Annotated in this window: 49 protein-coding genes and 1 riboswitch (2 of these 50 only partly in view); of the genes, 29 read left to right on the top strand and 20 right to left on the bottom strand. The window is 67.0% G+C overall.

The annotated features are described in order from the left end of the window. On the top strand, positions 1–732 hold the final stretch of the coding sequence (locus AC5P7E_RS02900) for an ATP-binding protein (RefSeq protein ID WP_114619087.1). It extends 2,796 nt beyond the left edge of the window; the window shows 732 of its 3,528 coding nt (coding positions 2,797–3,528); its start codon lies off the left edge, out of view; its stop codon occupies positions 730–732. A gap of 515 nt (positions 733–1,247) precedes the next feature. Here AC5P7E_RS02900 and mdtD read toward each other — a convergent pair. From mdtD to AC5P7E_RS02875, 5 genes are all read right to left on the bottom strand, one after another. After that, on the bottom strand, positions 1,248–2,657 hold the full coding sequence (gene mdtD, locus AC5P7E_RS02895) for a multidrug transporter subunit MdtD (protein WP_005410668.1): 1,410 nt from the start codon (positions 2,655–2,657) through the stop codon (positions 1,248–1,250). Positions 2,658–2,749: 92 nt separating this feature from the next. Next, entirely contained in the window at positions 2,750–3,832 is a 1,083-nt protein-coding gene (hemE, locus tag AC5P7E_RS02890) for a uroporphyrinogen decarboxylase (RefSeq protein ID WP_012481016.1), read from the bottom strand. A gap of 26 nt (positions 3,833–3,858) precedes the next feature. After that, on the bottom strand, positions 3,859–4,098 hold the full coding sequence (locus AC5P7E_RS02885; RefSeq protein WP_005410666.1) for a WGR domain-containing protein: 240 nt from the start codon (positions 4,096–4,098) through the stop codon (positions 3,859–3,861). Between the two features lie 101 nt (positions 4,099–4,199). Then, on the bottom strand, positions 4,200–5,312 hold the full coding sequence (gene aroB / locus AC5P7E_RS02880) for a 3-dehydroquinate synthase (protein ID WP_114619088.1): 1,113 nt from the start codon (positions 5,310–5,312) through the stop codon (positions 4,200–4,202). Next, the gene (locus AC5P7E_RS02875; RefSeq protein WP_005414151.1) at positions 5,309–5,851 is read right to left on the bottom strand and encodes a shikimate kinase; all 543 of its coding nucleotides are present in this window, start codon (positions 5,849–5,851) and stop codon (positions 5,309–5,311) included. The genes aroB and AC5P7E_RS02875 overlap by 4 nt, the downstream gene beginning before the upstream one ends. A gap of 98 nt (positions 5,852–5,949) precedes the next feature. Here AC5P7E_RS02875 and AC5P7E_RS02870 point away from each other — a divergent pair, with 98 nt between their 5' ends. Further along, positions 5,950–6,153 carry a dodecin family protein gene (locus tag AC5P7E_RS02870; RefSeq protein ID WP_005410663.1) on the top strand — a complete coding sequence of 68 codons (204 nt, stop codon included), beginning with the start codon at positions 5,950–5,952 and terminating at the stop codon, positions 6,151–6,153. A gap of 6 nt (positions 6,154–6,159) precedes the next feature. Here AC5P7E_RS02870 and AC5P7E_RS02865 read toward each other — a convergent pair whose 3' ends face one another. After that, positions 6,160–6,987 (bottom strand): hypothetical protein, encoded by an 828-nt coding sequence (locus tag AC5P7E_RS02865; RefSeq protein ID WP_060380704.1) that lies wholly within the window; start codon positions 6,985–6,987, stop codon positions 6,160–6,162. A gap of 40 nt (positions 6,988–7,027) precedes the next feature. On the opposite strand from AC5P7E_RS02865, the gene pdxH reads away from it, so the two are divergent. The 4 genes from pdxH (at position 7,028) to AC5P7E_RS02845 (ending at position 9,100) form a co-directional block, all read left to right on the top strand. Next, the gene (gene pdxH / locus AC5P7E_RS02860) at positions 7,028–7,627 is read left to right on the top strand and encodes a pyridoxamine 5'-phosphate oxidase (RefSeq protein ID WP_005410661.1); all 600 of its coding nucleotides are present in this window, start codon (positions 7,028–7,030) and stop codon (positions 7,625–7,627) included. After that, positions 7,624–8,085: an aminoglycoside N-acetyltransferase AAC(6')-Iz gene (gene aac(6')-Iz, locus AC5P7E_RS02855; RefSeq protein WP_081113801.1), complete on the top strand. Its 462-nt coding sequence runs from the start codon at positions 7,624–7,626 to the stop codon at positions 8,083–8,085. The genes pdxH and aac(6')-Iz overlap by 4 nt, the downstream gene beginning before the upstream one ends. After that, positions 8,082–8,441 (top strand): YqfO family protein, encoded by a 360-nt coding sequence (locus AC5P7E_RS02850; protein ID WP_059035121.1) that lies wholly within the window; start codon positions 8,082–8,084, stop codon positions 8,439–8,441. The genes aac(6')-Iz and AC5P7E_RS02850 overlap by 4 nt, the downstream gene beginning before the upstream one ends. A 158-nt stretch (positions 8,442–8,599) precedes the next feature. Further along, positions 8,600–9,100: a DoxX family protein gene (locus tag AC5P7E_RS02845; protein ID WP_495222819.1), complete on the top strand. Its 501-nt coding sequence runs from the start codon at positions 8,600–8,602 to the stop codon at positions 9,098–9,100. A 97-nt stretch (positions 9,101–9,197) separates the two neighbouring features. On the opposite strand, the gene prpR is transcribed toward AC5P7E_RS02845, so the two are convergent. Further along, positions 9,198–10,781 carry a propionate catabolism operon regulatory protein PrpR gene (gene prpR, locus AC5P7E_RS02840; RefSeq protein ID WP_114619090.1) on the bottom strand — a complete coding sequence of 528 codons (1,584 nt, stop codon included), beginning with the start codon at positions 10,779–10,781 and terminating at the stop codon, positions 9,198–9,200. 154 nt (positions 10,782–10,935) lie between these two features. Here prpR and prpB point away from each other — a divergent pair, with 154 nt between their 5' ends. From prpB to pbpC, 9 genes are all read left to right on the top strand, one after another. Continuing rightward, the gene (prpB, locus tag AC5P7E_RS02835) at positions 10,936–11,829 is read left to right on the top strand and encodes a methylisocitrate lyase (RefSeq protein WP_010482769.1); all 894 of its coding nucleotides are present in this window, start codon (positions 10,936–10,938) and stop codon (positions 11,827–11,829) included. 36 nt (positions 11,830–11,865) lie between these two features. Next, positions 11,866–13,023, top strand: coding sequence for a bifunctional 2-methylcitrate synthase/citrate synthase (gene prpC, locus AC5P7E_RS02830; RefSeq protein WP_005410655.1), 1,158 nt, complete (start codon positions 11,866–11,868; stop codon positions 13,021–13,023). A 97-nt stretch (positions 13,024–13,120) separates the two neighbouring features. Beyond that, entirely contained in the window at positions 13,121–15,739 is a 2,619-nt protein-coding gene (gene acnD / locus AC5P7E_RS02825; RefSeq protein ID WP_495222818.1) for a Fe/S-dependent 2-methylisocitrate dehydratase AcnD, read from the top strand. A gap of 100 nt (positions 15,740–15,839) precedes the next feature. Then, the gene (locus tag AC5P7E_RS02820) at positions 15,840–16,082 is read left to right on the top strand and encodes a type II toxin-antitoxin system ParD family antitoxin (RefSeq protein ID WP_005410653.1); all 243 of its coding nucleotides are present in this window, start codon (positions 15,840–15,842) and stop codon (positions 16,080–16,082) included. Then, positions 16,079–16,441: a type II toxin-antitoxin system RelE/ParE family toxin gene (locus AC5P7E_RS02815; protein WP_005414161.1), complete on the top strand. Its 363-nt coding sequence runs from the start codon at positions 16,079–16,081 to the stop codon at positions 16,439–16,441. Before AC5P7E_RS02820 ends, AC5P7E_RS02815 begins: the two co-directional genes overlap by 4 nt. A 3-nt stretch (positions 16,442–16,444) precedes the next feature. After that, entirely contained in the window at positions 16,445–17,623 is a 1,179-nt protein-coding gene (prpF, locus tag AC5P7E_RS02810) for a 2-methylaconitate cis-trans isomerase PrpF (RefSeq protein WP_114619092.1), read from the top strand. Positions 17,624–17,747: 124 nt separating this feature from the next. After that, positions 17,748–19,208, top strand: coding sequence for a bifunctional 2-methylcitrate dehydratase/aconitate hydratase (locus tag AC5P7E_RS02805; RefSeq protein ID WP_114619093.1), 1,461 nt, complete (start codon positions 17,748–17,750; stop codon positions 19,206–19,208). Between the two features lie 163 nt (positions 19,209–19,371). Further along, complete coding sequence (locus AC5P7E_RS02800) at positions 19,372–24,279, top strand: alpha-2-macroglobulin family protein (protein ID WP_197596183.1); 4,908 nt, start codon at positions 19,372–19,374, stop codon at positions 24,277–24,279. A gap of 64 nt (positions 24,280–24,343) precedes the next feature. Next, positions 24,344–26,725: a penicillin-binding protein 1C gene (gene pbpC, locus AC5P7E_RS02795; RefSeq protein ID WP_114619095.1), complete on the top strand. Its 2,382-nt coding sequence runs from the start codon at positions 24,344–24,346 to the stop codon at positions 26,723–26,725. Positions 26,726–26,797: 72 nt separating this feature from the next. Here the strand turns inward: pbpC and AC5P7E_RS02790 are convergent, their stop codons facing one another. Together AC5P7E_RS02790 and AC5P7E_RS02785 are read right to left on the bottom strand one after the other, a co-directional pair. Continuing rightward, entirely contained in the window at positions 26,798–27,373 is a 576-nt protein-coding gene (locus AC5P7E_RS02790) for a ferritin-like domain-containing protein (RefSeq protein WP_005410647.1), read from the bottom strand. A 29-nt stretch (positions 27,374–27,402) separates the two neighbouring features. Continuing rightward, positions 27,403–27,885, bottom strand: a complete 483-nt coding sequence (locus tag AC5P7E_RS02785; RefSeq protein ID WP_005410646.1) for a peroxiredoxin — start codon at positions 27,883–27,885, stop codon at positions 27,403–27,405. 260 nt (positions 27,886–28,145) lie between these two features. Between AC5P7E_RS02785 and AC5P7E_RS02780 the strand changes: the two genes are divergently transcribed. Next, positions 28,146–29,039: a DnaJ C-terminal domain-containing protein gene (locus tag AC5P7E_RS02780; RefSeq protein ID WP_005410645.1), complete on the top strand. Its 894-nt coding sequence runs from the start codon at positions 28,146–28,148 to the stop codon at positions 29,037–29,039. Between the two features lie 88 nt (positions 29,040–29,127). Here the strand turns inward: AC5P7E_RS02780 and pilH are convergent, their stop codons facing one another. Then, positions 29,128–29,499, bottom strand: coding sequence for a twitching motility response regulator PilH (gene pilH, locus AC5P7E_RS02775; protein ID WP_005410644.1), 372 nt, complete (start codon positions 29,497–29,499; stop codon positions 29,128–29,130). 88 nt (positions 29,500–29,587) lie between these two features. Further along, positions 29,588–30,583: a YhdH/YhfP family quinone oxidoreductase gene (locus tag AC5P7E_RS02770; RefSeq protein WP_099527725.1), complete on the bottom strand. Its 996-nt coding sequence runs from the start codon at positions 30,581–30,583 to the stop codon at positions 29,588–29,590. Positions 30,584–30,736: 153 nt separating this feature from the next. On the opposite strand from AC5P7E_RS02770, the gene hflK reads away from it, so the two are divergent. The 5 genes from hflK to AC5P7E_RS02745 all read left to right on the top strand — a co-directional run bounded on the left by hflK (position 30,737) and on the right by AC5P7E_RS02745 (position 35,368). Further along, on the top strand, positions 30,737–31,870 hold the full coding sequence (hflK, locus tag AC5P7E_RS02765; protein ID WP_005414168.1) for an FtsH protease activity modulator HflK: 1,134 nt from the start codon (positions 30,737–30,739) through the stop codon (positions 31,868–31,870). After that, positions 31,867–32,730 (top strand): protease modulator HflC, encoded by an 864-nt coding sequence (gene hflC / locus AC5P7E_RS02760; RefSeq protein WP_005414169.1) that lies wholly within the window; start codon positions 31,867–31,869, stop codon positions 32,728–32,730. Before hflK ends, hflC begins: the two co-directional genes overlap by 4 nt. A 67-nt stretch (positions 32,731–32,797) precedes the next feature. Further along, positions 32,798–33,088, top strand: coding sequence for a DUF2065 domain-containing protein (locus AC5P7E_RS02755; protein WP_425519724.1), 291 nt, complete (start codon positions 32,798–32,800; stop codon positions 33,086–33,088). 207 nt (positions 33,089–33,295) lie between these two features. Then, positions 33,296–34,588 carry an adenylosuccinate synthase gene (locus AC5P7E_RS02750; RefSeq protein ID WP_005410639.1) on the top strand — a complete coding sequence of 431 codons (1,293 nt, stop codon included), beginning with the start codon at positions 33,296–33,298 and terminating at the stop codon, positions 34,586–34,588. A 117-nt stretch (positions 34,589–34,705) separates the two neighbouring features. Further along, positions 34,706–35,368: a hypothetical protein gene (locus AC5P7E_RS02745; RefSeq protein ID WP_111189063.1), complete on the top strand. Its 663-nt coding sequence runs from the start codon at positions 34,706–34,708 to the stop codon at positions 35,366–35,368. On the opposite strand, the gene AC5P7E_RS02740 is transcribed toward AC5P7E_RS02745, so the two are convergent. Then, positions 35,304–35,981: a M23 family metallopeptidase gene (locus tag AC5P7E_RS02740; RefSeq protein ID WP_043034524.1), complete on the bottom strand. Its 678-nt coding sequence runs from the start codon at positions 35,979–35,981 to the stop codon at positions 35,304–35,306. The genes AC5P7E_RS02745 and AC5P7E_RS02740 overlap by 65 nt on opposite strands. A gap of 4 nt (positions 35,982–35,985) precedes the next feature. After that, positions 35,986–36,948 carry a L,D-transpeptidase family protein gene (locus AC5P7E_RS02735; protein WP_088436301.1) on the bottom strand — a complete coding sequence of 321 codons (963 nt, stop codon included), beginning with the start codon at positions 36,946–36,948 and terminating at the stop codon, positions 35,986–35,988. 232 nt (positions 36,949–37,180) lie between these two features. Here AC5P7E_RS02735 and AC5P7E_RS02730 point away from each other — a divergent pair, with 232 nt between their 5' ends. Beyond that, positions 37,181–39,307, top strand: coding sequence for a methyl-accepting chemotaxis protein (locus AC5P7E_RS02730; protein ID WP_114619096.1), 2,127 nt, complete (start codon positions 37,181–37,183; stop codon positions 39,305–39,307). Positions 39,308–39,397: 90 nt separating this feature from the next. On the opposite strand, the gene AC5P7E_RS02725 is transcribed toward AC5P7E_RS02730, so the two are convergent. Both AC5P7E_RS02725 and AC5P7E_RS02720 read right to left on the bottom strand, forming a co-directional pair. After that, a complete protein-coding gene (locus AC5P7E_RS02725) occupies positions 39,398–39,688 on the bottom strand; it encodes a hypothetical protein (protein WP_005410634.1) in 291 nt (96 codons plus the stop codon). Between the two features lie 14 nt (positions 39,689–39,702). Continuing rightward, complete coding sequence (locus AC5P7E_RS02720) at positions 39,703–40,242, bottom strand: hypothetical protein (RefSeq protein WP_005414174.1); 540 nt, start codon at positions 40,240–40,242, stop codon at positions 39,703–39,705. Positions 40,243–40,382: 140 nt separating this feature from the next. Here AC5P7E_RS02720 and AC5P7E_RS02715 point away from each other — a divergent pair, with 140 nt between their 5' ends. Then, positions 40,383–41,123 carry an alpha/beta fold hydrolase gene (locus AC5P7E_RS02715; protein ID WP_005414175.1) on the top strand — a complete coding sequence of 247 codons (741 nt, stop codon included), beginning with the start codon at positions 40,383–40,385 and terminating at the stop codon, positions 41,121–41,123. 9 nt (positions 41,124–41,132) lie between these two features. Here AC5P7E_RS02715 and AC5P7E_RS02710 read toward each other — a convergent pair whose 3' ends face one another. Together AC5P7E_RS02710 and AC5P7E_RS02705 are read right to left on the bottom strand one after the other, a co-directional pair. Then, the gene (locus tag AC5P7E_RS02710; protein WP_012480990.1) at positions 41,133–41,624 is read right to left on the bottom strand and encodes a hypothetical protein; all 492 of its coding nucleotides are present in this window, start codon (positions 41,622–41,624) and stop codon (positions 41,133–41,135) included. Positions 41,625–41,646: 22 nt separating this feature from the next. Beyond that, positions 41,647–43,737, bottom strand: a complete 2,091-nt coding sequence (locus tag AC5P7E_RS02705) for a catalase (protein ID WP_114619097.1) — start codon at positions 43,735–43,737, stop codon at positions 41,647–41,649. Positions 43,738–43,851: 114 nt separating this feature from the next. Here AC5P7E_RS02705 and AC5P7E_RS02700 point away from each other — a divergent pair, with 114 nt between their 5' ends. The 3 genes from AC5P7E_RS02700 to AC5P7E_RS02690 all read left to right on the top strand — a co-directional run bounded on the left by AC5P7E_RS02700 (position 43,852) and on the right by AC5P7E_RS02690 (position 46,538). After that, a complete protein-coding gene (locus AC5P7E_RS02700; RefSeq protein WP_005410629.1) occupies positions 43,852–44,574 on the top strand; it encodes a helix-turn-helix transcriptional regulator in 723 nt (240 codons plus the stop codon). 82 nt (positions 44,575–44,656) lie between these two features. Next, positions 44,657–46,024: an amino acid permease gene (locus AC5P7E_RS02695; RefSeq protein WP_005410628.1), complete on the top strand. Its 1,368-nt coding sequence runs from the start codon at positions 44,657–44,659 to the stop codon at positions 46,022–46,024. A 103-nt stretch (positions 46,025–46,127) separates the two neighbouring features. Continuing rightward, entirely contained in the window at positions 46,128–46,538 is a 411-nt protein-coding gene (locus tag AC5P7E_RS02690; protein ID WP_005410627.1) for a VOC family protein, read from the top strand. Between the two features lie 93 nt (positions 46,539–46,631). Here AC5P7E_RS02690 and gcvP read toward each other — a convergent pair whose 3' ends face one another. Further along, a complete protein-coding gene (gcvP, locus tag AC5P7E_RS02685; RefSeq protein ID WP_114619098.1) occupies positions 46,632–49,499 on the bottom strand; it encodes an aminomethyl-transferring glycine dehydrogenase in 2,868 nt (955 codons plus the stop codon). A gap of 62 nt (positions 49,500–49,561) precedes the next feature. Next, a riboswitch (glycine riboswitch) is annotated at positions 49,562–49,664 on the bottom strand. Positions 49,665–49,963: 299 nt separating this feature from the next. Between gcvP and AC5P7E_RS02680 the strand changes: the two genes are divergently transcribed. From AC5P7E_RS02680 to AC5P7E_RS02670, 3 genes are all read left to right on the top strand, one after another. After that, positions 49,964–51,190: a multidrug effflux MFS transporter gene (locus AC5P7E_RS02680; RefSeq protein WP_032966071.1), complete on the top strand. Its 1,227-nt coding sequence runs from the start codon at positions 49,964–49,966 to the stop codon at positions 51,188–51,190. Positions 51,191–51,330: 140 nt separating this feature from the next. After that, entirely contained in the window at positions 51,331–52,227 is an 897-nt protein-coding gene (locus tag AC5P7E_RS02675) for a siderophore-interacting protein (protein WP_062607900.1), read from the top strand. A 68-nt stretch (positions 52,228–52,295) separates the two neighbouring features. Beyond that, on the top strand, positions 52,296–52,688 hold the full coding sequence (locus AC5P7E_RS02670; protein ID WP_005410623.1) for a hypothetical protein: 393 nt from the start codon (positions 52,296–52,298) through the stop codon (positions 52,686–52,688). A gap of 635 nt (positions 52,689–53,323) precedes the next feature. On the opposite strand, the gene AC5P7E_RS02665 is transcribed toward AC5P7E_RS02670, so the two are convergent. Both AC5P7E_RS02665 and AC5P7E_RS02660 read right to left on the bottom strand, forming a co-directional pair. Continuing rightward, entirely contained in the window at positions 53,324–55,288 is a 1,965-nt protein-coding gene (locus AC5P7E_RS02665; protein ID WP_114619099.1) for a M2 family metallopeptidase, read from the bottom strand. Between the two features lie 642 nt (positions 55,289–55,930). Then, positions 55,931–56,667, bottom strand: partial view of a phosphoethanolamine transferase gene (locus AC5P7E_RS02660; protein WP_114619100.1) — the end only. Its footprint extends 913 nt past the window's final position; 737 of the gene's 1,650 nt are visible here — the last part of the coding sequence; its start codon lies beyond the right edge, outside the window; its stop codon occupies positions 55,931–55,933.

Genomic DNA, 56,667 nt, shown 5'->3' with positions numbered 1-56,667 from the left:
CTGCTCTCCAACGCGGTCAAGTTCACCAGCCGCGGAACCATCACCCTGCATGCGCGCAGCGACGGCGAGCTGCGCGCGTTGCATTTCGAAGTGCGCGACACCGGGCCGGGCATCAGCCAGGAACAGCAGCAGCGCCTGTTCCGCCGCTTCGAGCAGGCCGATGGCGCCCGCACCGCGGCGCAGTACGGCGGCAGCGGCCTGGGCCTGGCGATCTGCCGCGAACTGGCGCAGGCGATGCAGGGGCGTATCCAGGTGGAAAGCCAGCTCGGCCGCGGCACGTGTTTTGGCGTGACCCTGCCGTTGCCGCTGGTGGTCGATGCCAATGCAGAGTCCGAGGGCGAAGTGCACCGCGAGGATGCGGCCAACATGCCGCCATTGCGCGTGCTGCTGGTCGAGGATGATGCAACCGTGGCTGATGTGGTGCGCGGGCTGTTGAGTGCGCGCGGCCATGAAGTGGTGCATGCGGGCCATGCGCTGGCGGCACTGCGCGAGATCAGCGCAGGGGATTTCGACGTCGGCCTGCTGGATCTGGACCTGCCGGGCCTGAGCGGCTTCGAGTTGGCCCAGCACCTGCGTAACCAGGGCTACATGCTGCCACTGCTCGCCGTGACGGCACGGACCGATCCGGACCTTCAGCAGCAGGTGGAAGCGGCCGGCATCGGTGGTTTCCTGCGCAAGCCGGTGACCGGTGAGCTGCTGGTGGAAGCGATCGCCAGGGTCATGGGACGGTAGGGCTTATTGCAGGGCTTGCAGCCCTGCACCTGCTGCAAGCCGGAGCAACAGCAACAGCCGAAGCAAAAGCTGGTTTCCCGTGGGATGGCGGGGCGGTGCCGGAGTGCGGGGACGCCGCAAGTACGTCCTTGTAGGCTTGGCAGCCGCATCCATGCGGCTGACACCCCGCACTCCGACACCACCCCGCCTTCGACAGAATTCTGCGATCTGCAGTAGATCCACGCCATGCGTGGATGGTTTGCGATCTCAGTTCGACATATTCGATCTCGATGGAGATTCATCCATGCATGGCGTGGATCTACCCGATCGCGAAAATCTGTCAGAGGTGGGGCGGTGTGGGCTTGCAGGACCGTTGGCGCCATGGATGGCGCCATCGAGCCCCCAGGGACGGGTTTACGGCGTGTCCTGCAAGCCCACACCGCCCCACCACCCACGAAATGCCTGCTTTTGCCGTTGCTGTTGCCTTGGCTTGAAGCCTCTGCAGGTGCAGGGCCGCAGGCCCTGCCGAACCACCCTCACTCCGCAACGTGCTCGACCTGGCGTGGCTCCGGCTTGGTATCGGGCAGCTGCCAGAAGATCATCGTCGAGGTCAGGGTGATCGCGCCCACGCACAGGAACGTGGCATGCAGCGCGGCGGTGGCGCTGTTGCTGTCCAGGTGGTTGCCGAACGCGGCCAGCAGGCTGCCGGCCGCAGCAGCACCAAAGCCGGCGGCGAGCATCATCACCATCGACAGCAGGCTGTTGCCGGAACTGGCGAACTCACGGTCCAGATCGCGCAGGGTCACGGTGTTCATCACGGTGAACTGCAGCGAATTGACCGCGCCGAAGAACGCAAGCTGCAACAGGCGCCAGGCCAGGTGCTGGCCGGGTGTCATCAGGATGAAGCTGGCCATCGCCAGGCCCACCAGCACGGTGTTGACCATCAGCACGCGGCGGTAGCCGTAGCGCTCCACCAGCTTCACTGCCAGTTTCTTTGAGACCATGCCGGCGGCTGCCACCGGCACCATCATCAGGCCGGCGTTCATCGGGCCCAGGCCCAGGCCGACCTGCAGCAGCAACGGGATCAGCATCGGCATGGCGCTGCTGCCGATGCGCGAGAAAAGATTGCCGAGAATGCCGATGCGGTAGCTGGGTACGCGGAACAGCGCCAGCGAGAACAACGGCGCCGTCGAATTGGCAGCGTGCAGCCAGTAACCCACCAGCGCCGCCAGCCCTGCAACGGTCATCAGCATCACCAGCGCGTGTGGCGTGCCCAGTCCGGAGATGCCGTCCAGCGCCAGTGACAGCACCACCATCGCGAAGGCCAGCATGATGTAGCCACGCAGGTCGAAACGGGTGCGATGGCTGGCGTAGTGGTCGGGCATGATCCTCATCGCGGCGATGAATCCGATCACGCCGATCGGCAGGTTGATCAGGAACACCCAGTGCCACGAGGCGATCTCCACCAGCCAGCCGCCCAGCGTGGGGCCGATCAGCGGGCCGACCAGGGCCGGGATGGCGATGAAGCTCATCGCGCGCAGGAAATCCTCGCGCGGCACTGATCGCATCACTGCCAGCCGGCCGACCGGCAGCAGCATGGCACCGCCGATGCCCTGCAGCACGCGCGCACCGACCAGCTGGTGCAGGTGCTGGGCCAGCGCGCAGGCCAGCGAGCCGAGGGTGAACAGAATGATCGCCACCAGGAAGGTGCGACGGGTGCCGTAGCGGTCAGCGATCCAGCCCGAGGCGGGAATGAAGGTGGCCACCGCCAGCGCGTAGCTGAACACCACCGACTGCATCTGCAGCGGGCTTTCGCCCAGGCTGGCCGCCATCGCCGGCAATGCCGTGTTGACGATGGTCGAGTCCAGCATCTGCATGAAGATCGCCAAGGACACCAGCCACAGCAGGGGGCGCTGGCGGTTGTAGGTCGATGGCGATGTGGACATGGGGTGCGGCCGGTGCAGCGTGGGGGATGCCATGATCGCGCACTGTGGGTCACGGCGCGATCAACATCGCGCCGCAACCGTATGCCGAATGCTCAGCGCTGGCTGTGCGCGTGCACCGCGTCGACCAGCACCTGCACGTGGGCCGGGTCCATGTCCGGCGACATGCCGTGGCCGAGGTTGAACACGTGGCCCTCGCGCGAACCGCCATTGCCGGCGGCGTAGGTGTCGAGCACCCGCGCTGCGGCTGCGGCGATCGCATCCGGCGAGGCGTACAGCGTGGTCGGGTCGAGGTTGCCCTGCAGCGCGACGCGGCCACCGGTGCGGCGCATCGCCTCGTCCAGGTCCAGCGTCCAGTCCAGGCCCAGTGCATCGGCGCCGGTCTGCGACAGCGCTTCCAGGTGCAGGCCGGTACCCTTGCCGAACAGGATCAGCGGCGTGCGCTCGCTGCCTTCGCCGCGCTCCAGGCCCTCGGCGATGCGCTGCAGGTAGCGCAGCGAGAACTCGCGGTACATGGCCGGCGACAGCACGCCGCCCCAGGTGTCGAACACCTGCAGCGCCTGCGCACCGGCCGCGCGCTGCGCGCCCAGGTACGCAATCACCGCGTCGGTGGTGACCTCCAGCAGGCGGTGCAGGGCCTGCGGATGGTTCAGTGCCATTGCCTTGATGCGCGCGAAATCCTTGCTGCCGCCGCCTTCCACCATGTAGCAGGCCAGTGTCCAGGGGCTGCCGGAGAAGCCGATCAACGGTACCTGGCCGTCCAGCTCGCGGCGGATCAGGCGTACCGCGTCCATCACGTAGCCCAGGTCCTGCTCCATGTCCGGTACCGCCAGCCGGGCGATGGCCGCTTCGTCACGCACCGGATGGCGGAATTTCGGGCCTTCGCCTTCAACGAAGTAGAGCTCCAGGCCCATCGCATCGGGAATGGTGAGGATGTCCGAGAACAGGATGGCTGCGTCCAGCGGGAATCGGCGCAGCGGCTGCAGCGTGACTTCGCAGGCGATCTCCGGGTTCTTGGCCATGGCCAGGAAGCTGCCGGCCTTGGCCCGGGTTGCGCGGTACTCCGGCAGGTAGCGGCCGGCCTGGCGCATCAGCCAGACGGGAGTGCAGTCCACCGGTTCGCGGCGCAGGGCGCGCAGCAGGCGATCGTTGCGGAGAGGGCTGGTCACGATGGGCATTCCTTGGACGAAAGTTGGCAGCGGCGTCAGTCGCCGTGCGAGAGGATCTGGAAGCCGCGATGCAGTTCGGCATCGCGGGCCTTCTCGAAGGCATGACGGGCTTCGTCGGCCTGCAGGAACAGCTCGCGCCGCAGCTGCGAGCGGTTACCGACGCGGCCGCTCTCGCGCAGCAGCTCCCAGCCGCCGAACAGGTCCGGCTGCAGGCTCAGGCGCAGGAAGCGCGGTGCCTGCGCACCGGCGTCGGGATGTTGCAGGTAGACGTGCATGGGCCGATTGTAGCGGGGCCAGGGTGACCCCGGCCGCAACGCGGTCGTGCCGGCCGGTGGCCGGCTTCCTCGTTGCTGACGTTGCCGGCCAGCGGCCGGCACTACCGGGCCGACAGCACCTTCAGCACCGCCGCCTCATCCACGTCCGGCACCACTTCGGCGCGGCCCACGCCGCGCCACAGCACCAGGCGCAGGCGGCCGGCCACATTCTTCTTGTCCAGCCGCATGCGGCCGAGCAGGGCCTGCGGGTCCAGCCCGGCCGGGATCGACACCGGCAGGCCGAGCCGTTCCAGCAGCGCCTGCAGGCGTGCGCGATCGGCATCGTCGGCCAGACCCAGATCGGTTGACAGCTTCGCGGCCAGCACCATGCCCACCGCCACCGCCTCGCCGTGGTTCAGCGCATCGCGGCCCGGGGCCGAGTAGCCCTGCTCGGTTTCGATGGCATGGCCGAAGGTATGGCCGAGGTTGAGCAGGGCGCGCTCGCCCTTCTCGAACGGATCACGCTCGACGATGGCGGCCTTGTGCCGGCAGCTGCGCGCGATGGCTTCGGCCAGTACCGCATCCTCGCCGGCCAGCAGCGCATCGGCATGCTGCTGCAGCCATTCGAAGAACACGGCATCACCCAGCGCGCCGTACTTCACCACTTCGGCCAGGCCGGCACGCAGCTCGCGCGGCGGCAGGGTGGCCAGCACACGGGTATCGGCGATCACCGCGCGCGGCGGATGGAACGCGCCGACCAGGTTCTTGCCGGCCGGGATGTCGACCGCAGTCTTGCCGCCCACCGACGAATCGACCATCGCCAACAGGGTGGTCGGCAGCTGCACGCAGTCCACGCCGCGCATCCAGCAGGCCGCAGCGAAGCCGGCGAGATCACCGACCACACCGCCGCCGAGGGCGAACACGCAGGCGTCGCGGGTGGCGCCGAGCGCGGCCAGGGCTTCGATCGCACGGCCGAATTCGGCCAGCGTCTTGGAGGCTTCGCCCGCGGCCAGCACATGCTCGCCGACGATCAGGTCGGGGCGTGCGGTCAGAAGGGTCTGCTTCACGGCATCCAGATAGCGCGGGGCCACTTCGCTGTCGCTGAGCAAAAGCACGTGGCGGCCACGCACATGCGAGGCCAGCGCGGCGCCGTCGGCCTGCGCACCGGCGCCGATGGTGATGGAGTAAGGGCGGTCGCCGCCGACGGCGACCTGCAGCAGGGCGGGGGAAGTCATGGGGTCAGGTCCTGGCGCTGCCATTGCGTGGCCAGCTTGACCACCAGGTGGGCGGTCGCGTCGGCAGCGGTGTACGGGTCGGTATCAAGGGTGATGTCGGCCAGTTCGCGGTACAGCGGGTCGCGGTGCGCGGCCAGATCGTGCAGCACCTGCTCACGGTCCGGGCGCTGCAGCAGCGGCCTGCCTTTGTCGCGGGCCAGGCGCTCCAGCTGCGCGGTCACGCTGACCCGCAGGTAGACCACGAAGCCGCGCTGGGCGATCAACGCGCGGTTGCCAGGATCCAGCACCGCGCCGCCACCGGTGGAGACCAGCTGGCCGCGACCTTCCAGCACGCGGGCAAGCGCCTCGCGTTCATGGCTGCGGAAGCCGGCCTCGCCGGAGTGCTCGAAAATGGTCGGGATGCTGGCGCCGGCGGCATCGACGATGGCCTGGTCGACATCGACGAAGTCCAGCGTGAAGCGCTCGGCCAGGCGGCGGCCGATGCAGGTTTTGCCGGCGCCCATCGGGCCGATCAGGATCAGGTTCGGAGCAGGATTCATGCCCTGTGATGCTAACACCTCCGTGCCCTGGCCTTTACGTCCTTCACGTCAGGGTAGGCGTTCCTGCGGGGTTTCCCGCGCCAACCGGAGTACAGGCCATGACGGTCGCGAAGGTCATCGAAATCACCGCCTCCTCGCCGAAGAGCGTGGAGGACGCCGTGCGCAGCGGTCTGAAGAAGGTCTCCGAGACGGTCAAGGGCATCCAGGGCGCCTGGGTGAACGAGACCAAGGTGGTGACCAATGGCAGCGGCGAAATCACCGAATGGCGGGTCAACCTGCGGGTGACCTTCCTGGTGGAATAGGCGCGCTCAGCGCACGTCCTGCACCTGTCGCTGGCCGTCCAGCACCACCACGTGGTCGGCCAGGGCGGGCAGGGCATGCAGCGCCTGGCGGCTGACCCGCTCGTAGTACTGCACGAAGCGCTCCAGCTGTGGCCGGCTCATGCCGTGCCGGCCCGGCTGCGCGGCCTGCAGGTTCTGCTCCTGCTGCCAGCGCCAGCGCGGTACCACCGAGAAATCCGGCGGCTGCAGGAACCACAGGCGGTCGCAGCGCTGCCACAGCGCCGGGTAGTCGCGGGCCAGCGCCTGGTTGCACCAGCGCCGCCAGCGACCATCGGCGTCGGCTTCGCGCTCCAGTGCGTTCAACGGGCTGTCCAGCGCGTCGTCATCCTGCGCGGGGGTGCCAAGGAACCAGCCTTCGAAGACCAGCAGGTCCAGCGGTTGCTGCAGGCGCGGCCAGTGCGCTTCGGGCAGGCGTTCATCGGCCAGCTTGTCGAAGCGCGGCATCGCGAAGGGCTGGCGTGTGGCCACGGCGTCCAGCACTGCATGGGCCAACGGCAGGTCATGGGTGCCCGGCGGGCCTCGGGTGATCAGTAGCGGGTGCACCTGGCGGGCCAGCCGCTGCCGCTGTGCGCGGGTCAGGTAGACGTCATCGATGGACAGCGTGGCGGCGTTCAGGCCGCGCGACTGGGCGCGCGCCACCACCTGCGCGGCCAGCGTCGATTTGCCGCTCCCCTGCAGGCCGCTGATCGCCAATACTGGAACCGCTGCAGCGTTGCCCAGTGCATCGTCCAGCACCTGTTCGGCCAATGTTTCGGGGAATCCTTTCACCTGGGGCATATACGCAGCAGCGGCCATGCAGCCACAATAGCCCAATCCGTGTGAGAAGAACGCAATCATGAGCGACCTGTACGCCGAAGCCCTGTCCACGTTTGCCGGCCTGTTCGAAGAGGCCAAACAGAGCCGCGAGGTCGAGCCGAACGCGATGACCGTGGCCACCGCCGATACGCACGGCCGTCCCTCTGCACGTACCGTGCTGCTGAAGGCGTTCGATGAGCGTGGTTTCGTGTTCTACACCCACCTGGACAGCCATAAGGGCCGGGAGCTGCAGGCCAATCCGCAGGCCGCGCTGTTGTTCCTGTGGCGCAGCCTGCGCGAGGCCGGTATCCAGGTGCGCATTGAAGGCCGTGTCGAGCAGGTCGCCGATGCCGAAGCCGATGCCTATTTCGCCAGCCGCCCGCGCATGAGCCAGATTGGCGCGTGGGCCTCGCAGCAGTCGAAGACGCTGGCAACGCGCGAGGAGTTCGACGCGCGCGTGGCCGAGGTCGAAGCCCGCTTCGAGGGCAAGGATGTGCCGCGCCCGGAGGGCTGGAGTGGCCTGCGCGTGGTGCCCGACCGCATCGAGTTCTGGTACGGCGCGCAGTTCCGCCTGCACGAACGCTGGTGCTATGAAGCCGGTGCCGAAGGGCGCTGGAGCAAGCGCCTGCTGTACCCGTGATCGCCAGCGCGCCCACGATCCGCCAGGCCACGCCGGCCGATGCGGCTGCATGGGCGCAGTTGCGTCTCGGCCTGTGGCCTGATGCCGATGATCCGCTGGAGGAGCTGACGCAGTCGCTGGCAGATGCCGAAGGTGCTGTGTTCTTGGCCTGTGCGGCGGATGGCGAGGCGGTTGGTTTCGCTGAAGTGCGCCTGCGCCATGACTACGTGAACGGCACCGAGTCTTCGCCGGTGGGGTTCCTGGAGGGCTGGTACGTGCAGCCGCAGTGGCAAGGCCGCGGCGTCGGCCGCGTCCTGCTGGCGGCGGTGCAGGCGTGGACGCGCGATGCGGGCTGCCGCGAACTGGCTTCGGACAGTCGCGTGGAAGACGTGCAGGCTCACGCCGCGCATCGGGCCTGCGGCTTCGAAGAGACCGAACGGGTCGTCTATTTCCGCATGCCGCTGGAGCCATCGGCGTGAATCGCGTGGCGCTGTACCGCGTGGTGGTGTTCGTGCCATCGGCAGCACTGGGCGCGGTGAAGCAGGGCATCCTGGCGGTGGACGCGCTGGCGGCCGGCGACTACGAGCACGGTATGTGGTGGTCGGCGCCGGGGTTCGAACAGTTCCGCCCGCGCGTGGGTGCGTCGCCCGTGCAGGGTGAGGCGGGGCGCACCGAAGTGGTCGACAGCGTACGCTTGGAATTCTGCCTGCCGCGCGATCCGCAGCGGCTGCAGCGCATCTTCGAACAGGGCATCGTGCCGCATCATCCGTGGCAGGTGCCGGTGGTGCAGGTGGAGGAAATCGAGCTTCTGCTGGCCGACGCACGGCGGTTGTAGAGCCGTGCCATGCTCGGCTGCTGCTCCGACGCATGAGGCAGTCGAGCAGGGCTCGACTCCACAAGAGCAGGCTGTCGCAAATGGACCGGCTTGCTTCATCTGCGAGCAGGCCCTTAACCGGCACACTCCGACGGATGTTCTCGACTTCCGGAGTTGCCATGCCCTCCTGGCGGTGCCTGTTTGCGGTGCCGCCGCCGCGTCACGGCGTGGAAGCGTTCCTGCTGTTGATCGCCCGCATCGTCGCCGGGGTGATGTTCTGCGTGTCCGGCTGGAACAAGGTGTTCACCGATGCGGGCCGTGAGCGCATGGTGCATACGCTGGTTAATGCGGGGATCCCGTTCCCGGTGTGCAGTGCGCCGGTGCTCGGCGGCATTGAATGGATTGCGGGCGGCCTGCTGGTGCTGGGCCTGCTCAGCCGGCCTTCGGCCCTGCTGCTGGCGGGGATCTGTGCGGTGGCAGCGCTGACCGATGGCATCGCGCGCATTCCTGCGCGACTGAGCGTGCCGGATTGGTTGAGCTGGTTCTTCTACCTGAGCGAAGTGCCGCTGGGTGTGTTGCTGTTGTGGATTGCCGCAGTGGGGAGTGGACGGTTCGCCATCGAAGCGCGTGGGCACGCTGATTGCACTATATTCGGCGCCCGGCCGACGAGCGTGCTGTAGGGCCTGGACGCTCCAGTAGATCCACGCCATGCGTGGATGAGATGCTTGACGGAAGAACGGTGCGAACCAAGGTTCGCACCCACCAGGCAACGAGTGGTTACAATCCCGCCGCGCGCAGCCAGCGCCAGAGTGTGGTGCGTGAGACGCCCAGCGCCTGCGCCATGCCCTCGCGGTCATTGCGGTGTTCCTGCAACAGCGTTTCCAACTGTGCACGCGGCGGCCGCTTGCCGTTGTTTTCCACCGGTAGCGCAGCGGCGCCCTCATTCACCAGCTCGGGTGCCAGCTGCAGCAGTCGCGCGGCATCAATCAGCCCTTCACCGGGTTGCCAATGGATGCGCAGCCGATCCACCAGATTGCGCAATTCGCGCACGTTTCCGGGCCACTCGGCGGTGGTCAGCACCGCCAGTGCCTCCGCATCCAGTGGCGCGTCGATACCACGCATCTGGCGGAAGAAATGCTGCGCCAGCAGCGGGATGTCACCGCGCCGGGCACGCAGTGCGGGCAGGACGATGCGCAGCGCGGCCAGGCGGTAATACAGGTCGCGGCGGAAGCTGCCGGCCGCCACGCGCTGCTCGAGCGACTGCAGGGTCGCGGCCACCACGCGAAGGTCGACCGGGGTCGGCTCGGTGGCACCGACACGCAGTACCTCGCGTTCTTCCAGCACCCGCAGCAGGCGGGTCTGCAGTGGCAGCGGCAGTTCGCCGATTTCATCCAGGAACAGGGTGCCGCCGTCAGCGGCCTCGACCAGGCCGACGCGGCCGCCACGGCGTGCGCCGGTGAAGGCGCCATCGCTGTAGCCGAACAGCTCCGCTTCCAGCAGCGATTCGCTGATCGCGCCACAGTTCAGCGCGACGAAGCGGCCACGGCGTCCGCTGGCGGCGTGCAGCTGGCGCGCCACCAGTTCCTTGCCGGTGCCGGTTTCGCCGGTGACCAGTACGGTGCTGTCATGCGGGGCGTACAGCGCGATCTGTGCGCGCACCTGTGCCATGGCCTCACTGTCGCCGAGCAGGTCGTGGGCATCGCTGCGCGGTGCGGCACGGCGGCGCGGCGCGGGCCGGCTGCCGCCGGAGCGGGCCAGGGTCTGGGTCAGTTCCAACGCGTGCTCGAACGCTTGCCGTACCGAATCTGCCGAGTACAGCAGCACGCCGGGCAGTCCGGCCTGTTCGGCGTGGTCGATGGCCATGCCGGTGCCGACGATCACCTCGATGCCGTTGGCGCGCAGGTCGGCGATGCAGTCGCGGGCGTCCTCGCGGGTGACGAAGCGGCGATGCTCGATGTCCAGGCCGAAGCTCTGCTGGAAGTTGCTGAACACCGGCACGTCGCTGGCGTGGGTGACCAGGCCGATACGGCCGGCGATCCGCCGTGCGCGCGCCAAGGCTTCCATCAGGTCGAAGCCGTTGGCCTGGATCGGCACCAGCGGCAGCTCCAGCCGGCTGCGCAGCCAGGCCGCGTTGGAGCCGCCGGCGATGACCACGTCGCAGTGCTCGCGGCGCAGGCGCTGGCCGATCACGTCCACCGCTTCCTCGAAGCCGAGGTTGATCTGCTCGATACGCGCGCGGCGATCGAACTCGGGAATGACGTCGCCGAGAAGACCGGTCAGCCGCGAGACGCTGACGGTCCAGATCACCGGCCGACTGGGGTCGGCATCGGCGTGGCGCAGGGGCGAGCGGGGCAGGTACATGGCGGCGCGCGTTGGACGGGATGTTTCATGATACATCTGTTTCAATGTTTCATATGTTTCGCTGTTGCATGGGCGTCATTCCCGTGAAATCAACGGCTTGCAGCTTGGCATGGTGCTTGCGCTCTCTTTCCCGTACTTCAACCTGGATTGCCGCATGACCGCTTCCACTCCTTTCTCCGCCGGTGCCCGCTTCCGTGAGGCGCTGGCTGCCGAATCGCCGCTGCAGGTGATCGGCGCGATCAACGCCAACCACGCCCTGCTGGCCAAGCGCGCCGGCTTCCGCGCCATCTACCTGTCCGGCGGCGGTGTTGCCGCGGGCTCGCTGGGCCTGCCGGACCTGGGCATCAACACCCTGGAAGACGTGCTGGTGGACGTGCGCCGCATCACCGATGTCTGCGACCTGCCGTTGATGGTCGACATCGACACCGGCTTCGGCCCGAGCGCGTTCAACATCGCGCGCACCGTGAAGTCGCTGATCAAGGCCGGCGCGGCCGCCTGCCACATCGAAGACCAGGTCGGCGCCAAGCGCTGCGGTCACCGCCCGGGCAAGGAAATCGTCTCGCAGGGTGAAATGGTCGACCGCGTGAAGGCGGCTGCCGATGCCAAGACCGATCCGGACTTCTTCCTGATCGCGCGTACCGACGCCATCCAGGTGGACGGCGTGGACAAGGCCATCGAGCGCGCCATCGCCTGTGTCGAGGCCGGTGCCGACGGCATCTTCGCCGAGGCGGCCTACGACCTGGACACCTATCGCCGCTTCGTCGACGCGGTGAAGGTGCCGGTGCTGGCGAACATCACCGAGTTCGGCGCCACCCCGCTGTTCAGCCGCGATGAGCTGGCTTCTGCCGGCGTTGCGATCCAGCTGTTCCCACTGTCGGCCTTCCGTGCGGCCAACAAGGCCGCCGAGAACGTCTACCAGGCGGTGCGCCGCGATGGCCACCAGCGCAACGTGGTGGAGACCATGCAGACCCGCGAAGAACTCTACGACCGCATCGGCTACCACGCCTTCGAGCAGCAGCTCGATGCACTGTTCGCCGCCAAGAAATAAGCAGTACCCTGCACCATCAAGTTTTCGGAGGGAAACATGAACGATACGACCGCAACCCCGACCTTCAAGCCGAAGAAGTCCGTCGCCCTGTCCGGCACCGCTGCCGGCAACACCGCGCTGTGCAGCGTGGGCCGCAGCGGCAACGACCTGCACTACCGCGGCTACGACATCCTGGACCTGGCCAACACCAGCGAGTTCGAGGAAATCGCCTACCTGCTGGTGCACGGCAAACTGCCGACCCGCGCCGAGCTGGTTTCGTACAAGGCCAAACTGAAGTCGCTGCGTGGCATTCCTGCTGCGGTGAAGGCGGCGCTGGAAGAGCTTCCGCCGTCGGCACACCCGATGGACGTGATGCGTACCGGCGTGTCCGTGCTCGGCTGCGTGGCGCCGGAGAAGGACGACCACAACCATCCGGGCGCGCGTGACATCGCCGACAAGCTGATGGCCTGCCTCGGTTCGATGCTGCTGTACTGGTACCACTGGAGCCACAACGGCCGCGCCATCGACGTGGAAACCGACGATGACTCGATCGGTGGCCACTTCCTGCACCTGCTGCACGGCGAGAAGCCGCAGGAATCGTGGGTGAAGGCGATGCACACCTCGCTGATCCTGTACGCGGAGCACGAGTTCAACGCCTCGACGTTCACCTGCCGCGTCATCGCCGGCACCGGCAGCGACATGTACAGCGCGATCTGCGGTGGCATCGGCGCGCTGCGCGGTCCGAAGCACGGCGGCGCCAACGAAGTGGCGTTCGAAGTGCAGAAGCGCTACGACAGTCCCGATGAGGCCGAGGAAGACATCAAGGCCCGCGTCGAGCGCAAGGAAGTGGTGATCGGTTTCGGCCACCCGGTCTACACCGTCTCTGATCCGCGCAACAAGGTGATCAAGGACGTGGCCCGCGAGCTGTCCGAAGAGCAGTCGAGCATGAAGATGTACAACATCGCCGAGCGCCTGGAATCGGTGATGTGGGACATCAAGAAGATGTTCCCGAACCTGGACTGGTTCAGCGCCGTCAGCTACCACATGATGGGCGTGCCGACCGCGATGTTCACTCCCCTGTTCGTGATCGCCCGCACCGCCGGCTGGAGCGCGCACATCGTCGAGCAGCGCATCGACGGCAAGATCATCCGCCCGAGCGCCAACTACATCGGTCCGGAAGACCGCGACTTCGTCGCCATCGACAAGCGCGTCTGATCCACCTGCCGTACCCATCCGGCCGGCCGCGTGCCGGCCGGGTGCTTTCGCCGCCGCACCGCCGGCACCCGGCCCGCCCCAAGTACTCCGCCAGCCCATGAATACCGATTACCGCAAGAACCTCCCCGGCAGCGCGCTGGATTATTTCGACGCGCGTGCCGCTGTCGATGCGATCCAGCCCGGCGCCTACGCCACCCTGCCGTACACCTCGCGCGTGCTGGCCGAGAACCTGGTGCGTCGCTGCGATCCGGCCACGCTCGGCGATTCGCTGAAGCAGCTGATCGAGCGCCGTCGCGACCTCGATTTCCCGTGGTTCCCGGCGCGCGTGGTCTGCCACGACATCCTCGGCCAGACCGCGCTGGTCGACCTGGCCGGCCTGCGTGATGCGATCGCCGACAAGGGTGGCGACCCGGCCAAGGTCAACCCGGTTGTGCCGGTGCAGCTGATCGTCGATCACTCGCTGGCGGTGGAGTGCGGTGGTTTCGATCCGCAGGCGTTCGAGAAGAACCGCGCGATCGAAGATCGTCGCAATGAAGACCGTTTCCACTTCATCGACTGGACCAAGCAGGCATTCCAGAACGTGGATGTGATTCCGCCGGGCAACGGCATCATGCACCAGATCAACCTGGAGAAGATGTCTCCGGTGATCTACATGCAGGACGGCGTGGCCTTCCCGGATACCTGCGTGGGCACCGACAGCCACACCCCGCACGTGGATGCGCTGGGTGTGATCGCCATTGGTGTGGGTGGTCTGGAAGCGGAGAACGTGATGCTGGGCCGCGCGTCGTGGATGCGCCTGCCCGACACCGTCGGTGTCGAACTGACTGGCCGCCCGCAGCCGGGCATCACCGCCACCGACGTGGTGCTGGCGCTGACCGAGTTCCTGCGCAAGGAACGCGTGGTCGGCGCGTGGCTTGAATTCTTCGGCGAGGGTGCCGCGGCACTGACCATCGGTGACCGTGCCACCATCTCCAACATGTGCCCCGAATACGGGGCCACCGCCGCGATGTTCTACATCGACGCGCAGACCACCGATTACCTGCGCCTGACCGGGCGCGAGGAGTCGCAGGTAGCGCTGGTGGAAAACTACGCACGTACCACCGGTCTGTGGGCCGACGATCTGGCGACCGCGCAGTACGAGCGCGTGCTGCGCTTCGACCTGTCCAGCGTGGTGCGCAACATGGCTGGCCCGTCCAACCCGCACAAGCGCGTGGCCACTGCCGAGCTGGCCGAGCGCGGCATCGCCGACGAGGCCAAGCTGGAAGCGGGCAAGGCCGAGCAGGCGCAGGGTCTGATGCCCGATGGCGCGGTGATCATCGCGGCCATCACCAGCTGCACCAACACCTCCAATCCGCGCAACGTGATCGCCGCAGCTCTGCTGGCGCGCAACGCCAACGCGCGTGGCCTGCAGCGCAAGCCGTGGGTGAAGTCGTCGCTGGCGCCGGGTTCCAAGGCCGTCCAGCTGTACCTGGAAGAATCCGGCCTGCTGCCGGACCTGGAGCAGCTCGGCTTCGGCATCGTCGCCTTCGCCTGCACTACCTGCAATGGCATGAGTGGTGCGCTGGATCCGAAGATCCAGCAGGAAATCATCGACCGTGACCTGTATTCCACGGCCGTGCTGTCGGGTAACCGCAACTTCGATGGCCGCATCCATCCGTACGCCAAGCAGGCCTTCCTGGCGTCGCCGCCGCTGGTGATCGCCTATGCCATCGCCGGCACCGTCCGCTTCGATATCGAGAAGGACGTGCTGGGCGTGGATGCCGACGGCAACGAAGTGCGCCTGAAGGACATCTGGCCCAGCGATGCCGAGATCGACGCGGTGGTGAAGGCCTCGGTGAAGCCCGAGCAGTTCCGCAAGGTCTACAACCCGATGTTCAACGTGCGCGTGGAGCACGGCACTGCGGTCAGCCCGCTGTACGACTGGCGCCCGCAGAGCACCTACATCCGCCGTCCTCCGTACTGGGAGGGCGCACTGGCCGGCGAGCGCACGCTGGCAGGCATGCGCGCGCTGGCGGTGCTGCCGGACAACATCACCACCGACCACCTGTCGCCGTCCAACGCGATCCTGGCGTCCAGTGCCGCCGGCGAATACCTGGCGAAGATGGGCCTGCCGGAAGAGGACTTCAATTCCTACGCCACGCATCGCGGCGACCACCTGACCGCGATGCGCGCCACCTTCGCCAATCCGAAGCTGTTCAACGAGATGGTGCGCAATGACGACGGCAGCGTGAAGCAGGGTTCGCTGGCGCGCGTGGAGCCGGAAGGCAAGGTGATGCGCATGTGGGAGGCGATCGAGACCTACATGGAGCGCAAGCAGCCGCTGATCATCATCGCCGGTGCCGACTACGGCCAGGGCAGCTCGCGTGACTGGGCCGCAAAGGGCGTGCGTCTGGCTGGTGTGGAGGCGATCGTGGCCGAGGGCTTCGAACGCATCCATCGCACCAACCTGATCGGCATGGGCGTGCTGCCGCTGGAGTTCAAGCCGGGCACCACCCGCCTGACCCTGGGGATCGATGGCACCGAGACCTTTGACGTGATCGGCGAGCGTACCCCGCGTGCCGAGCTGACCCTGGTCATCCACCGCCGTGACGGCCAGGACGTGGTGGTGCCGGTCACCTGCCGCCTGGACAGCGACGAGGAAGTGGCGATCTACGAGGCCGGCGGCGTGCTGCAGCGCTTCGCCCAGGACTTCCTGGAAGGCGCCAAGGTGGCGTGATAGCCGGCTGAATGCCCGCTCCCGGAGGCCGGGGGCGGGCTTGTCCGACCCCAGGGCAGGGCGCACACTGGCTTGGCAAAAACTGCCAAAGGAGAGTTTCATGGCCACCATGAACATTTCGCTGACCGATCCGCTCAAGCAGTTCGTGGACGAAGAAGTGCGCGAAGGCGGCTACTCCAGTACGTCGGACTATGTGCGTGACCTGATCCGCCAGCGCCAGCGCAGCAAGGCTGAAGAGCTGCTCAAGCAGCTGATTGCCGAGGGGCTGGCGTCGGGACCTTCGGCGCCTCTGGCGCCGGATCACTTTGACAAGCTGCGTGAGCGTGCACGGAACCGCAAGTGAAGCCCTCGCACTGGTCCCCCGCAGCGGTTCGAGATCTTGACCAGGCAGCAGGCTGGTATGCAGATCAGGGCGGAGAAGTGCTGGAAATCGGCTTCATCGATGCGGTGGAATCCGTTGTAAAGCTGATCGAGGCCCACCCGGGTGCTGGTTCCGCACTGCATGCGGGTCTGTTGCCCTCGCTGCCAGCGCCGTTGCGTTTTCATCCGGTTCGTCGCTTCAACGGCTACCTGATCTACTACGTGGAGCTACCTGCGCACGTTTCCATCGTGCGCATCTGGAATGCTTCGCGGGGCATGGAAGCACTGTTCGAAGACGAGAAGCTCAACCCCGATATTGGTTCGTCGCATCCAGGATACTGATCCATGACCTTCCTCCCGCAACTCCGTATTCCCGCCACCTACATGCGCGGTGGCACCAGCAAGGGCGTGTTCTTCCGCCTGCAGGACCTGCCCGAGGCCGCGCAGGTGCCGGGCGCCGCACGCGATGCGCTGCTGATGCGCGTGATCGGCTCGCCCGATCCGTATGGCAAGCAGACCGATGGCATGGGCGGTGCAACGTCCAGCACCAGCAAATGCGTGATCATCTCCCCCGCTTCGGTGCCGGACCACGATGTGGACTACCTGTACGGCCAGGTCTCGATCGATACCGCCTTCGTCGACTGGAGCGGCAACTGCGGCAACCTCAGCACCGCGGTGGGTCCGTTTGCGATCGCCCATGGGCTGATCGATCCGGCCCGGGTGCCGCGCGATGGCCTGTGCACCGTACGCATCTGGCAGGCCAACATCGGCAAGACCATCATCGCCCACGTGCCGATGCGCGATGGCGAAGTGCAGGAGACCGGCGATTTCGAGCTGGATGGCGTGACCTTCCCGGCGGCCGAGATCCAGCTGGAATTCATCGATCCGTCCGATGACGGTGATGCGGGCGCGATGTTCCCGACCTGCAATCTGGTCGATACATTGGACGTGCCCGGCGTGGGCAGCTTCGAGGTGACCATGATCACCGCCGGCATCCCGACCATCTTCCTCAACGCCGCCGACCTCGGCTACACCGGTATCGAGCTGCAACCGGCGATCAACGAGGACAAGGGAGCGCTGGAGCGCTTCGAGAAGATCCGCGCCTACGGCGCCTTGCGCATGGGTCTGATCAAGAACCTGGAGGACGCGGCGACGCGCCAGCACACGCCGAAGGTGGCGTTCGTTGCACCGGCTCAGGACTATGTGTCGTCCAGTGGCAAGGCCATCCCGGCCTCGGCGATCGACCTGCATGCGCGCGCGTTGTCGATGGGCAAGCTGCACCACGCGATGATGGGGACTGCCGCCGTGGCGATCGGTACCGCCGCGGCGATTCCGGGCACGCTGGTCAATCGCGCCGCCGGTGGCGGCGAACGCGAAGCGGTGACGTTCGGTCATCCCTCGGGCACGTTGCGCGTGGGTGCGCAGGCAGGTCTCGTTGACGGCCAGTGGACAGTGACCAAGGCCATCATGAGCCGCAGCGCCCGCGTATTGATGGAAGGCAAGGTGCGGGTACCGGCCGAGTGATGCGTTGGTAAACGCCAACCAAGGTTGGCGACTACCGGGCCGCAGAGATCGATTGCTTTGGTAGATGCCAACCTTGGTTGGCATGGTGCACGGGCAACCGTGCACCGCAACGAGGAGATCGACGATGTCCGACAGCCACACCCCATCCAACGAGCGTGCAGCGTGGGATGCGCTGCTGGTGGACATCGTCGATTACGTGCGCGACGCACGCATCGACTCACCGCTGGCGTTCCAGACCGCGCACCACTGCCTGCTCGATACGCTTGGGTGCGGACTGGAGGCACTTTCTTTCCCGGCCTGCAGCAAGCTGCTCGGTCCACTGGTGCCGGGCATCAGCGTGGTCAACGGCGCGCGCGTGCCGGGCACGCACTACGTGCTGGACCCGGTGCAGGCCGCCTTCAATCTCGGCGCAATGGTGCGCTGGCTGGATTTCAACGACACCTGGCTGGCTGCCGAGTGGGGCCATCCTTCCGACAATCTCGGCGGCATCTTGGCTGTTTGCGACTGGCTGGGGCGCAACGCGCAGGCCCTGCGCCGCCCGCCGCCGACCGTGCACGACGTGCTGCTGGCGATGATCAAGGCGCACGAGATCCAGGGCGTGCTGGCGCTGCAGAACTCCTTCAACCGGGTCGGGCTGGACCACGTGGTGCTGGTCAAGGTGGCCACCACGGCCGTGGTCGCCCAACTGCTCGGGCTGGACCGCGAGCGCATGCTCAATGCGCTGTCACTGGCCTGGGTCGATGGCCAAGCGCTGCGCACCTACCGGCACGCACCCAACACCGGCTCGCGCAAGAGCTGGGCGGCCGGCGATGCGACCAGCCGTGGCGTGCGCCTGGCCTTGATGGCGGCCAGTGGTGAGATGGGCTATCCCAGCGTGCTCAGCGCGCCAACCTGGGGCTTCGAGGCCGTGTCCATGCGCGGTCAGGCACTGACGCTGGGGCGACCGCTGGTCAGCTATGTGATGGAGAACGTGCTGTTCAAGATCAGCTACCCGGCCGAGTTCCACGGCCAGACCGCAGTGGAGGCCGCGGTCATGCTGCACCAGCAGTTGCGTGCGATGGGGCGGCGGGTCGAGGACATCGCGCACATCGCGATCCGGACCCAGGAAGCCTGCATCCGCATCATCGACAAGCAGGGCCCACTGCATAACCCGGCCGACCGCGACCACTGCGTGCAGTACATGGTCGCCATCGCATTGCTGCATGGGCGGCTGGTGGCAGAGGACTACGAGGACGATGTGGCGGCGGATCCGCGCATCGATGCGCTGCGCGCGAAGATGACCTGCCATGAAGACCCGCAGCTCAGCGCCGATTACCTGGACCCTGACAAGCGCAGCATCGCCAACGGCCTGAGCGTGCGCTTCACCGATGGCACCGAGCTGCCCGAGGTGCTGGTGGAGTACCCGCTCGGCCATGCCCGCCGTCGCGAGGAAGGCATTCCGCTGCTGATGGACAAGTTCCGCCGGCACCTGGCCCACCGCTTCCCGACCAGCCAGCAGCAGCGCATCCTGGCCGCATCGCTGGACCCGGTGGCCCTGGCGGCAATGCCGGTGACCGACTACGTGGACCTGTACCTGCCGGGCTAGGGCGATCGGTAGTGTCGGCCGCTGGCCGGCAATTCCATCCAACCTGCCATGCCGGTTGCCGGCCAGCGGCCGGCACTACCCGCACTTGGGGCAATTGCCGAAATCGCGTCAACACCTTGACGCGGCCTGCCTATAATGGCCGCCTCGATCAAGGAGTGACGACATGAGCGGTCCGGCACGGCGGAAGCGGTGGGGATGGGCGGCGGCGGTACTGGCAGGAGGCCTGTTGCTGGGCCTGGCCGGCTGCCGCAATGACAGCGGGCAGCTGCCCAAGGCCAGCGGTGAAGCCATCACCACCAAGGCCGAGCAGGTGAAGGAATTCACCCTGCTGCGTGCCTACCCGGACCAGAAGAATGACGGCCTGTCGCTGGCGCTGGAGTTCTCGCGCCCGCTGGTCGGCACCCAGGATTTCGACAAGCTGGTGCGCTTCGAAGAGAAGGTCGGCACCGACGACAGCAGCTGGACGCTGTCCGATGACGGCCTGACCCTGCGTTACCCGTTCGTCGAGGCCGGCAAGGAGTTCAGCCTGGTGGTCTCGCCGGACCTGCTGGCCGCCGATGGCAGCCGGTTGGGCAAGGAACTGAAGCAGAAGGTGTTCAGCGGCGAGCTGAAGCCGGTGGTTGGCTTCGCCTCGCAGGGCAGCGTGCTGCCGGCCAAGGACAGCCGTGGCCTGCCGGTGGTCTCGGTGAACGTGCCGGAGGTCGACGTCGAGTTCCTGCGCGTGCGCGAGAAGGACCTGCCGACCTTCTTCAGCCAGTACCAGCGCGGCGGTCGCCGTGGCAGCTGGGAGCTGAGCAGCGACTACGAGCGCAGCCCGATCAACAAGCTGGCCGAGCCGGTCTATGTCAACCGCTTCATCCTGGGCGGCAAGAAGAACGAACGGGTGCTGACCTACCTGCCGACCCAGGACATCAAGGAACTGCAGGAGCCGGGCCTGTACTTCGCCCTGCTCAAGCGCACCGGTGACTACGAAGGCGAGTTCGATACCGCGTTCTTCTCGGTCAGCGACATCGGCCTGCATACCCGCGCCTACAAGGACAAGCTGTTCGTCCATACCGCCGGCCTCAAGGACGGCGCGCCGCTGAAGGGCATCGACCTGCGCGTGCTCGATGCCAAGGGCGAGGTGGTGCTGAAGGGCAGCACCGATGGCAATGGCAACGCGCTGTTGAACTACACCCTGGATGCCACCCACGTGCTGGTCGCCAGCACCGGCAAGGACACCAGCTTCCTGCCGTTCAACCAGCCGGCGCTGGATCTGAGCGAATTCGCCGTGGCCGGCCGTGACAATGCGTGGTTCGACGTCTACGCCTGGTCCGGCCGCGACCTGTACCGCCCGGGGGAGACCGTGCGCCTGTCCGCCCTGCTGCGCGACAACGACGGCAAGCCGGTCAAGGCGCAGCCGGTATTCCTGCGCCTGAAGCAGCCCGACGGCAAGACTTTCCGCGAGACCCGCCTGCAGCCGGGTGACCAGGGCTACATCAACTTCGAGCAGGTCATTCCCGCCGAGGCGCCGACCGGGCGCTGGCAGGTCGAGTTCCGCACCGACCCGGCCAGCAAGGAAGCGATCCAGGGCATGACCCTGCGCATCGAGGAGTTCCTGCCCGAGCGCATGAAGCTGGACCTGGACAGCGCGCAGAAGACGCTGAAGCCGGGTGAGGACCTGCGCCTGCAGGCCAATGGCGCCTATCTGTACGGGGCACCGGCCGATGGCAACCGCTTCACGGCGCGCATGGCGGTGGCCGCCGAACAGAAGCCGGTGGAAGGCCTGCCGGGCTATTTCTTCGGTGACCCGACCCTGCAGCTGCCGCGCGAGGCCAAGGACGTGATCGATACCACGCTGCCGGGCAACGGCCAGCTGCGTGAGGACGTCGCGTTGCCGGAAGAGGCAGCCAAGGCCAAGGCGCCGATTGCCGTAGTGCTGTCCGGCAGCCTGTATGAAACCGGTGGCCGCACGGTCACCCGTACCCTGAAGCGGGTGATGTGGCCGGCCAACGCCCTGGTCGGTGTACGCCCGCTGTTCAACCCGGAGGACGGTGCCGATTCCAACGGCAACGCGCGCTTCGAATTGATGCGCGTGGATGCTGCTGGTACGCCGCAGCCGGCCAAGGGCCTGAAGATCACCCTGGTGCGCGAGCTGCGCGACTACCACTGGACTTTCAACGACAACCGCTGGGACTACGATTTCACCCGCCGTTTCGAGAACAAGGAAACCCGCACCGTCGATGCCGGCAGCAGTGCGGTCGCCTTCGATTTCCCGGTGGAGTGGGGCGAGTACCGGGTGGACGTGTTCGACCCGTCCACCGGCCTGACCAGCCGTTACCCGTTCCGCGCCGGCTGGAGCTGGAGTGATGACAACCGCGGCCTGGACGCGCGCCCGGACAAGATCAAGCTGGGCCTGGACAAGACCGGCTACAAGGCAGGCGACACGCTTGAGGTGACGGTGACCCCGCCGCACGCCGGCAAGGGCATCCTGATGGTCGAGACCGACCGCATGCTCTACGTGCAGGACATCGACGCCAAGCCGGGTTCGACCTTCAGGATTCCGGTCACCGCTGACTGGGAGCGCCACGACGTCTACATCACCGCGCTGGTGTTCCGCGGCGGCAGTGCGCCGAGCAAGATCACCCCGGCCCGTGCGGTGGGCGTGGTGCACGTACCGATGGACCGCAAGGGGCGCACCGTGGCCGTCGGCCTGGCAGCGCCCAAGCAGATGCGACCGGAACAGGATCTGCCGGTGACGGTCAGCGCACCGCAGCTGGCCGGCAAAATGGCGCACGTCACGGTCTCGGCGGTGGACGTGGGCATCCTCAACATCACCCGCTTCCCGGTGCCAGATGCCGGTGCGCACTTCTTCGCCCAGCGTCGTCTCGGCATCGATGCCTACGACATCTACAGCCGGGTGATCGAGAGCTTTGACGGCGGTGCCGGCAAGCTGAAGTTCGGTGGCGACATGGCGCTGCAGGCGTTGCCGCAGGCCAAGCGCCCGACCGCGCGCGTGCAGACCGTGGACCTGTTCTCTGGCCCGGTGCAGCTCGATGCCAAGGGCATCGCCCGCATCCGCCTGAAGGTGCCGGACTTCAACGGCACCCTGCGGGTGTCGGCACTGGTCTACAGCGATGACCAGTACGGCAAGCGCGACGTGGAAACCGTGGTGCGTGCGCCGATCCTCGCCGAAGCCAGCATGCCGCGCGTGCTCGCTCCGGGCGACCGCAGCACCGTGACCCTGGATGTGCAGAACTTCACCGGCAAGCCGGGCCAGTTCAACGTGAAGGTGGAAAGCGAGGGCCCGCTGAACCTGGGCGAAGGCAGCCGCAGCGTGCAGTTGAATGCCGACGCCAAGACCACGTTGAGCTTCCCGCTTTCGGCACGCGAGGGCCACAGCGTGGCCAAGGTGCGGGTGCGGGTGGACGGCAACGGCTTCAAGGCCGATCGCCGTTACGACCTGCCGGTGCGTGCGGCGTGGCCGCAGGTGCTGCGTTCGCAGGTGCGCACGCTTGATCCGTTGGCCGCGGTCAGCCTCGACAACAGCCTGACCGATGGCCTGATGGCCGAGTCGGTGAATGCGCGCCTGCTGGTCAGCCCACTGCCACCGATCCCGTTCGCCAGTGCGCTGCAGGGTGCATTGAACTACCCGTATGGCTGTGCCGAGCAGACCACCAGCAAGGGCTACGCCGCGCTGATCCTGGACCAGGCCACTTCGTCGATGCTCGGTGCCGACGGGCTGGATGCCAAGACCCGCCGCGAGCGCATGGAAGGTGCGTTTGGCCGCCTGGCGTCGATGCAGGTGGCCAATGGCAACTTCTCGATGTGGGGTGACGACGGCTACGTGAACCCGTGGCTGACCCCATACATCACCGAGTTCCTGCTCGATGCCAAGGACGCCGGCTTCGCCGTGCCCGACAACGTGCTGCAGAAGGCACTCAACCGCCTCAGCGAGGATCTGCTGTCCGGTGGCAACCAGTTCTATGGCCAGGACGACCGCGAGAAGCTGAAGTTCGCCAACCAGGCGTACTCGGGCTACGTGCTGGCCCGGGTCAACCGTGCGCCGCTGGGTACCCTGCGCACGCTGTACGACAACGAGCGCAGCAAGGCGGTCGGCGGCCTGTCGCTGGTCCACCTGGGCGTGGCGCTGTCGTTGCAGGGCGATGCCAAGCGCGGCCAGGCCGCGCTGGCGGCGGCCTTCGCCAAGTCCAGCAGCGAACGCCCGTCGTACTTCGGCGACTACGGCAGTGCGATCCGTGATGACGCGCTGATGATCGCGCTGACCCACGAAAACAAGCTGGCCAAGCCGGCCTGGGATGCACGTGCGGTTGACCTCGGCCGTGGCCTGGATGCGCGCCGCAATGCCGGCTGGATGTGGCTGAGCACGCAGGAACAGGTAGCGATTGCCCGCCTTGGCAAGGCGCTTGCTGCCAACCAGAAGGCGCTGGTAGCCGGTGAACTGGTGATCGGTGGCAACACCGAAGCCATCGGCGAACGCAAGCTGTTCGGCCGCAACTTCAGTGCAAATGAACTCGCCAGCGGCGTGCGCTTCACCCCGCAGGGCCAGCCGCCGATGTTCGCCAGCATCGACGTGGCCGGTATCCCGCGCAGCGCGCCGGCACCGGATAACAGCGTGCTGGGCGTCGAGCGCAGCTACTACGGCACCGATGGCAAGCCGTGGTCGCCGCGCCCGCTGAAGGAAGGCGAAGCCCTGATCGTGCGCGTCACCGTCACCGCTGACACCACGATGCCCGATGCACTGCTGACCGACCTGCTGCCGGCCGGCCTGGAGATCGAGAACTTCAACCTGGGCGATGCCAAGCAGTGGGCCGACGTGGTGGTCGATGGCATCACCATCAGCGACCGGGGTGAAGCCGCCGATACCAAGCACGAGGAATTCCGCGACGACCGCTACGTGGCCGCGCTGAAGCTCTCGCGTGGCAGCAAGGCCAACGTGTTCTACCTGGTGCGCGCGGTGACCCCGGGTACCTACTCGGTGCCGCCGCCGCTGGTGGAGGACATGTACCGGCCGCAGCTGCGCGGCGTCGGCCGCAGCAACCCGACCACGATCACGGTGGTACAGCCGTGACCGCGCGGACGGGCCGCGACGGTGCGGCCCGTCCAGCTGGCAAGCTCCAATGCGGCACGCTGCAATGAAGAACACGATGACGACCCGGCTGGCAGCCCTGCGCCGCCGGCTGCAGCCACTGTGGCCGTGGCTGCGCTGGGGTACGGCGGCCACGCTGGCACTGCTGCTGGTGCTGGATTTCGTCTTCCCGCCGCCGCTGCCGAAGCAGCGCGATACCAGCACCCTGGTGGTGGCTGCCGATGGCACGCCGCTGCGTGCGTTCGCCGACGCCGAGGGCGTGTGGCGTTATCCGGCATCGACCGACAGCGTCTCGCCGCTGTACCTGCAGGCGCTGCTGACCTACGAAGACCGCTGGTTCTGGCGCCATCCGGGCATCAACCCGCTGGCGATCCTGCGTGCCAGTGGCCAGCTGTTGCGCGGTGGTCGGATCGTGTCCGGTGGCTCGACCCTGACCATGCAGGTCGCACGCATCCTCGATCCGCATACGCGCACGCCCTGGGGCAAGCTCAAGCAGATGCTGCGCGCGGTGCAGCTGGAAGTGCACCTGAGCAAGCAGCAGATCCTGGCCCTGTACCTGGAGCGCGCACCCTACGGCGGCACCATCGAGGGCGTGGAAGCGGCCAGCTGGGCCTACCTGGGCAAGCCGGCGGCGCAGCTGTCGCATGCCGAGGCCGCGTTGCTGGCGGTGCTGCCGCAGGCGCCGAGCCGGCTGCGCCCGGACCGCCATCCGGAAGCGGCGCAGAAGGCGCGCGACAAGGTGCTGTCACGCATGGCCGAGCTGGGCGCGTGGACAGCGGAAGAAGTGGAAGATGCGCGCATCGAGAACGTGGTCGCACGCTCGCTGCGGCCGCCGCTGCATGCCGCGTTGCTGGCACAGCGCCTGCACTCGGCGCATCCGGGCCAGGCACGCATCCAGAGCAGTATCGACATCGGCCTGCAGCGCACCCTGGAAGAACGCGTGGCCAGCTACTTCTCCACGCTGCCCGAGCGCACTTCGGCGGCCCTGCTGGTGGTCGACAACCAGACCCTGCAGGCGCGTGCCTATGTCGGCACGCTGGCGTTCGGTGACCGCCAGCGGCTCGGCCACGTGGACATGGTGCAGGCCTGGCGCTCGCCTGGGTCCACGCTCAAGCCGTTCCTGTATGCAATGGCGCTGGACGATGGCCTGATCCATTCGGAAAGCCTGCTGGTCGATGCGCCGCAGAGTTTCGGCAGCTACCGCCCCGGCAACTTCGACATGGCCTTCAATGGACCGATCGGCGCCTCCAGCGCGCTGCGGCTGTCACTCAACGTGCCCTCGGTGGACCTGTTGCAGCGGGTCGGTCCGGCGCGCTTTGCTGCGCGCCTGTCGCACTCCGGCATCCAGCTGCGCTTCCCGCCGGGCAGCACGCCCAACCTGTCGCTGATCCTGGGCGGCACCGGTGCGCGGCTGGAAGATCTGGTCGGTGCGTTCGCCGCGCTCAACCGCAACGGCATCGCCGGGCGCGTGCGCTACACCGATGACGAACCGATGATCGAGCGGCGCCTGGCCTCGCCGGGCGCCAGCTGGATCGTGCGCGAGATGCTGGAATCGAATCCGCGGCCGGGGTATAGCGTCGGGACGTTCGATGTCGGTGGCCGCCCGCGCGTGGCGTGGAAGACCGGCACCAGTTACGGGTACCGCGATGCGTGGGCGATTGGCAGCACCCGCCACTACACCGTGGGCGTGTGGGTGGGTCGGCCGGACGGCACACCCCTACCGGGCCAGTACGGCGCGGTGACCGCGCTGCCGCTGATGTTCGAGGTGGTGGACAGCCTGCCGCGCCAGCGCGGTGACTCGGCCGCTGCGCCGATGCCGGCCAGCGTCAGCCAGGAGGACATCTGCTGGCCGACCGGTGAGCGTGCCGAAGGCCTGCCTGCTGCGCTCTGCCAGCGGCTGATGCCAGCCTATCTGCTGGAAGGGGCAGCACCACCGACCTTCCCCGAACGCGAAGCACGGCGCTGGCAACCGGGTCGGCAGCGCTACCTTGCCGATGCGCGTACCGGTCTGCGCGTGTCAGCCGATTGCCGCTTGCCGCACGAAGAAGTCGCGCGCGAGATCGCGCGCTGGCCAGCGTTGCTGTCGCCGTGGCTGTCCAAGGCCACGCGCGAAGCCTCGAAGCTGCCGGCGCTGTCGCCGGACTGCCGTGATGATGGCCGCGAGGCCAGCGTTGCGCTGCACATCGATGGGCTCAACGATGGCGCCACGCTGGCGCGCGCGCCGAATTCGGAACATGGCGTACGCCTGCAGCTGCGCGCGCTGGGCAGCGAGCAGGCGGTGGACTGGTTGCTCGATGGACGCTGGATCGCACAGACGCACGGCGCGCAGCTGATGCAGCGCGAGTTCGCCGAGCCGGGCGCGCACACCTTGACCGCGCTGGCGGCCGATGGCGCGTGGACACAGGTAAGGTTCAACGTCCTGCGGTAGGTGCCAACCTTGGTTGGCACGCGACACATGCGCCCACCAAGGTGGGCATCTGCCAAGGCGTATGCGGGGCCGCTATTCCCCGATCCACCCATCCAGCAGGTCGGCGAACTCGTCGGCGTGCTCTTCTTCCTGCGCCAGGATCTCTTCAAGGATGCGCTTGGTGGTGGTATCGCGGTCACCGATGAAGTTGATCATCTCGCGATAGCTGTCGATGGCGATGCGCTCGGCCACCAGGTTCTCGCGCACCATGTCGCGCAGGTCGCTGCCTTCCTTGTATTCGGCGTGCGAACGCGCGGTCAGCGTATCCGGGTTGAGGTCCGGCTCGCCGCCCAGCTGGACGATGCGCTCGGCCAGCTTGCCGGCGTGCGCCTGTTCCTGCTGTGCATGTTCCAGGAACTCGGCCTTGACCGCGTCAGCCAGCATGCCCTTGGCCATGAAGTAGTGCCGGTAGTAGCGCAGAACGCAGACGTACTCGGTGGCCAGTGCGTCGTTGAGCAGCTTGATCACCACCTCGCGGTCAGCGCTGTAGCTGTCTGTGATCGCGCCGTCTTCGAGGTTGCGCCGGGCGCGCTCGCGCAGGGTCGCGCGATCGCTGATGCCAGGAACGTTCGCGGCGGGCTTGCTGGCTTTGGCTGGCTTGCTGGACATGGCTGGCCGTTTCCTTCTGCGGTGGGGAATCAGGTGGGGAGATGCTCCAGCACGTACTCGGCCGAAGACACTTCGAACTGGCCGGGCTGTTCAACCCAGGCCTCTCGAACTACGCCGTCGTCGACGTACAGGGCAAAACGACGCGAGCGGATTCCCATGCCCGACGCGCTCGCATCAAGCTCCAGACCCAGGGCGCGGGTCAGCTCGGCATTGCCGTCGGACAGCATCAGAAGGCCGTCGGGCACGCTCTGGTCGGCGGCCCAGGCCTTCATCACGAACGGGTCGTTGACGGCCATGCAGTAGACGTCGATGCCGCGCTGGCGGAAGGCCTCGAACTTTTCGACGTAGCCGGGAAGGTGACGTGCCGAGCACGTCGGGGTGAACGCGCCGGGCACGGCGAACAGCACCACCTTGCGCGCATCGAACAACGAATGCGTATCAAGCGTTTCAATGCCCTCGCGGATGCGCTTGAGGGTCACTTCCGGAATGCGGTCGCCGACATGGATGGTCATGGGAACTCCTTGCTGGGGCAGGCTAGTGGGCCGGATGGGACAGGGGCGTCAAGACATTGGAAACCCGGTGTGCAGGCCCCATCTTCCGGCTTTGTGGCAGGGGCTTCCAGCCACAGCGTGGCGCACCGGGATGGCAGCCGCATTGCGCAGGATCAGTCGGCCTCACCGGGGCCGCACGAGGGGCGGCGTAGCCTCGCAGGCGCGTAGAATGAACCCGGGGCGGCGCCACCGGCGCGGCCGAAGCGAATCGAGGTAGCTGGATGGAATTCAAGGATTACTACGCCACCCTGGGGGTGGAACCGAGCGCGGGCGAGGCGGAGATCAAGACCGCCTACCGCCGGCTGGCACGCAAGTACCACCCGGACGTCAGCAAGGAGGCTGGGGCCGAAGACAAGTTCAAGGCGGTCAACGAGGCCTACGAGGCGCTGCGTGATCCGGAAAAGCGCGCGGCCTACGACCAGCTGCGCGCGCAGGGCTATCGCCCGGGCGAGGAGTTCAACGTGCCGCCGAACTACGGCGGCGCCGGTGGTTTCAATTTCGAGGAAGTGTTCGGTGGCGGCGGCCCCAACGGCGGCTTCAGCGACTTCTTCGAAAGTCTGTTCGCGCGCCAGCGCGGTGGAGCGGGCGCGGGGGCCGGTCCGGGCTTCAGCAGCCAGGGCCATGCGCCCAACCGCGATACCCGCGCCAAGCTGTCGGTGCCACTGGAAGCGGCCTACAGCGGCGACAGCCTGCGCATCACCGTCAACGGCAAGCAGCTGGACGTGCGCGTGCCCAAGGGCATCCGCCCGGGCCAGGTGATCCGCCTGGCAGGGCAGGGCAACCATGGCGGCAACCTGCTGCTGGAAGTGGAATACGCCGCCCACCCGCAGTTCGAGGTCGATGGCCGCAACATCCTCTATACGTTGCCGCTCACGCCGTGGCAGGCCGCGCTGGGCACCAGCATCAGCGTGCCGACCCTGGGTGGTGCGGTGGAGTTGAAGATTCCGGCCGATTCCGATGCCGGCCGCAAGCTGCGCCTGCGCGGGCGTGGCCTGCCGGGCAACCCGGATGGCGACCAGATCGTCGAGATCGAGATCGTGGCCCCGGCTGCGACCGATGAGGCGCAGAAGAAGGCGTACCGCAATCTGGCCAAGGCGTTCGGCGAGACCATTTGAAGGTAGTGCCGGCCGCTGGCCGGCAACTTCATTGCCCTGGACGGTGATGCGTGGTTGCCGGCCAGCGGCCGGCACTACCGCGCGCGTCTCAGCCCTGGCCCGCGAACACGCGCTCCAGCACCTCGGACAGCTCGTCCTCCGAGAACGGCTTGGTGATGTAGGCCTTGGCGCCCTGGCGCATGCCCCACATGCGGTCGGTGTCCTGGTCCTTGGTGGTCACCAGGATCACCGGAATATGCCGGGTCGCCTCGTCGCGGGCGAGGGTACGGGTGGCCTGGAAGCCGTTGAGGTTGGGCATCACCACGTCCATCAGGACCAGGTCGGGCAGCTCGGCCTTGGCGGTTTCGACCCCGGCGGCGCCATCGGTGGCGGTCAGGATCTGGTGCCCGAGCTTCTCGACGATGCGCTGTATCCCCAACAGCTGCGACGGTGAGTCGTCGACGATCAGAATGCGTGCCATGTTGTTCCCCATGTAATGCCCGCAGTGTAGTGCGGGCCCATTACCGGCGGGAGGGCCACGTCTGCCGTCCGTCGCCTGCCTGCGACGTTCAGTCGATCCGCACCACGGTGCGACCCAGCGAACCGCCCGCCAGCATCCGTTCGAATACGGCAGGAAGGCCATCGAGGCCGACTTCGGCGGTGCAGATGCGGTCCAGGTGCTGCGGCTTCCAGTCACTCCCCAGCCGCGACCACACTTCCTCACGCAGTCCGCGTGGCGCATTGGCCGAGGACACGCCCAGCAGCGAGACACCGCGCAGGATGAACGGCATCACCGTCATGTCCAGCGTCGGACTGGCTGCCAGGCCGGCACTGACCACGCTGCCGTAGGGCACGGTCTGCGCCAGCAGGCTGGCCAGCATGTCGCCTCCGGCATTATCGAGGCCACCCCCGAAGCGGCCCGACTGCAGCGCGCCGGTGTCGGCCAGCGCGTCGCGCGGCAGTACCTCGGTGGCGCCGATGCTGCGCAGGAATCCTGCCTGGTCCGGCTTGCCGCTGACCGCGTGCACGCTGTAGCCGGCACGGCTGAAGATGGACAGCGCCAGCGCACCGACACCGCCGCTGGCACCGGTGACCGCCAGCGGGCCGAGTTCCGGGGTCTGGCGGTTGTCCTGCATGCGCAGCAGGGCCAGCGCCGCAGTGAAGCCGGCGGTGCCCAGCACCATCGCCTCGCGTGGGGTCAGCCCGGCCGGCTGGGCGATCACCGCGCGCGATTCCAGCCGCACGTACTGGCTGTAGCCGCCGTCGCGGGTCTCGCTGAGGCCGCAGCCGGTGGCCAGCACCGCGTCGCCTTCACGCCAGTCCGGGTCGGTGCTGGCGACCACGGTGCCGGCCACATCGATGCCGCCCACCAGCGGGAAGCGGCGCAGGATCTTCCCTTTTCCAGTACCGGCCAGCGCGTCCTTGTAGTTGACCGAGGACCAGTGGGCGCGGATCAGCACCTGGCCGGGGTTGAGGTCGTCGACCCCGAGCCGGACCAGGCCGCTGCGGTAGCCGGCGTCGTCGTTTTCGATGCGGAAGGCGGTGAACGGGGTGGTGGGGGCCATCGGCGTTGCCTGACTTCGAGGAAAACGCCACCTTACCCCGTTGCCCCCCTTTCGATCCTGCCGATCCGCCCCATCTTGTATGATCGGTGATGGTTTCACGGCTGGCGGTGCGGGAAGGGCCCGCGCCGCAGCCCAAATCTTGATGGAGCGTGCATGGCCTGGAATACACCCGGCGGCAACAAGGGCGGACAAGGCCCCGAGGACAATCGACGCGGGCCGTTCGGGTCACGCGGCGGTGGCAATGGTGGTGGCTGGGGCGGTTTGCCCGGGCCGCTGAAGGACCTGTTCGACGGCGGCATCGTGCGTTGGGTGGTGGCAGCCGTGGTGCTGCTGGTGCTGTTCTCCAGCTTCCAGCTGATCGGCGAACAGCAGCGTGGCGTGGTGCTGCGCTTCGGCCAGTTCTCGCGCATCCTGCAGCCCGGCCCGAACTTCAAGCTGCCGTGGCCGATCGAATCGGTCACCAAGGTCAACGCCACCGAGATCAAGACGTTCTCGATCCAGGTGCCGGTGCTGACCCGCGACGAGAACATCGTCAACGTCTCGCTGAACGTCCAGTACCGCATCGACGACCCGCAGCAGTACCTGTTCGGCACCGTGGATGCCAACCAGGTGCTGGAGCAGTCGGCGCAGAGCGCCGTACGCGAGGAAGTCGGCCGCGCCGATCTCAACGCCGTGCTGAACAACCGTGGCCCGCTGGCCGTGGCCGCCGAGGAGCGCCTGCAGGCGCTGCTGAAGGCGTTCAAGACCGGCCTGACCGTGACCGGCCTGACCCTGCAGGATGCCCGTCCGCCGGAAGAAGTGAAGCCGGCCTTCGACGAGGTCAACGGTGCCCAGCAGGTCAAGGAACGCCTGATCAACGAAGCCCAGGCCTACGCCGCCAAGGTCGTGCCGGAAGCCCGGGGCCAGGCCTCGCGCGCCCGTACCACTGCCGAAGGCTACAAGCAGGCGGTGGTGTCCAAGGCCGAGGGTGACGCGCAGCGCTTCAGCCTGTTGCAGGCCCAGTACAAGGACGCTCCGGAAGTGACCCGCAAGCGCCTGTGGTTGGAGACCGTGCAGCAGGTGCTGAGCGAGAACCGCAAGGTGATCGGTGGCGATGGCCGCCAGCTGATCTACGTGCCGATGACCGGCGATACCCGTCCGAGCACGTCGGCTCCGGCCGCAGTGGCCAACCCGGACGTGGTGATGCCGTCGCTGCCGGGTGCAGCGACGGAAGCTTCCCGTGATCCGGGCCGGCCGGTGGGCCGCCCGACCGGGCGACCGAGCGGCCGTGAGGAGGGCAGCCGATGAAGAGTCCTATCTGGATCGCCGTGATCGTGGCGGTGGTGCTGGGCCTGCTCGGCTCGGTGTACGTGGTCCGTGAGGACCAGACCGCCATGGTGCTGAACCTGGGCAAGGTGGTGCGTTCGGACATCAAGCCGGGCCTGCACTTCAAGGTGCCGGTGGTGGAAACGGTGAAGGTCTTCGACCGCCGCTTCCAGGTGCTCGACACCGCGCCGGCGCGCTACTTCACCGCCGAGCAGAAGGACGTCAGCGTCGACTTCTTCGCCATCGGCTACATTTCCAACGTGGGTGACTACTTCCGTGCCACCGGCGGCGATCCGCGCATCGCCAACGCCCGCCTGGCACCGATCATCACCGACTCGCTGCGCAACCAGATCAACTCGCGCACCCTGCAGCAGCTGGTCTCCGGCGACCGCAGCGAGCTGATCGCCGAGCAACTGAAGGGGATCAACGAAGCGGTGGCCGGCCTCGGCATGCAGATGATCGACCTGCGCATCAAGCAGGTGGACCTGCCGACCGACAGCCAGGTGATCAACGATGTGTACGAGCGCATGCGTGCCCAGCGCAAGCAGGAAGCCGCAAAGCTGCGCGCGGAGGGCGAGGAGCAGTCGCTGACCATCCGCGCCCAGGCCGACCGTGACAGCACCGTGCTGATCGCCGAGGCCGAGCGTGATGCCCAGCGCCTGCGCGGTGAAGGCGATGCCGAGGCGGCCCGCATCTATGGCAAGGCCGGCTCGGCCGATCCGTCGTTCTATGCGTTCTACCGCAGCCTGGAGGCCTACCGTGGCTCCATGACCGACGGCAACGGCGTGATCGTGCTCGACAAGAACGACCCGTTCCTGCAGTACCTGAAGAACGACCGCTGAGGTCGCAGGGCAGTACCCCACGGGGCCCGGCCATATGCCGGGCCCCGTGCTTTTTCCGGAGTCCCCCATGAAAGATCTGTTTGCCGCTGTCTGCCTGGTCGCGGTGCTGGAAGGCCTGTTCCTGTTCGTCGCACCGTTCGCCTGGAAGCGCATGGCCGAACGTCTGCTGGACCTGCCCAGCCCGGCCCTGCGCAGCTTCGGTGGGCTGGTGCTGCTGGCCGGCCTGAGCCTGCTGTGGTGGGTGCGGCACTACCGCCTGCGTTCACATGCATGGCCCGGCTCTGGTGGATGCCAACCTTGGTTGGCATTGCCGGCCAGTGGCCGGCACTACCGGGCGGGGCGGCTGACCGGCCGGTAAAGCCGCCCGTCGGAAAGGTGGCACCCGACCCCGGAAACCCGGATAATGCACAAAAGCCGGACGGGCCTCCCCGTTCGGCTTTTTCCGTGTCTGGGCCTTCCATCGCCGGCCGCTCCCCGTTTGGAGCCGCCTTGCAGGTGCTGGCCAGCCCCGCCACGGTTTACCCGTCCGCGGCCCCGATGGCCGCAACAAATCGAGGAGCCCGTCATGGGTCAGTCTGTCGTAGTGTTGGGTGCCCAGTGGGGCGATGAAGGCAAGGGCAAGATCGTCGATCTGCTCACTGAGGAAATCGGCGCCGTCGTGCGCTTCCAGGGCGGCCACAACGCCGGCCACACCCTGGTCATCAATGGCAAGAAGACCGTCCTGCACCTGATCCCGTCGGGCATCCTGCGTGACGACGCGCTGTGCCTGATCGGCAACGGCGTGGTGATCTCGCCGGCCGCGCTGCAGAAGGAAATCGCCGAGCTGGAAGCCTCCGGCGTGGAAGTGCGGTCGCGCCTGAAGATCTCTCCGGCCGCGCCGCTGATCATGCCGTACCACATCGCCCTGGACCAGGCGCGCGAGCGCGCTGCCGGTGGCAAGGCGATCGGCACCACCGGCCGTGGCATCGGCCCGGCCTACGAAGACAAGGTGGCGCGTCGCGGCATCCGCATCGCCGACCTGCATTACCCGAAGCAGCTGGAAGAACTGCTGCGCACCGCGCTGGATTACCACAACTTCGTGCTGACCAAGTATCTGAACACCGATGCGGTCGACTTCCAGAAGACCTTCGACGAAGCGCTGGCCTTCGGCGAATACGTGCAGCCGATGAAGTCCGACGTGGCCGGCATCCTGCACGACCTGCGCAAGCAGGGTAAGCGCGTGCTGTTCGAAGGCGCGCAGGGCGCGCTGCTGGACATCGACCACGGCACCTACCCGTACGTCACCAGCTCCAACACCACCGTCGGTGGCGCGCTGGCCGGTTCCGGCGTCGGCGCCGATTCGATCGACTACGTGCTGGGCATCGCCAAGGCCTACGCCACCCGCGTCGGCGGTGGCCCGTTCCCGACCGAGCTGGACGACGAAGTCGGCCAGGGCATCCGTGACCGCGGCGCCGAGTACGGTGCGTCGACCGGCCGTCCGCGTCGTTGCGGCTGGATGGACATCGTCGCGCTGAAGCGTGCCGTGGCCATCAACGGCATCAGCGGCCTGTGCATCACCAAGCTGGACGTGCTGGACGGCATGGAAAAGCTGAAGGTCTGCATCGCCTACGAATACAACGGCAAGCGCACCGAGTACGCGCCGCTGGACGCGCAGGGCTGGGAAGAGTGCACGCCGGTGTACCTGGAGTTCCCGGGCTGGAGCGAGAACACCCACGGCATCACCAACTGGGACGACCTGCCGCCGGCTGCGCGCGCCTACCTGCGTTCGCTGGAAGAGCTGGCCGGCTGCCCGATCAGCATCGTCTCCACCGGCCCGGACCGCGACCACACCATGGTCCTGCAGGATCCGTTTGCCTGAGGTAACGCCGGGCGCTGCCCGGCGTAGGTGACAGGAAAAGCCCCGCGCAAGCGGGGCTTTTTCGTTACTGTGTCAGCGGGGTCGGCGAGGAAGCAAAGCGATGACCAGGATGTCAGCGTGAAGGGCGAAACGGTCGTGCGGATCACCCTGTGGGTGTTGTGGAGCCTGTGGGGCATCGCCTGCCTGGTACTGGTGCTGGGCGCGGCAGCCAATACCCTGGCTTCGCGCACGCAGACGGTGCCGTTGGTGCTGAGCCCTGGCGCAACCGCCCAGATCACCGTCTACCGCCTCATCGATGATCAACTGCGGCTGCGCCTGCGCTATGCCGCGGACGGTACGGACGCTGACCCCGAGGTGCTGCTGCGCATCGAAACTCCGACCGATCATGGAGACTTCCGCGCAGGGGAGCGTTCGGGAGTGGCCGGACAGGGCATCAATCGTGGGCTGGCTTCGGTTGAGTCCAGCGGCCTCATGGCGTCCTACTTCGGCTATGGTCGCGGCGATGCATTGCCACGCGGCCGCTCATGGGTGCGGCTAACCGTGCTGGAGGTGGACCCGGCGCTGGCCGATCGCGCGGCCACCGTCGAGCTGCAGCCGCCACTGGACCTGTTGAAGCTGACTGACCTGGATTATGTCTGGTTGTGGCCGTTCTTCTTCTGGAAAGTGGCGGCACTGCTCCTGCTGATTCCAGGAGCTGCCTTGGCGGTGTTCACGTTCACTTTGCGGCGCTGGCAGCACCGGGCTTCGAAGCAGGCGGATTCAGCAGTGGATACGGATTGATCGATTCCCCCTTCCACCACTGCTTCTCCGGCCCCAGCACGTGCACTTCAAAGTGCAGATGCGGAGCCTCGGCACTGGCGTTGCCGGTGCTGCCGACATAGCCGAGGACGTCTCCGCGCTTGATCACCTGCTTCTCCGCCAGGCCATCGGCGTAGCGCTGCAGATGCGCGTAGTAGTAGCACCAGCGGCCACTGGGCTCGAACTGGTAGATCGTCAGGCCACCGCGCTCGCTGTTGAACAGTTTTTCCACCGTGCCATCGGCCACTGCCAGCACCGGCGTACCGGCGGTGGCCATGATGTCGATGGCATCGTGCACGCGGCCTTCGCTGCGCGCATCGGTGAACGTGTCGCGCAGCTGGGAGGCCAGGACGCCCTGTACCGGCAGCAGCAGACCCGACGGCGCATCCGCAGTCCGCGCGGCTGACGGTGCGGTGGCGGCGGGGGCAGGGGCCGTGTCGAGCGGCGCTACCGATCCCTTGGCCGGCGCCACAGCGGCTGCCGGTTGTGCTTCCGGCAGCGAGGCGGCTACCGGCTCGCCTGCATCGCGGCGCAGCCACCAGCCGGCCCCCAGTCCCAGCAGCACGCCCAGCACGATCAGCTGCGAAAGACGCATCGGCTCACTCCTGCATCACCACGGGGACGGAGGTATCCACCGCATCGGCCACGCGCAGCGCATCCCAGTTGGTCATGCGCACGCAACCATGTGACTCGGTCTTGCCGACATGGCCGGGCTCGGGCGTGCCATGCAGGCCGTAGTGTGGCTTGGACAGGTCGATCCAGACCCGGCCGACCGGATTGTTCGGGCCCGGCGGCAGTGTCGCCTTCTTTTCGCCCTTGCGCGCATCCCAGAACAGCTTGGGGTTGTAGTGGAACGGCGGGTCGCGATACACGCCCAGGATCTTCCATTCGCCGATCGGCAGCGGATCATGCTGGCTGCCGGAGGAAACCGGCACCTGAGCGATCACCTTGCCTTGCGCATCCAGCAGCTGCAGGCTGGAATCGGACTTGTCGACGACCACCTTGGCCGCCTTCGGTAGCGGCGATGGTGCGATATTGGGCACCTGGATGCGGTTGCCCGCCTTGCTCAGATCCACGCCCGGATTGAGCAGCTTCAACAGCTCAGGGGATGCGTGGAAGCGTTCGCCCAGCGACTCTTCGACGTTGTTGAAGCCCAGCGATTTCAGTTTGGCCTGTGCGGCGGGGCCCTTCGGCACCGCCTGGAACGGCCCGGCGACATCCTCGCTGGTCAGCGTGTAGCTGGCCAGGGGGGGGACCGTATCAGCCTGCAGGGCCTGCCAGGTCGCGTCGTCCAGTTCACCGGTGACGGTCAGGCCGTGCGCCGCCTGGAAACCCGACACCGCGCGCCGCTGGTTGCTGCCCACTTCACCGTCGATCTGGCCGGGCGAGAAATTCGCGCGATCCAGCAGCACCTGGGCATGCAGGGCGGAACGTGCTGCGGTGTCCGGTCCGGCCTTCTCGGCAATGGGGGCGGGCAGACCAGGCGGCGGTGCCTGCGCGAACGCCGGCGATGCCAGCAGCGAGAGAGCGAGCAGGGTGGATCGATACACGGGTAATGGCATTGGGAACTCCAGCAGATGACGCCACCACCTTGCCTGCAGGCCGCGCCGAGCCGCCGTGAAAGAGACCTGACGTCTGCATGAGCAGTCGGGTCGTTGCGCCACCGTCCCCGCGAGGGTGCCGCCGGCCAAGGGCTCACCAAGGTGAATGGTGCCCCACGCCATTGGCGGTTGGCGATCAAGATTGCCTGGCGGGCCGCCGATAACGCCACATCCCCCCGTTTTGGATGTACCGATGAACTACTTGAGGAATGTCAGGGTTGCCTGGCGTCTTGGGCTGGGCTTTGGCCTGTTGCTGCTGTTGGTTGCGGCCGTGGTGGCCACCGGCGCCACCGCCAGTGTCGTGCAGAAGCGCGCGATGCAGCAGGTGGTCGATGTCAGCGTGGCCAAAGTGCGCCTGCTCTCGCAGATGCTCGATGCCAACAACCAGATGATGGTCGTTCGCCGCGAGATGCTGATCCGCCAGGGCGATGATCGTGGCCATGATGAGCAGCGCATCGCCGATCTGGTCAAGCGCTATGAGGCCAGTTGGACGGCCTACCAGGCGCTGCCCAGCGACGCCGAGGGCAAGGCCATTGCCGAAACCATCGCCGCCAAGCGTGCCATCGCGCGTCCGCTCAACAAGCAGACCAGCGAACTGATGGAGCAGGGCGACTACCCGGGCGCCGTGGCGCTGACCCTGGGCCCGGTGCAGGAAGCCGCCAACGGCTGGAACAAGGCGCTGTCCGATGGCGTGGACTTCGAGGAGAAGGAAAGCCGTGAGGCTGCTGCCGAGGCAATCCGCCTGGGCGAGCGTAGCCTGCTGCAGTTGCTGGTGCTGGGCGGCGTCGCGCTGCTGGTGGGCATCGGTGCCTCGGTGATGATCGGCCGCAGCCTGACCGGCCCGTTGGCCCGCGCGGTGAACCTGGCCGAACGCCTGTCCAAGGGCCAGCTGGACCAGGAGTTCCGCCTCGGCGGCCGTGACGAACTGACCCAGTTGGGTGAGGCGATGGCCAGCGTGCGCCAGAGTGTGCAGGCGGCGATCGGCGCGCAGCTGCAGATGGCCGAACAGCACGAGGCCGGTGCGATCCGCTACCGCATGGACGCCAGCGCCTTCCCCGGCGATTTCGGCCGCATGGTGCAGGCCACCAACAGCCTGGTCGAATCGCACGTGCAGGTGGAACTGCTGATGGCCGAAGTGATGCAGCGCTACGCCATCGGTGACCTCAGCCGCGACCTGCCGGACTACCCGGGCGAGAAGGGTACGCTGACCCGTACTCTGGCCGCAGTGAAGCAGAGCCTGATGGCGATCAACGCGCAGATCGATGCACTGGCCCGGGCCGCGCGCGCCGGTGATTTCAGCATGCGTGGCGATGCCGCTGCGTTCCAGTTCCAGTTCAAGGCGATGGTCGAGCACCTCAACGGCATGATGGCCAGTTCGCAGGCCAGCATCGCTGATGTCTCCGATGTGCTGCGTGCGATCTCGCACGGCGACCTGACTGCACGCATGGACGGCGAGTACGACGGTGTATTCGCCCGCATGCGTGACGACGCCAACACCACCACCGCGCAGCTGACCGGCATCGTGCGTGGCATCCAGGTGGCCGCCGACAGCATCAACAACGCGGCGCAGGAACTGGCTGCCGGCAACAACGACCTGTCGCGCCGCACCGAGCAGCAGGCCGCCAACCTGGAAGAAGCCGCCGCATCGATGGAGGAACTGACCTCGACTGTGCGCCAGAATGCCGAGCTCGCTCGTCAGGCCGACAGTGAAGCGCATGCCGCCGGTGCCGCCGTACGCGAAACCGAGCAGGCGATGGCGCAGATGGCGTCGGTGATGGGTGAGATCGATCAGTCCTCGGCACGCATCTCGGAAATCTCCACCGTGATCGACGGCATCGCGTTCCAGACCAACATCCTGGCGCTGAATGCTGCGGTCGAAGCCGCGCGTGCAGGTGAGCAGGGCCGTGGTTTTGCCGTGGTCGCCAGCGAGGTACGCACGCTCGCACAGCGTGCCGGTGTCGCCGCCAAGGAAATCAAGGAGCTGATCGAAGACGCCGCTGCCAAGGTGAAGAGTGGCCTGGCGGTGACCGTTGAATCGGAAGCCGCGATCGCCCGCGTGGCCCAGGCCAGCTCGCGCACCACGCAGCTGATGAGCGACATCGCAGCGGCCAGCAAGGAACAGGCCGCCGGTATCGAGCAGGTCAACCAGGTGGTGGTGCAGATGGACCAGGTGACCCAGCAGAACGCTGCGCTGGTGGAAGAAGCCACTGCGGCGAGCCGCGCGCTTGAAGAACAGGCGCATGCGCTGACCACGTCGGTGGCGGTGTTCAAGGTGGAGCAGGGCGCGCGCATGCCCATCGTGCCTGCGCAGGCGGCGTAAGCAACCTGCGACTGGATGTTGGATGACCCCCTGCATCGCGATGCCCCGCATGCAGGGCACCGCATGCACGCAACCGGTCGGTGCCGCTGGCTAGCGGCCGCGCGCGGCGCGTTCGATCAGCCAGCCGGCTGCGTACAGCAACAGCAGTGTTGGCGGAACCAGTACTGCATACGCGGTCGACCAGGGTTTGCCGTACAGCAGGCTGCCTGCGCCGATGGCATCGAGTGCAGCAGACTGCAGGGTGATGGGGAGCGACATCAGGATATAGGCCCCCTTCGGGTCCGCATCCGACTGCGCGCCGTGAACCAGCCATGCGGTCAACAGCAGGTAGACCACGCAAAGCGCAAGACCGGTCCAGCTCAGTAATCGCCGCATCTTCATCCGCATGCCTCCGTTCAACGGACGTCGAAGTGAGCCTGCAGAGGCAGGCTCACATTCCGCAGCAGATCCCTGACCACCACCTGCGCAGTCCACGTGCCTTTCGGATCACTGGCCTCGGCCACGAACTTCAGGTGCAGGTTGGTCATGTACAACAGGGTTGGCGGGCCGGGCAGGGCAGCGGTGAAACAGGGAACATCGCGTTCGTCGATGCTGGTAGTGCCGTCCGGGCGCAGCATGCGCAGATCGCAGTGCACCTTGGGTACGCGGTTCTCATCCAGTTGCGGGTTGGACAGGAATGTCAGCAGGAACAATTCACCGCCCGGGTGGACTTCGTCGGCCTGGGTAAAACCGGGAGTGGTCTCTGGCGGGGTCTCCCACTTGGCCTGCCAGTCGGCATCGGAGGTGACCAGCAGCGATGCCGCAAAGCCACCGCTGGATTTCATGGCATCGGTCTCCGGCATCGCCTTGCCTGCCCCGTTTATCCAGCCATCGTTGGCGGAACTGTTCAGTGGCAGCATCATGGCCATCATGGCCAGCGCGTAGGTCCATCGCATCAGAGGCTCTCCTTGGCAGCCGCGTCCCGCGGCAGAGCGGGCAGTATCGCTCAACCTTGACCGGCAAAGCAGCAGGAGAGCCGGAGCGGAGGTTCCGCTGCCTGCCGATGTGGGCGATGCTTGCCAGCAAAGGAGGTGACATGGGAATCGGGAGCGAGGAAAAGCCGGGCTGTGATTCAGCATCACCCACGCCGCAGCACGTGCTGATGCTGCCCGGGCTGGATGGCTCCGGCAGGCTGTCGATCCCGTTTCTGTCAGCACTCCAGGCTCATGGGCTGACGACGCAGGCGATTACGCTGCCTGCGCAGGGAGGGCAGGATCACGCCACGCTGGCCCAACGGCTGTGGTCGCAGCTGCCCGGCCATCCCTTCATCCTGCTTGCCGAGTCCTTCTCGGGCCCGTTGGCGGTTGAACTGGCCACGCGACAGCCCGCCGGGCTGCGCGGACTGGTGCTTGCCGCGACCTTTGCGTGTCGGCCGGTGCCATTGCCGGCAGCCAGCGCAGCCCTGCTGACGCCGGCCTGGCCTCTGCCTCCCGTGGCGTTGCTGGCGCGCCTTCTGCTGGGGCGGTGGCGCACCCGCGAGCACCTGTCGATGCTGCGCGATGCGCTGGCCCGGATTCCGGCGGCCACACTGCGGCAACGCGCCGCAGCGACCCTGCGCGTCGACGTACGCGCATTGCTGCCGGCAATCGACGTGCCGACGCTGTGCCTGCACGCGTGCCATGACCGCCTGCTGTGGCCGCCCAGCGTGGCAGAACTGCAGGCCCTTTTGCCGGATGCCCGGCATGTTTCGCTGGAAGGGCCGCATCTGCTGCTGCAGGCACGCGCTGACGCAGCCGCAGCCGAAGTTGCCGCGTGGATGAGGACGCTGTCGCCCTGATCGAAGGACTCAGCCGCGCGCGCGGGTACGCGCGGCCTTCTTCGCCGCCACCTTGCGCACGGTCTTCTTCGCCGCACGTGTCTTCGCCGCCTTCTTCGCTGCAGCACTGCGCGAGGCGGCTGTACCGGCCTTCTTGGCCGCTGTCTTCTTTGCGGTTTTCTTTGTGGCTGTCTTGCGAGCCGGTGCCTTCTTTGCCGCCGCCTTCCTGGCTGTCGTCTTCTTCGCAGGTGCCTTCTTCGCCGCCGTCGTCTTGGTCGTGGCCTTCTTTGTGCCCGACTTCCTGGCAGGCGCCTTCTTGGCAGCCTTCTTGCTGGTCGCCTTCTTCGTACCCTTGCGCGCGCTGCCGCTACGCTTGCCACCACCATCCTGCTTGTTCACGGTCGCCCAGGCAATGCGCTCGGCCGTGCCTTCGCTGGCACCGCGCTCGCGCTCGCTTTCCTCGATGTGCTCGGCCTGGCGCTTCTGTTTATCGGAGTATGCGGATTTGTCACCACGGGGCATGACAGTTCTCCTGTTGTTGTAGTCAGGCCAGCAGGCGCAGCTTGGGTTCGCGCGCCCACTGGCGGGTGGCGGCCGCCGCCAGGAATGCCTTGGCGTCTTCCGCTTCGACGATGCCGGCGTCGTTGCCGACCCTTGCCGCCTTCAGTAGCGTCTGGCCGCCCGCATCGCTGGCGATGGCCTTCAGGTGCGCCCACGCCTGGCTGACGAATTCGATGGCTGCACTCTCTTTCGACAAGGCCTTCGCCGCTTCCGGGCTGAGCACCACGGCTACTGCATCGAACACGGCCGACGGGGTGCCCGCCAGTTGCCCATCCGCCGCCTGCAGCGCGCCATCGCTGAGCGTGGCGCCACCCACTCTGGGGGCGACCAGCTTCACATCCGCACCTGCTTTTCTGGCTGCCTTGCTCAGGCTGGCAATGATCCGGGCATCAGAACCCTCATCGAACAGGATGCCGATGCAGCGCCCTTGCAGGGTGGGTTTGTTGCGACCGATCACCCGCACTTCGGGGGCGGGGGGCATGTCCCGCACTGGGGTAGCGGTCGGCGCCGGGTCGGGCAGTGCAGGCAACGCCAGACCATCGGCCACGCGCTGCGCCAGTGAGTCATCGATGTTGCGCAGGTGGCTGACGGTGCGTACCCGCACCTTCAGCGTTTCCACCTTGGACAACTCGAACACCAGCGCCGATGCCAAGTGCGCCTGCTCCGGCTTTTCGAGGCTGCGGAAGAACATGCGGGCCTGGCTGTAGTGGTCGGCCAAACTCTCCGCGCGGGTGCGACCCTTGCGGCCATCGTCGGCGCTGGCATGGCTGCGGAATCCGGCAGGCGTCTCGCGCGGGGTGTCCTCCTGCAGCGAACTGGGATCGTAGGCCACCCGACCCTTGGGAACCTGCATCTGCATGTGGCCGTCGCGCTGATGATTGGCAAACGGGCACTTGGGCGCATTCACCGGGATCTGGTGGAAGTTCGGGCCACCCAGGCGCAGCAGCTGGGTGTCCAGGTAGGAGAACAGGCGCCCCTGCAGCAGCGGGTCGTTGCTGAAGTCGATGCCCGGTGGCACGTTGGCCGGGCAGAAAGCCACCTGCTCGGTCTCGGCGAAGAAGTTGTCCGGCCAGCGGTCCAGCACCATGCGCCCGATGACCTGCAACGGCACCAGCGATTCGGGAATGATCTTGGTCGGGTCCAGATGATCGAACGGGAATGCGTCGGCGTCTTCTTCGGTGAACAACTGCACCGCCAGTTCCCATTCCGGGAAGTCGCCGCGCTGGATGGCCTCGAACAGGTCGCGGCGATGGAAGTCATTGTCGGCCGATTGCAGTTTCAATGCTTCGTCCCAGACCGTGGACTGGATACCCAGCTTGGGCCGCCAGTGGAACTTGACGAACGTTGACTCGCCGGCCTCGTTCAGCAGGCGGAAGCTGTGCACACCAAAGCCTTCGATCATCCGCAGCGAACGCGGTATGGCGCGGTCGCTCATCGCCCACATGATCATGTGCATCGATTCGGGCATCAGCGAAATGAAGTCCCAGAACGTGTCATGGGCCGACGCGGCCTGCGGGAAGGCACGGTCCGGTTCCATCTTCACCGCGTGCACCAGGTCCGGGAATTTCATGGCGTCCTGGATGAAGAACACCGGGATGTTGTTGCCGACCAGGTCCCAGTTGCCCTCCCTGGTATAGAACTTCACCGCGAAGCCGCGCACGTCGCGCGGGGTGTCCACCGAACCTGCGCCACCGGCCACGGTCGAGAAGCGGGTGAACACGGGTGTCTTCACGCCAACCTCGGTCAGGATGCGCGCGCGGGTATGCGCCTTCAGTGATCGGGTCAACTCGAAGTAGCCATGCGCAGCGCTGCCGCGGGCGTGCACGATGCGCTCGGGAATGCGCTCATGGTCGAAGTGGGTGATCTTCTCGCGCAGGATGAAGTCCTCCAGCAGCGTAGGCCCCCGAGGTCCCTGCCGCAGGGAGTTCTGGTTGTCTGCCACCGGGATGCCCTGATCGGTGGTCATCGCCGGATGACTGCCCCCGGCCTGCTGGTGCAGTTCATCGCCGTTGCCGCGGTGGTGGTTCTCGGCGTGGGTGGTTGCGCGCTTGCCGGTCGGCTTGCTGGCGGCCATTGACGTTGGCTCCGGATGCTCAAAGAGAACCACGACACTGGAACCGGGCCCGTTAAACCGAGGTCCGGCAAAGGTGAACGTACAGGCAAAAGCAGGCTCGGGTATGCTTGCTCCATGCGAGTCGAGCCCGCCGACATCGAAGCCCTGTTCGACGCCATCCCGGATGTGCTGTTCTTCATCAAGGACCTTCAGGGGCGTTACACCCACGTCAACCAGACCATGCTGCGGCGGCTGGGCCTGCGCGCCCGCAAGGACGTGATCGGGCGTACCGCGGCGGAGATCTACCCGACCGGGCTGAGCGCCGACTACGTGGACCAGGACGCCCGCGTGCTGGCCGGTGAGGTGATCGAGAACCTGATGGAGCTGCACCTGTTCGCCAACCGCGAACCGGGCTGGTGCCTGACCTGCAAGCGCCCGCTGGTGGTCGATGGGGCCATCGAGGGCCTGATCGGCATTTCCCGCGACCTTGGCCAGAAGGACAGCCTGGGTACCCAGTACGAGCAGCTGCGGCTGGCGCTGGCCCACCTCAACGCGCACTACGCCGAAAACGTGCGCATGCAGACCCTGCTGGACATCACCGGCTTCTCGCTGTCCAAGCTGGAGCGCAGCTTCCGCAAGGTGTTCCAGATGACCCCGCAGCAGGTGCTGACCCGGCTGCGGATCCAGATGGCCATGCACCTGCTGCACGGTGACGAGAGCATCGCCAGCATCGGCCAGGCCTGCGGTTTCAGCGACCAGAGCGCCTTTACCCGCAAGTTCAAGGCTGAAACCGGTTTCTCGCCGCGTGCCTACCGCGCCCGTATTGGTGGCAGTGTCGGAGAGCCGGCACTGGCCTGAGCCGCCTGCTGCGCTGTGCCTATCCCCGCGGGCATGGGACAGGGTAAGGTGTCGCCCCTGTAGCCCGCCGCCAGCCCTGCCGATGCCCAACTCGATTCCGACCGCTTCGCCGTCCCGCCTCGGACATTCGCTCAAGCCCCGCCAGCTGATCATGATGGGCCTGGGCAGCGCCATCGGTGCCGGCCTGTTCCTCGGCTCGGGCGTGGGTGTGCAGGCGGCCGGTCCGGCGGTCCTGGTGTCGTATCTGGTCGCCGGCGCGCTGGTGATCATCGTGATGAACGCTCTGGGCGAAATGGCGGCGGCCAAACCGACCAGCGGCGCGTTCTCGGTCTATGCCGCCGATGCCATGGGCGCCACCGCCGGTGCCACCGTCGGCTGGTTGTGGTGGGTGCAGCTGGTGATCGTGATCGCCGCCGAGGCGGTGGGAGCGGCCGGGCTGCTGGCCACCGTCTGGCCAGCAGTACCTGTACCGATGGCGGCGCTGGCCTTCATGCTGTTCTTCACCGCGATCAACCTGCTCGGGGTGAAGAACTTCGGCGAGTTCGAATTCTGGTTCGCCATCCTCAAGGTGGCGGCGATCCTGGCCTTCATCGCCATCGGCGTGGCGCTGCTGATGGGCTGGCTGCCGCAGGTGACCTCGCCGGGCCTGAGCAACTTCACCGAGCATGGTGGCTTCGCACCGAAGGGCCTGGCCGGTATTGGCGCTGCACTGCTGGTTGTCGTTTTTGCCTTCGGTGGCACCGAGATCGTCGCCGTTGCGGCGGCAGAGACTGAAGATCCGGAGCGCAGCATCGCCCGTGCCATCCGCACCGTGGCGTGGCGCATCCTGGTGTTCTACATCGGCTCGCTGAGCGTGATCATCGCCGTCGTGCCGTGGACCAGCGAAGCGTTGAAGTCGCCGTTCGCCGCCGTGCTGGACATTGCCCGTATTCCGGGCGCCGGCACCGCCATCACCCTGATCGCGGTGATCGCGCTGCTGTCGGCACTCAATGCCAACCTCTACGGCGCCTCGCGCATGATGTATTCACTGGCGCAGCGCCGCGAAGCGCCGGCGGTGCTGGGCTGGACCGATCCGCGCCAGGTGCCGGTGATTGCCGTGCTGGCCAGCGTGCTGTTCGGTTTCGCCGCCACGGTGATGGAACTGCTGTTCCCGGACCGGGTGCTGCCGGTGCTGCTGAACATCGTCGGTTCCACCTGCCTGCTGGTGTGGACGCTGTCGCTGGTCTCGCAACTGGTGTTGCGGCGCCGCGCGGATCGCCTGGGTACCCGGCTGCCGTTCCGCATGGCGGGCTTCCCGTGGCTGACCTGCTGCGCGCTGGCGATCCTGGCGCTGATCTTCGGCCTGCTGCTGAGCGAGTCGCACACCCGCCTGCAGTTCCTGTCGATGGTGGCGCTGACCGCCACGATCGCCGCCGGCAGCGCCATCGCGCGGCGCATGCGCGAGGCGTGACTGAAGCTGCCGGCCAGCGGCCGGCACTACCACGGGGGCTGCACATCCGCCGTGCCATCCTGATCGTGTGGGCCGTCATCGGCCCGTCGACCGGGAGTACCGCATGCTGCGCAGTCGCCCCTTCCTGATGTTTACCGGCCAGGCCGAGGCCGCCCTGGCCCTGTACGCCGAGGCCTTCGCCGATTTCCGCCTGCTGGCAATGCAGCGCCATCCGGACGGCGCCGGTGCCGGCGTGCCCGGGCAGGTCCGACAGGCCATCTTCCTGCTCGGTGGCACCCACTACCTGTGCTTTGACAGCCTGGACGTGCACGATTTCACCTTCAGCCCGTCGATCTCGCTGTTCGTCGAGTGCTCCGGCGCCGAGCAGTTCGAGCGCGCCGCGCGCGTGCTGGGCGAGGGCGGCCACTGGCTGATGCCGGTGGGCGACTATGACTTCAGCAACCGCTACGGCTGGGTACAGGATCGCTTCGGCGTGTCGTGGCAGTTGAGCCTGGGGCAGATGCCGGACCCGTGATCGGGATTACCGTGGATGTGGACCCTGGTCCACCCGCCCTCATGAAAACGGCCCGCTTGCGCGGGCCGTTCTCTTTACCGATGCCGCGAGGAATCAAGCCTCGACTTCATCATCCTTGTAGGCATCGACCGGGATGCAGGCGCACATCACGTTCTTGTCGCCGTACACGTTGTCGACGCGCGCCACCGGCGGCCAGTACTTGCTCTGCTTCAGGCTGGCCAGCGGGAAGGCAGCCAGTTCGCGCGGGTAGGCGTGGGTCCACTCGCTGGCGGTCACCGCGGTGGCGGTGTGCGGCGCGTTCTTCAGCGGGTTGTCCTCGCGGTCCAGACGGCCGTCTTCGATCGCGGTGATCTCCTCGCGGATCTGGATCATCGCGTCGATGAAGCGGTCCAGCTCGTGCAGCGATTCGCTCTCGGTCGGTTCGACCATCAGCGTGCCGGCCACCGGGAAGCTCAGGGTCGGGGCGTGGAAGCCGAAGTCGATCAGGCGCTTGGCGACGTCCTCGGCGCCGATGCCGCTGGTCTTCTCCAGCGGGCGTACGTCTAGGATGCACTCGTGTGCCACCAGGCCGTTGCGGCCGGTGTACAGGGTCTTGAAGTGCGGGGCCAGGCGCTTGGCGATGTAGTTGGCGTTGAGCTGCGCGACCTGGGTGGCCTTACGCAGGCCTTCGCGGCCCATCATCGCGATGTACATCCAGCTGATCGGCAGGATCGAGGCGCTGCCGAAGCTGGCGGCGCTGACCATGCCGACCGGGCCGTTGTCACCCAGCTTGCCCGGCAGGAACGGGGCCAGGTGTTCCTTGACCGCGCACGGGCCGACGCCCGGGCCGCCGCCGCCGTGCGGGATGCAGAAGGTCTTGTGCAGGTTCAGGTGCGAAACGTCCGAACCCCACTTGCCGGGCTTGGCCACGCCGACCAGGGCGTTCATGTTGGCGCCGTCGGTGTACACCTGGCCGCCGTGCTGGTGGATGATCTCGCAGATCTCGACCACCTCTTCCTCGAACACGCCGTGCGTGGACGGGTAGGTCATCATGATCGCGGCCAGGCGGTCGCTGTACTTCTCGGCGTTGAGGCGGATGTCTTCAACATCGACATTGCCGTTGGCATCGGTCTTGGTGACCACCACCTTCATGCCGCACATCTGCGCCGAGGCCGGGTTGGTGCCGTGCGCCGAATCCGGGATCAGGCAGATGTCGCGGTGGCCTTCGCCGCGCGAGCGGTGGTAGGCGCGGATCGCCAGCAGGCCGGCGTACTCGCCCTGTGCACCGGAGTTCGGCTGCAGGCTGACCGCGTCGTAGCCGGTGCATTCGACCAGCATCGCTTCCAGCGTGTCGATCAGTTCCTTGTAGCCCAGCGCCTGGTCGGCCGGCACCAGCGGGTGGATCTGCGAGAACTCCGGCCAGGTCACCGGGATCATCTCGGCGGTGGCGTTGAGCTTCATGGTGCACGAACCCAGCGGGATCATCGTGCGGTCCATCGCCAGGTCCTTGTCGGCCAGCGAACGCAGGTAGCGCAGCAGTTCGTGCTCGCTGTGGTGGGTGTTGAACACCGGGTGGGTCAGGAACGCGGACTGGCGCAGCAGGCCGGTCGGCAGCGCGTCGGCGGTGCTGGCATCCAGCGCGTCGACCTCCAGCGAGGCACCGAACACCGCAGCCACGGCGACGATGTCGGCGCGGGTGGTGGTCTCGTCCAGGCTGATGCCGACCGAGTCGCTGTCGATCGCGCGCAGGTTGTAACCGGCGGCGCGTGCCTTGGCATGGATTTCATCGGCATGCACGCCGGTGACGTGCAGGGTGTCGAAGAAGTCGCCACCGACCTGCACGCCGGCATTGCGCAGCGCTGCGGCCAGGATCGAGGCCAGGCGGTGCGTGCGGCGGGCAATGCGGGTCAGGCCTTCCGGGCCGTGGTAAACGGCGTACATCGAGGCCATCACCGCCAGCAGCACCTGTGCGGTACAGATGTTGGAGGTGGCCTTCTCGCGGCGGATGTGCTGTTCGCGGGTCTGCAGGGTCAGGCGGTAGGCCGGGTTGCCCTGGGCATCGATCGAAACGCCGATCAGGCGGCCCGGCATCGAGCGCTTGTAGGCGTCACGGCAGGCCATGAAGGCGGCGTGCGGGCCACCGAAGCCGAACGGCACGCCGAAACGCTGGCTGTTGCCGACCACGATGTCCGCGCCCCATTCGCCCGGGGCAGCCAGCAGGGTCAGGGCCAGCAGGTCGGTGGCCACGGCCACCAGGCCGCCGCGTGCGTGTACGGCATCGACCAGCGCCTTGTAGTCGCCGACCTGGCCGAAGGTGTCCGGATACTGCAGCAGCAGGCCGAACGCTTCCGCTTCCAGTGCTTCGGCCGGGGTGCCGACGCGCAGCACGATGCCCATGGGCTCGGCGCGGGTACGCAGCAGTTCCAGGGTCTGCGGGTGCACGGCGTCGTGCACGAAGAAGGTGTCCGACTTCGACTTGGCCGAACGCTTGGCCAGGGTCATCGCTTCGGCGGCGGCGGTGGCTTCGTCCAGCAGCGAGGCGTTGGCGATTTCCATGCCGGTCAGGTCGGCGCACAGGGTCTGGAAGTTGATCAGCGCTTCCATGCGGCCCTGCGAGATTTCCGCCTGGTACGGGGTGTAGGCGGTGTACCACGCCGGGTTTTCCAGGATGTTGCGCAGGATCACGTTCGGCGTGTGGGTACCGTAGTAACCCTGGCCGATGAAGCTGCGCAGCACGGTGTTCTTGTCGGCGATCGCACGGATCTTCGCCAGTGCCTGCACTTCGGTCATCGACTCCGGCAGTGCCAGCGGTGCCGGCGACTTGATCTTGGCCGGCACGATGGCGTCGGTCATCGCATCCAGCGACGCGTGGCCGACGACGTCGAGCATCTGCGCGATCTCGGCGTCGTTGGGGCCGATGTGGCGCTCGACGAACGCGTTGTGGTGCTCGAGCTCACGCAGGGAAGGGGTGTTCTGGGACATGGCGAAGGATCCGTCAGGAAAGGGCACACGCACGGGCACAAGCCGCCGGTCGGCGGTCTGCGGGGCGCCCCTCTGTCCTTTTGCCTGAGAGTTTAAAAGCGCGGCGGACCGCAGCTTCGTGCCCCTTCGGCGCCGGATCGAACCGGTCTCTCCAGAGTTGTGTTACGGGTGGTATCGGGCCTGAGCGATTACGGGCGTTGCGCCTTCGGCAGCGGTATTCCGCTTCTCCCACCGTGTTGCCCGCCGATTATAGCCCGTTGCGGGCGCGGCGGCCGCCTTCGGTCCTGGAGGCCGCGCCTGAATGGCCGATGGCCCGTCCGTGCGTTTTGTGCACTGATGCATGGCATCAGGCGCAATCCCCACCTATGATGGGCGGATACCCGAATTCATCTGGCGCCGTCCCTGCTGCAGGGGACCGGCGCCCGCCGTGCGTGCCGCGCATGGCCCTGCCGGACGCCTTTCCCATGACCGCCGCTGTTGCTCCCTCCACCCGCCGCATGGCCCTGCTACTCGCCGGCCTGGCCATGTTCGGTCCGTTCTCGATCGACACCATCTTCCCGGCGTTCCCGCAGCTGGCCCAGCGCCTGGCGGTGGACGAGGTGGCGGTGCAGCAGACCATCAGCGTGTACCTGCTGTTCTACGGCCTGATGAGCCTTGCGCACGGCCCGCTGTCCGACGCCTGGGGCCGCAAGCGGGTGATCCTCGGTGGCCTGGTGGTGTTCGTCGGCGCTTCGGTCGGCTGCGCGCTGTCCACCGACCTGACCACGCTGCTGGCGTTCCGTGCGCTGCAGGGCCTGTCAGCAGGCGTCGGCATGATCGTCGGCCGCGCGGTGATCCGCGACCTGTACCACGGACACGACGCGCAGCGCCTGATGAGCCAGGTATCGATGCTGTTCGGCATCGCTCCGGCCATCGCACCGATCATTGGCGGCTGGATCCTGCTCAGTGGCGCCGGCTGGCCACTGATTTTCTGGTTCCTGGTGGTGTTTGCGCTGCTCCTGCTGGCGGCCACTGCACGCTACCTGCCGGAAACCCATCCGGTGGAGGCACGGGTGCCGTTGTCACCGCGCGTGCTGCTGCGTGATTACGTGCGCATCGGTTTCAACCCGCGGTTCCTGCGCCTGGCGCTGGCCGGCAGCATCGGTTTCGGCGGCATTTTCCTGTACATCTCCTCGGCGCCGGTGTTCGTGATGCAGCACCTGCATCTGGGCGAGGGTGGTTTTGCCTGGCTGTTCATCCCCACCATCGGCGGCATGACCACCGGCTCGTTCCTGTCCGGGCGCATGGCCGGGCACACCACGCCCACCCGCCAGGTGTCCATTGGTTTCGGCCTGTGTGCGCTGTCGGTGCTGCTGAATGTCGGCTACGTGGCGCTGTCGCCGCAGTTCGTGCTGCCGTGGGCGGTGCTGCCGATCTTCCTGGGCGGCATGGGCATGGCATTGATCTTCCCGATCCTGGCGCTGGCGGTGCTGGACATGTACCCGCACCAGCGCGGCCTGGCTTCGTCGCTGCAGGCCTTCGTGCAGCTGATGATCAGCACGGTGGTGGCCGGCGTGGTGTCGCCGCTGCTCAGCGCCAGCCCGCTGCACCTGGCGCTGGGGCAGGCCGCGTTCTTCGCCGCCGGCTTCGTGTTCTGGTACTGGGAACACCAGCGTGAACGCGCGGCACAGGCGGCCTGCACGGGCCATTGAGCAGCGCGCAGGGGGAGGGCCGGCCGCTTTGCCCGCAACGCTTGCGAAGAGGAACGACCGGACTAGGCTGGGCACTCCAGCCAGCCGGTGCGTGGATGCACGACAGCCAGCCAATCCGATGTCGTTGCATGAGGTTCCCCATGGCTGCGCAGCAGACCTACCGCCTGTTCGAGGTGGCGCTGAAGGAGCGCCGCGTTCTTTCCCCTTCCCTGGACCGCATGGTGTTCACCGGTGCCGACGTGGCGCGGATGAAGACCGAAGGCCCTGACCAGCGCATCAAGGTGTTCTTCCCCTTGCCCGGCCAGGAGGTGCCGCAGGTCCCCAGCGGTGAAGACTGGTACCCACGCTACCGGGCCCTGCCGGACGACAAGCGCCCGCCGATGCGTACCTACACCATCCGCCAGTTGCGCGCCGAGCAGGGCGAGGTCGACGTCGATTTCGTCATCCATGGCGAAACCGGCCCCGCCTCGCGCTGGGCCATGCACGCCCGCCCTGGCGACCGCGTGGTGCTGCTGGCCCCGGACGCCGACTGTGCCGGGAGCAGCGAGGGCTGGGAGTGGAAGCCACCGGCCGGTGTCGGCCAGGTGCTGCTGGTGGCCGATGAAACCGCGTTGCCTGCGGTGGCCGGCATCCTCGAGGAGCTGGCGGCCATGGTCGACCCACCGCGCACGCTGGCGCTGCTGGAGGTGGCGCAGGCCGGTGATGCGGTGCACCTGAGGGCGCCCTCCAGCGCCGAGCTGGTCTGGCTGCCGCGCGGGCAGGCCGCCTACGGACAGCGGTTGCTGCAGGCGGTCCAGGCGCGGTTGGCAGCGACCTCGGGCGTGACTGCCGGCGATGCGCTGGAGGAGATCGACGTCGATACGCAGATCCTCTGGGAGCAGGCCGAAACCGGTGTGGCCGGGCCGCTGTATGCCTGGGTGGCGGGCGAGGCGGGGGCGGTGATGGCGATCCGCCGCCACTTGGTGCGTGATTGCGGGCTGGACCGCCGCGCGATCACCTTCATGGGCTACTGGCGGCACGGCAAAGTGCTGGACTGAGGGGTGTGAAGCGGTGCTGCGGGCGGGGTGCGCTATCCTTGCGCCCCCCTTCGCAGCGGTACCGCACCATGTCCACCAGCTCCAAGACCCGCCGCGACCAGCGCCGTCGCCAGGAAAAGCAGGCCGCCAACAAGGCCGCCGCGCAGGCCTCGCCGGTGGAGCCGCATGCGGAACTGCGCGATGCACAGCGCACCCTGCTGGCCGGTGTCGTGCGCCGCGACGGCGAATGGGTACTGGGCATGGACGGCCGCATCGCGGGCCACAGCGAGAGCGCTGCGCAGGTGCTGGCGCTGATCATGCAGGCCGGTGAACTGCACGAGCGCAACGGCACGCCGGTGCGCCTGATGTACTCCGATGCACTGCGCGATGCCGCACAGGCCGAAGCCAGGGAGAAGGGCCAGACCTTCGAGGAATTCAAGGCCGAGCTGGCCGCAGCGATGGCCGCGAAGAAGAACAGCTGACCGCTGTTGCGGTAGAGCCGGCCGCTGGCCGGCTGCCCGTTGGGTCTTCATCGCGTAGTTGCCGGCCAGCGGCCGGCACTACCGGAAAGGGGCGGATCCTTTCGGACCCGCCCCTTTTTTCATTTCGCCGTCGGGGCCGCGTTGGCCTGCCAGCCGCACATCTGGCCTTTGACTGCTGTTTCGGTAGAGCCGGCCGCTGGCCGACTGCCAGACGGATTTCCACCGTGCAGTTGCCGGCCAGCGGCCGGCACTACCAGAAAGGGGCGGATCCTCGCGGATCCGCCCCTTTTTTTATTTCGCCGCCGGGGCCGCGTTGGCCTGCCAGCCGCACATCTGGCCTTTGACTGCTGTTTCGGTAGAGCCGGCCGCTGGCCGGCTGCCTGTTGGGTCTTCATCGCGTAGTTGCCGGCCAGCGGCCGGCACTACCGGAAAGGGGCGGATCCTTTCGGATCCGCCCCTTTTTTCATTTCGTCGCCGGGGCCGCGTTGGCCTGCCAGCCGCACATCTGGCCTTTGACTGCCGTTTCGGTAGAGCCGGCCGCTGGCCGGCTGCCCGTTGGGTCTTCATCGCGGAGTTGCCGGCCAGCGGCCGGCACTACCGGAAAGGGGCGGATCCTTTCGGACCCGCCCCTTTTCTCATTTCGCCGCCGGGGCCGCGTTGGCCTGCCAGCCGCACATCTGGCCTTCGTTCTGCTGCTTCAGCCACTCGTTGACCGGGGTGAAGTACTCGATCATCGGGCCGGCATCGAGCTTGTCGGTACCGGTCAGCTCCTTCAGCGTGGCCTGCCACGGCTGGCTGGCACCCTTGCTCAGCATCGCCCAGTACTTCTGGCCGGCTTCCTTGTTGCCGTAGAAGGTGCACTCATGCAGCGGGCCCTTGTAGCCGGACGCGTCGCACAGGCCCTTGTAGAACTGGAACTGCAGGATGCGCGCCAGGAAGTAGCGGGTGTACGGAGTGTTGCCCGGCACGTGGTACTTCGCGCCCGGATCGAAGAACTCTTCGCCACGGGTGCTGGCCGGCGCCACGCCCTGGTACTTGGCCTTCAGGTCCCACCACGCCTTGTTGTAGTTGTCGGCAGTGATCGAGCCATCGAACACGCCCCAGCGCCAGCGGTCGATCATCAGCCCGAACGGCAGGAACGACACGCCTGACAGCGCCATGCGCATCTGGTTGTTGATGACCGCCTCGCGGCTTTCGGTCGGCGCATCGACCAGGCCGATCGAGCTGAGGTACTTGGGCGTCATCGCCAGCACGATGGTGTCGCCGATCGCTTCATGGAAGCCATCGTTGGCACCGCCCTGGAACAGCGGCGGCAGCGGGTTGTAGGCCAGGTCGTAATAGATGTGGCCCAGCTCGTGGTAGATGGTGGTGAAGTTCTCTTCGTTCGGCTTGATGCACATCTTGGTGCGCACGTCGCCTTCCATGTTCATGTCCCAGGCGCTGGCGTGGCAGACCACGTCGCGGTCGTCAGGCTTGATGAACTGGGTTTTTTCCCAGTAGGACTGCGGCAGCGACGGCATGCCCAGCGACACGTAGAAGTCCTGCGCGCGCTCGGTCATCTGCTTGGCGGTACGCAGTTCGGCCTCGCGCTGCGCCTTGTACTGCGCGGCCACGTTGGCATCCTTGCCGGCCTTGGCCAGCGCCGCGCTCAGGTTGGTCTGGTACTGCTTTTCCAGCGCCGCGGTGATGTCCAGGCTGCCGGCGCCCGGGTACGGTTCCAGCTGGTCCCACAGGTTCGACCAGTCCTGCTGCCACATGTTGCCCAGCAGGTGCGCGGCGATCAGGCCATTGCCAACTTCGGCCTTGTCCTTGCCATAGGTCTTGTCCAGCTTGCCGCGCGCGTAGCAGTGCAGCTGCTCGTACATCGGCTTGACCTGTTCCCACAGGCGGTCGGTTTCCGGGCCGATCTGCTCCGGCGGCATGTCGTAGCCGCTGCGCCACATCTGGCCGGCATCGGTGAAGCCCATGCCCTTGGCGCCTTCGTTCACCAGGCCGACGAACTTCTGGTAGTCGCCGCGCATGCTCTTGGTGGTGCTGTGCCAGCCCTGCCAGGCGTCAAGCTGCTTGTCGTAGTCGCGGCTGCGCGCCAGTACCTGTTCCAGCTCGCCCAGCTGGCGGCAGGAGTTCGGATCGTTGGCGTCGGTGCAGTACTTGCCGGCACCGTAGCTGCCTTCCATGCGGGTGGCGATCTGGGTCAGCTCGGCCAGCGTGGCCGGATCGCGCGGCGCCGGCATCGAGGACATCAGTTTCAGCAGGTGGATCGCACGCTTGCTGTCCTCGCTCATCGGCTTGCCGTCGAACTTGGCGGCCTGCTCGATCCAGCTGTTGAGCTGGGTCAGCGAGCGCTCGTTGGCCTTGGCCGCGATGCGTTCGGAATCACTGTTGATGTAGGTGGAAGACAGCCACTGCGCCGAGGTCATCTCCGGGTAGGCGGCCTTGAATTCGGCATTGATGCGGGCCACGAACTGGTCGGCGGTTTCGCCGGCCGGGGCGCTGCTGCTGGCGGTATCGGTGCCTGGGGCAGCTTCCTTTTTGCAGGCGGCCAGGGCCAGCGTGGCGGCGGCGATTGCCGAGGCCAGCAGGAGATGACGGTGTTTCACGGGCGGTCCTTGGGTGGTGAACGACGGCCGAAGGCTAGTGGGCAGTGGCTGCGACCGCAAGTGGCGGAAGTCGGCCGGGTTCGGCAGGGCTGCGCCCTGCACCCGCAGAAGCAACGGCAACGGCCAAAGCAACAGCAGAAGCGGGCTATCCGTGGGATGGCGGGGCGGTGTGGGCTTGCAGGACACGCCGTAAACCCATCCATGGGGGCTCGATGGCGCCATCCATGGCGCCAACGGTCCTGCAAGCCCACACCGCCCCACCTCTGACAGATCGCGGCGGCCGTTGGTGGGTGTCGACCTTGGTCGACACATCTGTCAGGTATCGAAAATCAAAATGGGGTCGGATCCGTTTTCCTCAGGAAAACGGATCCGACCCCAAGGTCGTTCCAACAGATCGCGGAAATCTGTCGAAGGCGGGGTGGGTCCGGTTGCGGGGGCGTGAGCCGCATGGATGCGGCGACCGAGCTTACATGGACGTACTTGCAGCGTCCCCCGCAACCGGACCCACCCCGCCAATCCACGGAATGCCAGCTTTTGCTTTTGCTTTTGCTGTTGCTGTTGCTGTTGCTGTTGCTGTCGAGGCTGCCGGCCAGCGGCCGGCACTACCGCAGGTGCAGGGCTGCAAGCCCTGCCGAACAACCCTCAACCTTCGCAGTTGGCGAACAGGTCGCGATCGCGCTCGTACAGCGAGGTCTTCACCTGCATCAGGCCCAGCACCGACGGGAACAGGTTGTCGTGGTCGGTATAGGCCGCCGAACGCTTGCGCACGCACTGCAGGTCCAACCCACGGCTGCTGGCGAAGCCCGGCGAGAACCACATCGTCATCGGTACGCGGGTCTGCTCGGCCGGAGCGATCGCATACGGCACGCCATGCAGGAACAGGCCCTTCTCGCCCAGCGATTCACCATGATCGGACAGGTAGATCATCGCCGTGTCGTAATCCTGCATGCCCTGCAGGGTGCCGATGGTCTTGCTCAGGAAATGATCGGTGTACAACACCGCGTTGTCATAGCTGTTGGTGATCTCTTCGCGAGAGCAACGGCCGATGTCACGGGTGTCGCAGGTTGGCTTGAAGCGCGCGAAGGCTGCCGGGTAACGCTCGAAGTAGGCCGGGCCGTGGTTGCCCAGCTGGTGCAGCACCACCACGCGGTCGCCGGGCTTGGCACGCACCTGGGTGGCCAGGTCCTGCAGCAGGATCTCGTCCATGCAGCGGCCATCGGCGCACAGCCCCGGCGTGGTCGCATCGGACAGCGACTGGAACTCCAGCCCTTCGCAGACGCCCTTGCAGCCGGACTGGTTGTCACGCCACAACGGCGCGATGCCGGCGCGGTTCAGCACGTGCAGCAGCGACTGGTGTGCGCGGATCTTCTTTTCATCGT

The organism is Stenotrophomonas sp. YJH_SMC_25, assembly GCF_059369595.1.
Note: the sequence above shows the minus strand (reverse complement) of the source record. Positions and strands in the feature narration are given on the sequence as shown.

Excerpts from the sequence above, each read along its gene's own strand:
- hflK (WP_005414168.1), top strand. The coding sequence starts at position 30,737 with ATGGCCTGGAATACACCCGGCGGCAACAAGGGCGGACAAGGCCCCGAG.
- AC5P7E_RS02750 (WP_005410639.1), top strand. The coding sequence starts at position 33,296 with ATGGGTCAGTCTGTCGTAGTGTTGGGTGCCCAGTGGGGCGATGAAGGC.
- prpB (WP_010482769.1), top strand. The coding sequence starts at position 10,936 with ATGACCGCTTCCACTCCTTTCTCCGCCGGTGCCCGCTTCCGTGAGGCG.
- AC5P7E_RS02790 (WP_005410647.1), bottom strand. The coding sequence starts at position 27,373 with ATGTCCAGCAAGCCAGCCAAAGCCAGCAAGCCCGCCGCGAACGTTCCT.
- AC5P7E_RS02865 (WP_060380704.1), bottom strand. The coding sequence starts at position 6,987 with ATGGCCGCTGCTGCGTATATGCCCCAGGTGAAAGGATTCCCCGAAACA.
- pilH (WP_005410644.1), bottom strand. The coding sequence starts at position 29,499 with ATGGCACGCATTCTGATCGTCGACGACTCACCGTCGCAGCTGTTGGGG.
- hemE (WP_012481016.1), bottom strand. The coding sequence starts at position 3,832 with ATGCCCATCGTGACCAGCCCTCTCCGCAACGATCGCCTGCTGCGCGCC.
- AC5P7E_RS02785 (WP_005410646.1), bottom strand. The coding sequence starts at position 27,885 with ATGACCATCCATGTCGGCGACCGCATTCCGGAAGTGACCCTCAAGCGC.
- AC5P7E_RS02730 (WP_114619096.1), top strand. The coding sequence starts at position 37,181 with ATGAACTACTTGAGGAATGTCAGGGTTGCCTGGCGTCTTGGGCTGGGC.
- AC5P7E_RS02710 (WP_012480990.1), bottom strand. The coding sequence starts at position 41,624 with ATGCCCCGTGGTGACAAATCCGCATACTCCGATAAACAGAAGCGCCAG.
- AC5P7E_RS02675 (WP_062607900.1), top strand. The coding sequence starts at position 51,331 with ATGGCTGCGCAGCAGACCTACCGCCTGTTCGAGGTGGCGCTGAAGGAG.
- AC5P7E_RS02700 (WP_005410629.1), top strand. The coding sequence starts at position 43,852 with ATGCGAGTCGAGCCCGCCGACATCGAAGCCCTGTTCGACGCCATCCCG.
- AC5P7E_RS02740 (WP_043034524.1), bottom strand. The coding sequence starts at position 35,981 with ATGCGTCTTTCGCAGCTGATCGTGCTGGGCGTGCTGCTGGGACTGGGG.
- AC5P7E_RS02885 (WP_005410666.1), bottom strand. The coding sequence starts at position 4,098 with ATGCACGTCTACCTGCAACATCCCGACGCCGGTGCGCAGGCACCGCGC.
- AC5P7E_RS02800 (WP_197596183.1), top strand. The coding sequence starts at position 19,372 with ATGAGCGGTCCGGCACGGCGGAAGCGGTGGGGATGGGCGGCGGCGGTA.
- prpF (WP_114619092.1), top strand. The coding sequence starts at position 16,445 with ATGACCTTCCTCCCGCAACTCCGTATTCCCGCCACCTACATGCGCGGT.
- AC5P7E_RS02820 (WP_005410653.1), top strand. The coding sequence starts at position 15,840 with ATGGCCACCATGAACATTTCGCTGACCGATCCGCTCAAGCAGTTCGTG.
- pdxH (WP_005410661.1), top strand. The coding sequence starts at position 7,028 with ATGAGCGACCTGTACGCCGAAGCCCTGTCCACGTTTGCCGGCCTGTTC.
- AC5P7E_RS02695 (WP_005410628.1), top strand. The coding sequence starts at position 44,657 with ATGCCCAACTCGATTCCGACCGCTTCGCCGTCCCGCCTCGGACATTCG.
- AC5P7E_RS02845 (WP_495222819.1), top strand. The coding sequence starts at position 8,600 with ATGCCCTCCTGGCGGTGCCTGTTTGCGGTGCCGCCGCCGCGTCACGGC.
- prpR (WP_114619090.1), bottom strand. The coding sequence starts at position 10,781 with ATGTACCTGCCCCGCTCGCCCCTGCGCCACGCCGATGCCGACCCCAGT.
- AC5P7E_RS02720 (WP_005414174.1), bottom strand. The coding sequence starts at position 40,242 with ATGCGATGGACCTACGCGCTGGCCATGATGGCCATGATGCTGCCACTG.
- AC5P7E_RS02690 (WP_005410627.1), top strand. The coding sequence starts at position 46,128 with ATGCTGCGCAGTCGCCCCTTCCTGATGTTTACCGGCCAGGCCGAGGCC.
- AC5P7E_RS02680 (WP_032966071.1), top strand. The coding sequence starts at position 49,964 with ATGACCGCCGCTGTTGCTCCCTCCACCCGCCGCATGGCCCTGCTACTC.
- hflC (WP_005414169.1), top strand. The coding sequence starts at position 31,867 with ATGAAGAGTCCTATCTGGATCGCCGTGATCGTGGCGGTGGTGCTGGGC.
- gcvP (WP_114619098.1), bottom strand. The coding sequence starts at position 49,499 with ATGTCCCAGAACACCCCTTCCCTGCGTGAGCTCGAGCACCACAACGCG.
- AC5P7E_RS02735 (WP_088436301.1), bottom strand. The coding sequence starts at position 36,948 with ATGCCATTACCCGTGTATCGATCCACCCTGCTCGCTCTCTCGCTGCTG.
- pbpC (WP_114619095.1), top strand. The coding sequence starts at position 24,344 with ATGAAGAACACGATGACGACCCGGCTGGCAGCCCTGCGCCGCCGGCTG.
- AC5P7E_RS02670 (WP_005410623.1), top strand. The coding sequence starts at position 52,296 with ATGTCCACCAGCTCCAAGACCCGCCGCGACCAGCGCCGTCGCCAGGAA.
- AC5P7E_RS02770 (WP_099527725.1), bottom strand. The coding sequence starts at position 30,583 with ATGGCCCCCACCACCCCGTTCACCGCCTTCCGCATCGAAAACGACGAC.
- AC5P7E_RS02805 (WP_114619093.1), top strand. The coding sequence starts at position 17,748 with ATGTCCGACAGCCACACCCCATCCAACGAGCGTGCAGCGTGGGATGCG.
- AC5P7E_RS02875 (WP_005414151.1), bottom strand. The coding sequence starts at position 5,851 with ATGAATCCTGCTCCGAACCTGATCCTGATCGGCCCGATGGGCGCCGGC.
- AC5P7E_RS02870 (WP_005410663.1), top strand. The coding sequence starts at position 5,950 with ATGACGGTCGCGAAGGTCATCGAAATCACCGCCTCCTCGCCGAAGAGC.
- aroB (WP_114619088.1), bottom strand. The coding sequence starts at position 5,312 with ATGACTTCCCCCGCCCTGCTGCAGGTCGCCGTCGGCGGCGACCGCCCT.
- AC5P7E_RS02780 (WP_005410645.1), top strand. The coding sequence starts at position 28,146 with ATGGAATTCAAGGATTACTACGCCACCCTGGGGGTGGAACCGAGCGCG.
- acnD (WP_495222818.1), top strand. The coding sequence starts at position 13,121 with ATGAATACCGATTACCGCAAGAACCTCCCCGGCAGCGCGCTGGATTAT.
- AC5P7E_RS02725 (WP_005410634.1), bottom strand. The coding sequence starts at position 39,688 with ATGAAGATGCGGCGATTACTGAGCTGGACCGGTCTTGCGCTTTGCGTG.
- AC5P7E_RS02755 (WP_425519724.1), top strand. The coding sequence starts at position 32,798 with ATGAAAGATCTGTTTGCCGCTGTCTGCCTGGTCGCGGTGCTGGAAGGC.
- AC5P7E_RS02705 (WP_114619097.1), bottom strand. The coding sequence starts at position 43,737 with ATGGCCGCCAGCAAGCCGACCGGCAAGCGCGCAACCACCCACGCCGAG.
- mdtD (WP_005410668.1), bottom strand. The coding sequence starts at position 2,657 with ATGTCCACATCGCCATCGACCTACAACCGCCAGCGCCCCCTGCTGTGG.
- prpC (WP_005410655.1), top strand. The coding sequence starts at position 11,866 with ATGAACGATACGACCGCAACCCCGACCTTCAAGCCGAAGAAGTCCGTC.
- AC5P7E_RS02715 (WP_005414175.1), top strand. The coding sequence starts at position 40,383 with ATGGGAATCGGGAGCGAGGAAAAGCCGGGCTGTGATTCAGCATCACCC.